At 67.3% G+C, this 57,671-nt stretch carries 48 protein-coding genes, 1 tRNA gene and 3 pseudogenes (1 of these 52 only partly in view); 29 read left to right on the forward strand and 23 right to left on the reverse strand.

The window, feature by feature from the left end; translation table 11 throughout:
• The 5 genes and pseudogenes from ACZYZ9_RS05585 to ACZYZ9_RS05605 all read left to right on the forward strand — a co-directional run.
• Positions 1–545, forward strand: a pseudogene (locus tag ACZYZ9_RS05585) (hypothetical protein); the annotation flags it as partial.
• Positions 546–634: 89 nt separating this feature from the next.
• A complete protein-coding gene (locus tag ACZYZ9_RS05590) occupies positions 635–1,018 on the forward strand; it encodes a TM2 domain-containing protein (RefSeq protein WP_463825215.1) in 384 nt (127 codons plus the stop codon).
• The gene (locus ACZYZ9_RS05595) at positions 1,008–1,442 is read left to right on the forward strand and encodes a DUF2752 domain-containing protein (protein ID WP_463825216.1); all 435 of its coding nucleotides are present in this window, start codon (positions 1,008–1,010) and stop codon (positions 1,440–1,442) included. The genes ACZYZ9_RS05590 and ACZYZ9_RS05595 overlap by 11 nt, the downstream gene beginning before the upstream one ends.
• A gap of 61 nt (positions 1,443–1,503) precedes the next feature.
• On the forward strand, positions 1,504–2,922 hold the full coding sequence (pyk, locus tag ACZYZ9_RS05600) for a pyruvate kinase (RefSeq protein WP_463825217.1): 1,419 nt from the start codon (positions 1,504–1,506) through the stop codon (positions 2,920–2,922).
• Positions 2,923–2,942: 20 nt separating this feature from the next.
• Positions 2,943–3,800 (forward strand): acyl-CoA thioesterase domain-containing protein, encoded by an 858-nt coding sequence (locus tag ACZYZ9_RS05605; protein ID WP_463825218.1) that lies wholly within the window; start codon positions 2,943–2,945, stop codon positions 3,798–3,800.
• A gap of 29 nt (positions 3,801–3,829) precedes the next feature.
• On the opposite strand, the gene cydC is transcribed toward ACZYZ9_RS05605, so the two are convergent.
• The 8 genes from cydC to ACZYZ9_RS05645 all read right to left on the reverse strand — a co-directional run bounded on the left by cydC (position 3,830) and on the right by ACZYZ9_RS05645 (position 12,571).
• Positions 3,830–5,509 carry a thiol reductant ABC exporter subunit CydC gene (cydC, locus tag ACZYZ9_RS05610; RefSeq protein ID WP_463825219.1) on the reverse strand — a complete coding sequence of 560 codons (1,680 nt, stop codon included), beginning with the start codon at positions 5,507–5,509 and terminating at the stop codon, positions 3,830–3,832.
• Positions 5,496–7,097, reverse strand: a complete 1,602-nt coding sequence (gene cydD, locus ACZYZ9_RS05615; RefSeq protein ID WP_463825457.1) for a thiol reductant ABC exporter subunit CydD — start codon at positions 7,095–7,097, stop codon at positions 5,496–5,498. Before cydD ends, cydC begins: the two co-directional genes overlap by 14 nt.
• 56 nt (positions 7,098–7,153) lie before the next feature.
• Positions 7,154–8,194, reverse strand: a complete 1,041-nt coding sequence (gene cydB, locus ACZYZ9_RS05620; RefSeq protein ID WP_463825220.1) for a cytochrome d ubiquinol oxidase subunit II — start codon at positions 8,192–8,194, stop codon at positions 7,154–7,156.
• 9 nt (positions 8,195–8,203) lie between these two features.
• On the reverse strand, positions 8,204–9,658 hold the full coding sequence (locus ACZYZ9_RS05625) for a cytochrome ubiquinol oxidase subunit I (protein ID WP_463825221.1): 1,455 nt from the start codon (positions 9,656–9,658) through the stop codon (positions 8,204–8,206).
• 77 nt (positions 9,659–9,735) lie between these two features.
• A complete protein-coding gene (locus tag ACZYZ9_RS05630; protein WP_463825458.1) occupies positions 9,736–10,341 on the reverse strand; it encodes an HdeD family acid-resistance protein in 606 nt (201 codons plus the stop codon).
• A gap of 30 nt (positions 10,342–10,371) precedes the next feature.
• The gene (locus ACZYZ9_RS05635; RefSeq protein ID WP_463825222.1) at positions 10,372–11,697 is read right to left on the reverse strand and encodes an adenylate/guanylate cyclase domain-containing protein; all 1,326 of its coding nucleotides are present in this window, start codon (positions 11,695–11,697) and stop codon (positions 10,372–10,374) included.
• 123 nt (positions 11,698–11,820) lie between these two features.
• The gene (locus ACZYZ9_RS05640; protein ID WP_463825223.1) at positions 11,821–12,396 is read right to left on the reverse strand and encodes a hypothetical protein; all 576 of its coding nucleotides are present in this window, start codon (positions 12,394–12,396) and stop codon (positions 11,821–11,823) included.
• Between the two features lie 101 nt (positions 12,397–12,497).
• Positions 12,498–12,571, reverse strand: a tRNA-Leu gene (locus tag ACZYZ9_RS05645).
• Between the two features lie 75 nt (positions 12,572–12,646).
• Between ACZYZ9_RS05645 and ACZYZ9_RS05650 the strand changes: the two genes are divergently transcribed.
• A complete protein-coding gene (locus ACZYZ9_RS05650; RefSeq protein WP_463825224.1) occupies positions 12,647–13,264 on the forward strand; it encodes an ANTAR domain-containing response regulator in 618 nt (205 codons plus the stop codon).
• A 102-nt stretch (positions 13,265–13,366) separates the two neighbouring features.
• Here ACZYZ9_RS05650 and ACZYZ9_RS05655 read toward each other — a convergent pair whose 3' ends face one another.
• The gene (locus ACZYZ9_RS05655; RefSeq protein ID WP_463825225.1) at positions 13,367–14,569 is read right to left on the reverse strand and encodes a lipid-transfer protein; all 1,203 of its coding nucleotides are present in this window, start codon (positions 14,567–14,569) and stop codon (positions 13,367–13,369) included.
• Positions 14,566–15,009, reverse strand: coding sequence for a Zn-ribbon domain-containing OB-fold protein (locus ACZYZ9_RS05660; RefSeq protein WP_463825226.1), 444 nt, complete (start codon positions 15,007–15,009; stop codon positions 14,566–14,568). Before ACZYZ9_RS05660 ends, ACZYZ9_RS05655 begins: the two co-directional genes overlap by 4 nt.
• Before the next feature lie 51 nt (positions 15,010–15,060).
• Here ACZYZ9_RS05660 and polA point away from each other — a divergent pair, with 51 nt between their 5' ends.
• The 5 genes from polA to ACZYZ9_RS05685 all read left to right on the forward strand — a co-directional run bounded on the left by polA (position 15,061) and on the right by ACZYZ9_RS05685 (position 22,548).
• Positions 15,061–17,799 (forward strand): DNA polymerase I, encoded by a 2,739-nt coding sequence (gene polA / locus ACZYZ9_RS05665; protein ID WP_463825227.1) that lies wholly within the window; start codon positions 15,061–15,063, stop codon positions 17,797–17,799.
• Position 17,800: 1 nt separating this feature from the next.
• Positions 17,801–18,757, forward strand: a complete 957-nt coding sequence (locus ACZYZ9_RS05670) for a lysophospholipid acyltransferase family protein (protein ID WP_463825228.1) — start codon at positions 17,801–17,803, stop codon at positions 18,755–18,757.
• Between the two features lie 142 nt (positions 18,758–18,899).
• Entirely contained in the window at positions 18,900–20,345 is a 1,446-nt protein-coding gene (rpsA, locus tag ACZYZ9_RS05675) for a 30S ribosomal protein S1 (RefSeq protein ID WP_463825229.1), read from the forward strand.
• A gap of 12 nt (positions 20,346–20,357) precedes the next feature.
• Complete coding sequence (gene coaE, locus ACZYZ9_RS05680; protein ID WP_463825230.1) at positions 20,358–21,572, forward strand: dephospho-CoA kinase; 1,215 nt, start codon at positions 20,358–20,360, stop codon at positions 21,570–21,572.
• A 7-nt stretch (positions 21,573–21,579) separates the two neighbouring features.
• Positions 21,580–22,548, forward strand: a complete 969-nt coding sequence (locus tag ACZYZ9_RS05685) for a DUF2889 domain-containing protein (protein ID WP_463825231.1) — start codon at positions 21,580–21,582, stop codon at positions 22,546–22,548.
• A 2-nt stretch (positions 22,549–22,550) separates the two neighbouring features.
• Here ACZYZ9_RS05685 and ACZYZ9_RS05690 read toward each other — a convergent pair whose 3' ends face one another.
• Positions 22,551–23,219, reverse strand: a complete 669-nt coding sequence (locus ACZYZ9_RS05690) for a LuxR C-terminal-related transcriptional regulator (protein ID WP_463825232.1) — start codon at positions 23,217–23,219, stop codon at positions 22,551–22,553.
• A 113-nt stretch (positions 23,220–23,332) separates the two neighbouring features.
• Here ACZYZ9_RS05690 and ACZYZ9_RS05695 point away from each other — a divergent pair, with 113 nt between their 5' ends.
• The 3 genes from ACZYZ9_RS05695 to ACZYZ9_RS05705 all read left to right on the forward strand — a co-directional run bounded on the left by ACZYZ9_RS05695 (position 23,333) and on the right by ACZYZ9_RS05705 (position 24,724).
• Positions 23,333–23,488 (forward strand): DUF6131 family protein, encoded by a 156-nt coding sequence (locus ACZYZ9_RS05695; protein WP_463825233.1) that lies wholly within the window; start codon positions 23,333–23,335, stop codon positions 23,486–23,488.
• 88 nt (positions 23,489–23,576) lie between these two features.
• Entirely contained in the window at positions 23,577–24,137 is a 561-nt protein-coding gene (locus tag ACZYZ9_RS05700) for a hypothetical protein (RefSeq protein ID WP_463825234.1), read from the forward strand.
• Positions 24,134–24,724: a hypothetical protein gene (locus ACZYZ9_RS05705; RefSeq protein ID WP_463825235.1), complete on the forward strand. Its 591-nt coding sequence runs from the start codon at positions 24,134–24,136 to the stop codon at positions 24,722–24,724. Before ACZYZ9_RS05700 ends, ACZYZ9_RS05705 begins: the two co-directional genes overlap by 4 nt.
• 26 nt (positions 24,725–24,750) lie before the next feature.
• On the opposite strand, the gene ACZYZ9_RS05710 is transcribed toward ACZYZ9_RS05705, so the two are convergent.
• Entirely contained in the window at positions 24,751–25,257 is a 507-nt protein-coding gene (locus tag ACZYZ9_RS05710) for a ribonuclease FAU-1 family protein (protein ID WP_463825236.1), read from the reverse strand.
• An 8-nt stretch (positions 25,258–25,265) separates the two neighbouring features.
• Positions 25,266–25,901: a TetR/AcrR family transcriptional regulator gene (locus ACZYZ9_RS05715; RefSeq protein ID WP_463825459.1), complete on the reverse strand. Its 636-nt coding sequence runs from the start codon at positions 25,899–25,901 to the stop codon at positions 25,266–25,268.
• A gap of 149 nt (positions 25,902–26,050) precedes the next feature.
• Between ACZYZ9_RS05715 and ACZYZ9_RS05720 the strand changes: the two genes are divergently transcribed.
• Positions 26,051–26,521 (forward strand): hypothetical protein, encoded by a 471-nt coding sequence (locus tag ACZYZ9_RS05720; RefSeq protein ID WP_463825237.1) that lies wholly within the window; start codon positions 26,051–26,053, stop codon positions 26,519–26,521.
• Here ACZYZ9_RS05720 and ACZYZ9_RS05725 read toward each other — a convergent pair.
• From ACZYZ9_RS05725 to ACZYZ9_RS05735, 3 genes and pseudogenes are all read right to left on the reverse strand, one after another.
• The gene (locus ACZYZ9_RS05725) at positions 26,511–27,593 is read right to left on the reverse strand and encodes an ABC transporter permease (RefSeq protein WP_463825460.1); all 1,083 of its coding nucleotides are present in this window, start codon (positions 27,591–27,593) and stop codon (positions 26,511–26,513) included. The genes ACZYZ9_RS05720 and ACZYZ9_RS05725 overlap by 11 nt on opposite strands.
• 12 nt (positions 27,594–27,605) lie before the next feature.
• Positions 27,606–28,103 (reverse strand): annotated as a pseudogene (locus tag ACZYZ9_RS05730) (ATP-binding cassette domain-containing protein); the annotation flags it as partial.
• 126 nt (positions 28,104–28,229) lie between these two features.
• Positions 28,230–29,102: pseudogene (locus tag ACZYZ9_RS05735) on the reverse strand (FHA domain-containing protein); the annotation flags it as partial.
• Positions 29,103–29,285: 183 nt separating this feature from the next.
• Here ACZYZ9_RS05735 and ACZYZ9_RS05740 point away from each other — a divergent pair.
• The 3 genes from ACZYZ9_RS05740 to ACZYZ9_RS05750 are packed head-to-tail and all read left to right on the forward strand — an operon-like array spanning position 29,286 to position 34,930.
• Positions 29,286–31,307 carry a serine/threonine-protein kinase gene (locus tag ACZYZ9_RS05740; protein WP_463825238.1) on the forward strand — a complete coding sequence of 674 codons (2,022 nt, stop codon included), beginning with the start codon at positions 29,286–29,288 and terminating at the stop codon, positions 31,305–31,307.
• A 48-nt stretch (positions 31,308–31,355) separates the two neighbouring features.
• Entirely contained in the window at positions 31,356–33,512 is a 2,157-nt protein-coding gene (gene uvrB, locus ACZYZ9_RS05745; RefSeq protein ID WP_463825239.1) for an excinuclease ABC subunit UvrB, read from the forward strand.
• The gene (locus tag ACZYZ9_RS05750) at positions 33,509–34,930 is read left to right on the forward strand and encodes an MFS transporter (protein ID WP_463825240.1); all 1,422 of its coding nucleotides are present in this window, start codon (positions 33,509–33,511) and stop codon (positions 34,928–34,930) included. Before uvrB ends, ACZYZ9_RS05750 begins: the two co-directional genes overlap by 4 nt.
• On the opposite strand, the gene ACZYZ9_RS05755 is transcribed toward ACZYZ9_RS05750, so the two are convergent.
• A complete protein-coding gene (locus ACZYZ9_RS05755; RefSeq protein WP_463825241.1) occupies positions 34,900–36,471 on the reverse strand; it encodes a mannosyltransferase in 1,572 nt (523 codons plus the stop codon). The genes ACZYZ9_RS05750 and ACZYZ9_RS05755 overlap by 31 nt on opposite strands.
• Positions 36,472–36,661: 190 nt before the next feature.
• Between ACZYZ9_RS05755 and ACZYZ9_RS05760 the strand changes: the two genes are divergently transcribed.
• The gene (locus tag ACZYZ9_RS05760) at positions 36,662–37,102 is read left to right on the forward strand and encodes a universal stress protein (RefSeq protein ID WP_463825243.1); all 441 of its coding nucleotides are present in this window, start codon (positions 36,662–36,664) and stop codon (positions 37,100–37,102) included.
• Positions 37,103–37,108: 6 nt separating this feature from the next.
• Here the strand turns inward: ACZYZ9_RS05760 and ACZYZ9_RS05765 are convergent, their stop codons facing one another.
• On the reverse strand, positions 37,109–37,786 hold the full coding sequence (locus tag ACZYZ9_RS05765) for an MBL fold metallo-hydrolase (RefSeq protein WP_463825244.1): 678 nt from the start codon (positions 37,784–37,786) through the stop codon (positions 37,109–37,111).
• A gap of 136 nt (positions 37,787–37,922) precedes the next feature.
• Here ACZYZ9_RS05765 and uvrA point away from each other — a divergent pair, with 136 nt between their 5' ends.
• Positions 37,923–40,832, forward strand: coding sequence for an excinuclease ABC subunit UvrA (gene uvrA, locus ACZYZ9_RS05770; protein ID WP_463825245.1), 2,910 nt, complete (start codon positions 37,923–37,925; stop codon positions 40,830–40,832).
• Between the two features lie 56 nt (positions 40,833–40,888).
• Here the strand turns inward: uvrA and ACZYZ9_RS05775 are convergent, their stop codons facing one another.
• From ACZYZ9_RS05775 to lysX, 4 genes are all read right to left on the reverse strand, one after another.
• On the reverse strand, positions 40,889–41,761 hold the full coding sequence (locus ACZYZ9_RS05775) for a DMT family transporter (protein ID WP_463825246.1): 873 nt from the start codon (positions 41,759–41,761) through the stop codon (positions 40,889–40,891).
• 71 nt (positions 41,762–41,832) lie between these two features.
• A complete protein-coding gene (locus ACZYZ9_RS05780; RefSeq protein ID WP_463825247.1) occupies positions 41,833–43,542 on the reverse strand; it encodes a serine/threonine-protein kinase PknH/PknJ in 1,710 nt (569 codons plus the stop codon).
• Positions 43,535–43,783 carry a hypothetical protein gene (locus ACZYZ9_RS05785; RefSeq protein ID WP_463825248.1) on the reverse strand — a complete coding sequence of 83 codons (249 nt, stop codon included), beginning with the start codon at positions 43,781–43,783 and terminating at the stop codon, positions 43,535–43,537. Before ACZYZ9_RS05785 ends, ACZYZ9_RS05780 begins: the two co-directional genes overlap by 8 nt.
• Before the next feature lie 46 nt (positions 43,784–43,829).
• A complete protein-coding gene (gene lysX, locus ACZYZ9_RS05790; protein ID WP_463825249.1) occupies positions 43,830–47,210 on the reverse strand; it encodes a bifunctional lysylphosphatidylglycerol synthetase/lysine--tRNA ligase LysX in 3,381 nt (1,126 codons plus the stop codon).
• 349 nt (positions 47,211–47,559) lie between these two features.
• Here lysX and infC point away from each other — a divergent pair, with 349 nt between their 5' ends.
• From infC to ACZYZ9_RS05810, 4 genes are all read left to right on the forward strand, one after another.
• Complete coding sequence (gene infC, locus ACZYZ9_RS05795; RefSeq protein WP_463825461.1) at positions 47,560–48,150, forward strand: translation initiation factor IF-3; 591 nt, start codon at positions 47,560–47,562, stop codon at positions 48,148–48,150.
• 42 nt (positions 48,151–48,192) lie between these two features.
• The gene (gene rpmI / locus ACZYZ9_RS05800; protein ID WP_463825250.1) at positions 48,193–48,387 is read left to right on the forward strand and encodes a 50S ribosomal protein L35; all 195 of its coding nucleotides are present in this window, start codon (positions 48,193–48,195) and stop codon (positions 48,385–48,387) included.
• A 79-nt stretch (positions 48,388–48,466) separates the two neighbouring features.
• On the forward strand, positions 48,467–48,856 hold the full coding sequence (gene rplT / locus ACZYZ9_RS05805; protein WP_463825251.1) for a 50S ribosomal protein L20: 390 nt from the start codon (positions 48,467–48,469) through the stop codon (positions 48,854–48,856).
• Between the two features lie 10 nt (positions 48,857–48,866).
• Positions 48,867–49,682, forward strand: coding sequence for a TrmH family RNA methyltransferase (locus tag ACZYZ9_RS05810; RefSeq protein WP_463825252.1), 816 nt, complete (start codon positions 48,867–48,869; stop codon positions 49,680–49,682).
• On the opposite strand, the gene ACZYZ9_RS05815 is transcribed toward ACZYZ9_RS05810, so the two are convergent.
• A complete protein-coding gene (locus ACZYZ9_RS05815; protein WP_463825253.1) occupies positions 49,635–50,690 on the reverse strand; it encodes an oxygenase MpaB family protein in 1,056 nt (351 codons plus the stop codon). The two genes, ACZYZ9_RS05810 and ACZYZ9_RS05815, sit on opposite strands and share 48 nt — an antisense overlap.
• A 204-nt stretch (positions 50,691–50,894) precedes the next feature.
• Between ACZYZ9_RS05815 and ACZYZ9_RS05820 the strand changes: the two genes are divergently transcribed.
• The 5 genes from ACZYZ9_RS05820 to ACZYZ9_RS05840 all read left to right on the forward strand — a co-directional run.
• Complete coding sequence (locus ACZYZ9_RS05820) at positions 50,895–51,803, forward strand: adenylate/guanylate cyclase domain-containing protein (RefSeq protein WP_463825254.1); 909 nt, start codon at positions 50,895–50,897, stop codon at positions 51,801–51,803.
• A 9-nt stretch (positions 51,804–51,812) separates the two neighbouring features.
• Entirely contained in the window at positions 51,813–52,625 is an 813-nt protein-coding gene (locus ACZYZ9_RS05825) for a rhomboid-like protein (protein ID WP_463825255.1), read from the forward strand.
• A 168-nt stretch (positions 52,626–52,793) separates the two neighbouring features.
• Entirely contained in the window at positions 52,794–53,837 is a 1,044-nt protein-coding gene (gene pheS, locus ACZYZ9_RS05830) for a phenylalanine--tRNA ligase subunit alpha (RefSeq protein ID WP_463825256.1), read from the forward strand.
• The gene (gene pheT, locus ACZYZ9_RS05835; protein ID WP_463825257.1) at positions 53,837–56,326 is read left to right on the forward strand and encodes a phenylalanine--tRNA ligase subunit beta; all 2,490 of its coding nucleotides are present in this window, start codon (positions 53,837–53,839) and stop codon (positions 56,324–56,326) included. Before pheS ends, pheT begins: the two co-directional genes overlap by 1 nt.
• A 299-nt stretch (positions 56,327–56,625) precedes the next feature.
• On the forward strand, positions 56,626–57,671 hold the 5' portion of the coding sequence (locus ACZYZ9_RS05840) for a PE family protein (protein ID WP_463825258.1). It continues 1,531 nt past the right edge of the window; only the first 1,046 of its 2,577 coding nucleotides appear in the window; the start codon lies at positions 56,626–56,628; its stop codon lies off the right edge, out of view.

The raw sequence follows: 57,671 nt of genomic DNA on the forward strand, positions 1-57,671 counted from the left end.
TCGCTGAGGCCACTGAGTCTGATGCTGAGTCGGTTGACGCCGCCGCGGAGGAGGCGGTTGCTGAGGAGCCTGCGGCGGAGGAACTGGCGCCCGAGGCCGAGGTCGCTGAGGCCACGGAGCCTGATGCTGGGTCGGTCGACGCCGCCGCGGATGAGGCGGTTGCTGAGGAGCCTGCGGCGGAGGAACTGCCGTCTGAGCCTGAGGTCGCTGAGTCCACCGAGCCTGATGCTGAATCAGTTGAGGCGGGTGCTGAGGAACTGGCGTCCGAGCCTGAGGTCGCTGAATCCCCTGAGCCGGACGCCGAGTCGGCGGATGACACCCACGACGAGTCGCCCTCGGAGGATGCCAAGCCCGCCCAGGCTGAACCCGAGACCGACGCAACCGACATCGAGTCCGTCAGCACGCAAAGCCCAGAGCCGTCCGACAGCGACACGGCTGAACCCACCGAAGATGACAAGCCGGCCTCAAGCGCAGCGAGCACACCGCCGGTGGCCGGCCCAGCGCGGCAGCGATGGCGAGATCGGTTCAGGAGGCGCCGGTCCTAGCGGTCACCTGACGCTCGTCGCAGGCTGCGTCTTCTCAGAGCGTCTCCGCGACCTCACCGGCAGCGCGCCGGATCTGGCATGCTGAGACCGTGACTGACCAGCCGTGGGCCGCTGACGAGCAACCGTATCCGCCGCACCAGCAACCGGGATACCCGCCGCCCTATCCACCTGCACCGCATTACGGCGGCCCCTACGACCCCTCGGCACCGTTCGGTCGCCACCCCGTCACCGGTCAACCGTATTCGGACAAGTCGAAGACGGTCGCAGGACTGCTGCAACTGCTGGGGCTGTTCGGCATCGCCGGGATCGGCCGCATCTATGCCGGACACACCGGACTCGGCGTCGCTCAACTGCTCGTCGGCTGGGTCACCTGCGGAGTCGGTGCCGTCATCTGGGGGATCATCGACGCGGTGCTGATCCTGACCGACAAGGTCACCGATCCGATGGGTCGACCACTACGCGATGGAACCTAACGGGCCGACACCAGCCACCGACGAACAGGACCGTCGGCGTCCCGGGCGTTACGCGGCCGTCGGATCGGCGGTCCTGCTCGGCGGCGCCCTGACCTACATCGGTCTGGCCGACCCCCACCAGCCGGGTTCGGTTTACCCGCAGTGCCCGTTCAAGTTGATCACCGGGTGGAACTGCCCGGCCTGCGGCGGCCTGCGGATGACCCATGACCTGCTGCACGGCGATCTGGTGGCCGGCATCAACGACAACGTCTTCTTCCTGGTCGCGCTCCCGCTGCTGGCGGTGTGGATTGTGCTGCGGCGCACGCGTCGGCAGTCCTACCTTCCGATCAGGACGACGGCCCTGTTCGTCGTCGCCATGACTGCGTGGACGGTGGTCCGCAATCTCCCGGGTTTTCCTCTGGTACCCACGGTGCTCACCGGATAGTTACGCGCCTCGCGGCTCTGGGACCCCCAGATGCCAGCAAGCGCGACTATGCTTTGGCGTCGTGACTAGACGCGGAAAGATCGTCTGCACTCTCGGACCGGCAACTCAAAAAGACGAGTTGGTCAAGGCGCTCGTCGAAGCAGGTATGGACGTCGCCAGAATGAATTTCAGCCACGGCGACTACAGCGATCACGAAGCCGCCTACAAGCGGGTTCGGGCGGCCTCAGATGCCACCGGCCGCGCCGTCGGCGTGCTCTGCGACCTGCAAGGCCCGAAGATCCGGCTGGGCCGGTTCGCCGACGGACCCACCCATTGGGAAGACGGCGAGACGGTCCGGATCACCGTCGACGACTGCGAGGGCACCCACGACAGGGTGTCGACCACCTACAAAAGGCTGGCCGAGGACGCGACCGTGGGCGACCGCGTTCTGGTCGACGACGGCAAAGTCGGACTGCAGGTCGAAAGCGTCGACGGCAACGACGTGGTCTGCAAAGTGGTCGAGGGCGGCCCAGTCAGCAACAACAAGGGCATCTCGCTGCCCGGAATGAACGTCTCCGCCCCCGCTCTGTCGGAGAAGGACATCGAGGACCTGACGTTCGCGATGGAACTCGGCGTCGACATGGTGGCGCTGTCGTTTGTCCGATCGCCGTCGGACGTCGAACTGGTCCACGAGGTCATGGATCGGGTCGGGCGACGGGTGCCGGTCATCGCCAAGCTGGAGAAGCCGGAAGCGATCGACAATCTGGAGGCCATCGTCCTGGCCTTCGATGCCGTCATGGTGGCCCGCGGTGACCTCGGGGTGGAGTTGCCGCTCGAAGAGGTGCCGTTGGTGCAGAAGCGGGCCATTCAGATGGCGCGGGAGAACGCCAAGCCGGTGATCGTGGCTACCCAGATGCTCGACTCGATGATCGAGAATTCCCGGCCTACCCGGGCCGAGGCCTCCGACGTCGCCAACGCCGTCCTCGACGGGGCCGACGCGCTGATGCTCTCCGGCGAGACCTCGGTGGGCAAGCACCCGTTGCAGGCGGTCAAGACGATGTCGCGGATCGTGTGCGCGGTCGAGGAGAACTCAACGGCCGCGCCACCGCTGACGCACGTGCCGCGCACCAAGCGCGGGGTGATCTCTTACGCGGCCCGCGACATCGGGGAGCGGCTGGACGCCAAAGCGCTGGTCGCCTTCACCCAGTCCGGCGATACCGTGCGGCGCCTGGCCCGCCTGCACACACCGCTGCCGCTGCTGGCTTTCACCGATCTGCCTGAGGTGCGCAGTCAGCTGGCCATGACGTGGGGCACCGAGACGTTCATCGTCCCGCACATGAAGTCGACGGACGGGATGATCCGCCAGGTCGACAAGTCGCTGCTCGAGCTGGGCCGCTACAAGCGCGGTGACCTGGTGGTCATCGTGGCGGGCGCGCCGCCCGGCACGGTGGGTTCCACCAACCTGATCCATGTGCACCGGATCGGTGAGGACGACGTCTAGCGGCGCCATAGGCTGACGCGGTGTCAGATTTCGACGAACTACTGGCGGTCCTGGACCTCGACCACGTCGCCGACGACAGTTTCACCGGGCGCCACCCCAGTAAGAATCCGATGCGGACCTTCGGCGGGTTGCTCATGGCGCAGTCATTCATCGCCGGCACCCGGACACTGACCCGCGACCTGCCGCCCAGCGCCCTGTCGGTGCACTTCGTCAACGGCGGCGACACCGCCAGGGACATCGAATTCCACGTGGTGCGGCTGCGCGACGAGCGCCGCTTCGCCAACCGGCGGGTGGACGCGGTGCAGGACGGAGTGTTGCTGTCCTCGGCAATGCTCTCGTACATGTCCGGTGGCGCCGGACTCGAGCATGCCGTAGATCCGCCGCAGGTCGCCGATCCGGAGTCGGTGCCACCTCTGGGTGAGCTGTTGCGCGGCTACGAAGAGACCGTTCCACTTTTCGTCAACGCGTTGCAGCCGGTGGAATGGCGTTACACCAACGACCCGTCCTGGGTGATGCGGGACAAGGGCGGGCGGCTGGACTACAACCGCGTCTGGCTCAAGGCGAAAGGCGTGCTGCCCGATGATCCGGTGCTGCACACCGCGACCATGCTGTACTCCTCGGACACCACCGTGCTGGATTCGGTGATCACCAGGCACGGATTGTCCTGGGGTTTCGACCGGATCTTCGCGGCCTCGGCCAACCACTCGGTGTGGTTTCACCGCCAGGTCGACTACAACGACTGGGTGCTGTATTCGACGTCGTCGCCGGTGGCCGCCGATTCGCGTGGGCTGGGTACCGGGCATTTCTTCGATCGCACCGGGCAGGTCGTCGCCACGGTGGTGCAGGAAGGCGTACTGAAATACTTCCCCCGCCACTAACTTTGGTGGCCGAGCAGACGCAGAATCGCCTAGCTGCTCAGCGTGTCGTGCGATTCTACGTCTGCTCGCGGGGGACCGGGGAGCGGCAGGCGGGCGCAGCGGAGATCGGCGGGCAGGTGGTGGGTGGCGACCACCACCGTCTTGCCGTCGCCGAGCACCGCGGAATCGGGATCCAACAGCTCACGCAGCACGCGGTCGGCGTCGGACCTGTCGAGGTGCTCGGTCGGCTCGTCGAGCAACAGGATCCGCGCGGGGCACAGCAACGCCCGCGCCAGCAGCAGCCGTCGACGTTGACCGGCCGAAACCGCTTGCGCACCACCGATCAGCACGGTCGACAACCCGTCGGGCAGACCGGCCACCCAGGCGCCCAGGCCGGCGGCCTGCAGCGCCGCGGTGATCTCCTCGTCGGTGCAGTCGCCGCGGACGACCAGCAGATTGTCCCGGACAGTGGTGGCGAAAAGGTGCGCATCTTCGGCGAAAAAGCAAACCGCGGAACGCAATTCGTCCTCGGCCAGGTCACCCAGGTCGATGCCGTCCAGCCGCACCTCGCCGCGCAACGGTGGCAGCAGGCCGGCCAGCGTCATCAGCAGCGTCGTTTTTCCGCAACCGCTGGGGCCGGTGACCGCCAGCCTGCTGCCCGGCGCGAGGTCGAGCACGCTGTGCTGGGATCGGCCGCCGGCATGACCGGAATACACATCCGCGGACAACCGGCCCGACGGTCGGGGCAGCGATGCCGTGCCCGCCGCAGCGGCAGTGTCGCATGGCGCCAGGTCCAGCAGGCGACGCGCCGCGATCCGTGACCGGGTCAACTGCACCGCAGCCCCGGGGAGGGCGGTGGTGGCTTCAAATGCCGACAGCGGCAACAACATCAGTACAGCCAGGGTGGTCGGCGCGACCGCCGAGGCCATGCCGATCCCGGCCACTACCGCACCGAGCACGCTGACGCCGATGGCCGCGGTGGGCAGGGCCTCGGCGACGGCGGCCGGCCGCGCGGCGGCATCCAGCGCCGTACCCCAACTGCGCTGCTGTTGCTCTGCCGCCGCGACGAACCGCGGAAGCACCCCCGCGACCCGAAGTTCGGGCGCATGTTCCAGGGTGAGCATCGCCGTCGCGTCGCGTTCCGAATGATGCTGACGGGCAATGGTTTCCTGCTCGGTAGCGGCCCGCCCGGCAAACGCCGGCGCGATGACCCCGGCCGCCACCAGACAGATCGCCAACACCGCGGCCGCCGGCAGCGAAATGAGTCCCACCACCACGACGGCGGACACCGCCAGCACCGCCGCGACTGCCATCGGGACCACGGCGCGCACCAGCACGTCGGCCAGCGCGTCGACGTCGGCACCCACCCGCGACACCAGTTCGCCGCTGGACAACCGAACTGCTTGCGCAGCAGGCCCGGACGACAGTCGGCGGTAGATCCGGGTGCGGGCCGTGTTCGCCGCCCGGAGTGCCGCATCGTGGGTAGCCAACCGCTCGCAGTAGCGCAGCACGCCACGCGAGATGGCGAACGTCCGGACCGCCACGACCGCGACGGACAGGTCCAGCACCGGGGGCATCTGCCAGGCGCGGGTGATCAGCCACGCCGACACTCCCGCCAACGCCAGCGCGCTGCCCAGCGACAGCACGCCGAGCGCGATGGCGACCAGGATGCGGGACAGTCTCGGGCGCAACAATGTTGCCGCTTGGGCGAGTGGATCAGACTCGCACACGGTGCGCCTCGCGGGATAGTTCGACGACCCGGTCGCCGATGCTCAACACACTTTCGCGATGTCCGACCAGTACCACGGTGGTGCCGACGCGTGCGCGAGCAACGATGGCCCGCAGCACCCGCGCTTCGGTGGCCACGTCCAGGTGGGCGGTGGGCTCGTCGAGCAACAGCACCGGGGCGGCAGATCCCAACGTGCGCGCCAGTCCCAACCGTTGGCGCTGCCCGAGGGACAAGCCTTCGCCGCCGCGGCCCAGCGTAGTGTCCATACCATCGGGCAGCTCACGCAGAACTTCGTCGAAACCTGCTTCCCTGCAGGCGCTTTCCAGATCGTCAAGCTCGCCGAACAACGACAGATTGTCCCGCACTGTTCCGGGGATGAGCACCGGACGTTGCGGCAGCCAGGACAGTTGGCGCCACCACGACTCGGGTGCCAGTTCGGCGAGGTCGGCGCCGGCCACCGTCACTCGACCAGACGTGGGCATCGTGAGCCCGGCGATCACCTGCAGGACGGTGCTTTTCCCGGCGCCGTTCGGACCGGTCAGCACGGTGACGGTGGCTGGTTCGATGACGGCGGTCAGGTTGTCGGGCGCATGACCGTCGCGGGACGCGACGCAGAGCTGTTCCAGCCGGATCTGCGCCCCGCGCGCGGTGACGGTCTGCTGACCCGGCGGCGACGGGTGCGGTTCGCCGATGAGCGCGAACGCCGCGTCGGCCGCGGCACGGCCATCCTGTGCGGCATGGAATTCCACCCCGATGCGGCGCAGCGGCCAGTACACGTCAGGTGCCAGTAACAGCACGGTCAACCCGGCACCCAGGCTCATCTCGCCGAAGACCAGTCGCAGGCCGATGCTCACCGCGACCAGTGCGACACCCAGCGTCGCCAGCAATTCGAGGACCAGGGCGGACAGGAACGCGATCCGCAACGTGGACATGGTGGAACGGCGGTGAGCTGCACCGAGTTCAGCGATGCGCTGCTCCGGACCCCATGCCCGGCCCAGTGCACGCAGCGTCGGGATGCCGGCGATCAGATCCAACAATCGAGCCTGCAGGGTGGTCATGGACACCAGGGCGGCCGCCGATCGTTCGGCGGTGGCCAGTCCGATCAACACCATGAAGACGGGAATGAGCGGCAGTGTGATCAGCACGATCACCATGGATTTCACGTCGTAGAGGGCGATCACCGCGACGGTGGCCGGTGTCAGGATCGCAGCCAACAACAGCGTCGGCAGGTAGTTGGCGAAGTACGGCCGCAGGCCATCCAGCCCACGGGTCACCACTGCTGCAGCCGAATTATGCTGCGCTGCAATCTCACTAGGTTGCCGGTAACTCACCGCGGTCAACACCTGACCACTCAGGTCGGCGATCACCGCGCTGGCACCCCGCTGGCTGAGGCGGGCCTGCAGCCACTGAGTCACCGCGCGAACAGTCCAGAGACCCGCCATGATCGACAGCGGAATCACCCAGTGGGAGTGTGGCGAATGGTCGGTCACTGCCCGCGCGACGACGTCCGCGAGCACAATCGCCGAACCGATTGCACACCCGGAAATCACCACACCGCAGGCGACGCTGGCGATCAGATTCCGGCGCAGCGCGGTCGATACCCGCCACAGTCGTGGGTCCAGTGGTCCCCGCGAACTCCTCGTGGTCAGGACGTTCGCCTCGTCAGGCCGATCGACGGAGGTATCCGGTCCGCCGATATCCGTTGCCGGAAAACCCAATACGTCCAGGCCTGGTAGACGATGGTCAGCGGGGTCATGATCACGGTGACCCAGGTCATGATCTTGAGGGTGTAGTCGGTGGAGGACGCGTTGTAGATAGTGAGGTCCCACTGGCTGTTCAGCGTCGAGGGCACCAGATTCGGGTACAGCGAGCCGAACAGCAGCACCACCACCGCGGCTACCACCAGCAGCGTGCTGACGAATGCCCAGCCGTCGGAGATGCGCCGCCACACCAGCAGCACCGCTGCCAACTGAGCGACGACCGCCACTGCCAGCACCGCCCACGTCCATTGCTTGCCGTGCGCCAACTGCGTCCAAACGCCAAATGCCGCAACCAGTATCGTCACCGGCAACGCCAACCACCGCCCGAATCGTAGGGCATCGTCGCGGATGTCACCGGAGGTCTTCAGCGAGACGAATACCGAACCGTAGAACATGAAGAGTCCGGCTGTGGCGAGCCCGCCCAGCAGGGTGTATGGGTTGAGCACGTCACCCACCGAGACATTGACCCGGCCGTCGGCGTCCACCGGCAGGCCGCGCACCAGGATCGCGAAGGCGGTACCCCACAAGACCGCAGGCAGCCAGGAGCCGACCGCGATGGCAAAGTCGGCCCAACCCCGCCATCTCGGGTCGTCGACCTTGCCGCGCCACTCGATGGCCACTACCCGCACGATCATGCCGAACAGAATCGCCAACAACGGCAGATAGAGGGTGGAGAAGACCGTGGCATACCAGCCCGGAAAGGCAGCGAACATCGCCGCGCCGGCGGTGATCAGCCACACCTCGTTGGCGTCCCACACCGGGCCGATGGTGTTCAGCGCCGCACGTCGGTGCGCCTCCCGATCGCCCTTGCCGACCCGTGCGAACGGGGCCATCAGCATGCCGACGCCGAAGTCGAAACCCTCGAGGATGAAGAAGCCCAGGAACAGCACCGCGATCAGGCCGAACCACACTTCTTGCAGATTCATCGTCAGCTCCTAGTAGGCGAACGACAGCGGCTTGACGTCGTCTTCCTCAACAGCGGGCGCCGCGGGTTCGGCGTCGTGTTCCAGCGGCCCTTCGACGATGTAGCGCTTCAGCAACCAGAACCAGACGACCGCGAGCACGGCGTAGATCAACGTGAATGTCGTCAACGAGGCGATGACCATGCCGGGCCCGTGGTGAGACACCCCGCTGGCCACGGTGAGGTGGACGTTCGGGTCGCCGGTGGGGTTGGGCACAACCAGCCAGGGCTGGCGACCCATCTCGGTGAAGACCCAGCCTGCGCTGTTGGCCAGGAACGGGGTAGGGATCGTCAGTAGGGCGAACCAGGCGAACCAGCGCTGACTCGGGATCCGTCCGCCGCGGGTCAACCACAACGCGAGCAGGGCGAACAGCACCGGGACCACCAACAGCCCGATCATCATGCGAAACGACCAGTAGGTGACGAACAGGTTCGGCCGGTAGTCATTGGGGCCGAACCGTTGCTGGTAGTCCTGCTGGATGTCGCGCACGCCCTGCAGCTTGACGCCCTCGAACTTGCCCTCGGCCAGGAACGGCAGCACGTAGGGCACCTCGATGACCCGGGTCAGGGCGTCGCAGTTGTTCTGTCGACCGACGGTCAGGATGGAGAAGTCCGGGTCGACCTCGGTGTCGCACAACGATTCGGCGGACGCCATCTTCATCGGCTGCTGCTGGAACATGAGCTTGCCCTGGTGGTCTCCGCTGAAGAACAGGGCGGCGGTGGCCAGCAGCACGACCCAGCACCCCAGCACGGTCGCGGGCCGGTACATGGCCCGGGTGCCCGGGTCCACCGTGCTGGTCTGCGACCGGACCAACCACCACGCGCTGACGGCGGCGACGAAGGTGCCCGCGGTGAGCAGCGCGCCGGCGACCGTGTGGCCGAACGCGACCAGCCCGGTGTTATTGGTGAGCAACGCCCCGATGTCGTTGAGCTCGGCGCGGTGCGTCGTCGGGTTGTAGTGCACACCCACCGGGTGCTGCATGAACGAGTTCGCGGTGATGATGAAGAACGCTGAGACGTTGACGCCGATCGCGACAATCCAGATGCACGCCAGATGCACCAGTCTGGGCAGCCGGGACCAGCCGAAGATCCACAACCCGATGAAGGTGGACTCGAAGAAGAAAGCGAGCAGTCCTTCCATCGCCAGCGGCGCGCCGAACACATCGCCGACAAACTTGGAATATTCGCTCCAGTTCATGCCGAACTGGAATTCCTGCACGATGCCGGTGGCCACGCCGATGGCGAAGTTGATCAGGAACAACTTGCCGAAGAACTTGGTCAGCCGGTACCAGGCGACGTTGTCGGTGACCACCCACGCCGTCTGCATGACGGCCAGCAGTGGAGCCAGTCCGATCGTCAGCGGCACGAAGATGAAGTGGTAGACGGTGGTGATACCGAACTGCCAGCGCGATATGTCGACGACATTCATCTGTCATCTCCCGGGGCTGCGGGGACAATCGAATAACTACGACAAACTGTAGTAGTTAGCGTGGGCCAACGCCAGCGTCACATCGGCTGGTGGAACCCGGTGTTGGTCTGTGAGGCCTTGCGGATGCCGAACGCCGACACCACTTCGAAAATGCCGATGACGATCAGGCAGATGCCCACGACGTACGCCAGGGTGATGATCGAGTCGAACGGCGACGCCATCACGATGAGGCCGGCGAGCAGGCTGACGATGCCGACGAAGATCGACCAGGCGCGCCCAGGGAGGCCCGGGTCGCTGATCGCCGAGACGGTGGTGGCGACCCCGCGGAAGATGAAACCGACGCCGACCCAGATGGCCAGCAGCAGCACCGCGTTGCCGAAATGGCGAAACGCCAGCACCGCAAGAATCACCGAGGCCGCGCCGCTGATGAAGAGCAGGATCCGACTGCCCGCCGTCACATGCAGGCTGAAGGCGAACACCACCTGAGCGATACCGGTGATGAGCAGGTACGCGCCGAAGAAGATCGCGGCCACCAGGACGGTTTGCCCCGGCCAGGCGGCCACGGCAGCGCCCAGCGCGAGCGACAAGATGCCCGACAGGAGCGTCGACTTCCACAGGTGCGGCAACAAACTCGGGGCAGGCAGCGGGGCGGGGTGTGTTTCCATGCAACCAGTGTGGCGTATGGGGCTGTGCGGGTACAGAGTCTTCCGGCCTCAGACGTGAGCGGCGCGCGGATCCTCGGCCGGCACGTCGGCGGCTTCATCAACCGGCTTGCGGCCGACGAGGTACCAGGTGCGCATCACGCCTTTGCCCTTGACGTCGATATAGCCGCGCTCGCGCAGGATGAAATCGTCCTTCAGTCGTTCGTAGACCTCGTCGGGAACCTGGATCTGGCCCACCGAATCGGTGGACTCCATCCGCGACGCGACATTGACCGCGTCGCCCCACACGTCGTAGAAGAACCGGCGGGAACCCACCACGCCGGCCACCACCGGACCGGTGGCCAGGCCGACCCGCAGCGGCACCGAGCGGCCGTGCGGATCCTTCAGGGCGGCGGCGACGTCGGCCATGTCCAGTGCGAAGTCGGCCAGCGCGTGCACATGGTCGGGCCGGGGTCGCGGAACGCCGCTGACCACCATGTACGAGTCCCCGCTGACTTTGATCTTCTCCAGCTCGTACTTGTCCACCAACAGGTCGAAGGCACTGTAGAGACGGTCCAGGAACCGCACCAGGTCGGCCGGCGCCGTGCTGCTGGCCCGCTCGGTGAACCCGACGATGTCGGCGAACAGCACCGACGCCTCGTCGTACTTGTCCGCGATGACCCGGCGCTCGGGCTCCTTGAGCCGTTCGGCGATGCTGGCCGGCAGCATGTTGGCCAGCAGCGCTTCGGAACGTTCGTACTGTTCCTCCATGACGGCCTCGGCCCGGGCGGTGTCGCGTAGCGCGAAGAAGACCGTCGCGACGACCATCACGCATGCCGACACCGTGGTGACGACGAATCCGGTGGACTGCGCCCACGGCGGCTGCAGGCCGGTGTTCCGCGGGATGACGAACTCGGTCAAGATGACCAGCCCCGCACCGACCGCAGCCAGGAAACTTGCCAGCACGATGTGCTCGATGCCCAGCAGCAGCACCACCAGGCAGGACCCGACGATGAAAAACAGTTGGGCGCCCGAACCGGTGCCGACATCCCAGCAACTCGCCAGAACTGTCGCGTAGGCGGTGGTGATGAACGTCAGGGGCGCCACCAATTCGCCGAAGCGATGCAACATCGGGATGGCCGCAAAGATCAGCGCGGCGACGATGTTGATCGCGATGACCTGCCACAGCCAGGAGCCGATGAACAGCTGCACGGCGATGAAACTGACGCTGACCAGGACCGCCATCCAGGAGGTGATGCTGAGCACCCTGGCTCGGCGCGCGGCGGTGTCGGCGTAATGCTGACGTATGTCGCGGGTTTGCGAGCGGGCAGCCGCGACGCAGTCCGGCCGGCGGGCGTCTTTGCCGGCTGAGAGGACACCGCACTTCTTCGCGGCCACGTAGTTAGCCTAACGGTTGAGCTCGGATGACGGGCGATCCTGCCGTCGTGAGTGTTCCTCACCACAACATGCAAGTTCGCCACAAAAATTCCGCAGGCATTGCGGTACTCGTGCCTGGTCGTTTCAGCTGTCGCCGAGGCGGGTGAGGTGCTGCGCTTCGGAGATGCAGATGTCGCGGTAGGCCTGCATGCCGTTGTCGGCGGCAATTCGTGGGACGCGAACAAGGTCCTCCCTGAGGCACTTGGCCGCATAACCCAGCACGGGTTGCGCTGACGGATCGGACGGGTAGCTGTCCATTCCGCGCTGCGCGATCAGATCTGCGATGTTGAAGAACGTCTGGGCTGCGTGAAACACGTTGGCGCCACCGGCATTCGGGTGCCCGGCTCGCACGGCATAAATAGTTGCCGTCAGCGCGTCATTCACTGCCGAGTGGTAGAAGGAGTAAGCCGGATCGTCTTCGTCGACCAGGCGACCCATCAGCTTCGACAGCGTCGCTCCGTCGTCATCGGGCGTCGCGGCCCACGCGGTGTGCAACGCGTCGAGTAGTACGTCGTGGTCTTCGGCGGTCAATGTTCCCAGTGCATTCACCGCGACGATGACGGCGCGTTGCGCGCTGCCGATCGCGAAAAGCGCCTTCTCCCGGTCGGTGGCGCGTGCGGCGAAAGCTGTGATTTCAGCACCGGGGAAAGCAGTGGTCACGGCCCACCGCGCCGCTCCGGCACCGGGCCACCGCCGGGACAGCGCCGTGTCGTAGCAACACGGACGTCGTGGCAGGGATGGCTTGACCTGGTGATTTGCGGTGCCCTCGGTGAGATTCGAACTCACACTGTACGGGTTTTGAATCCGTTTCCTCTGCCAGTTGGGATACGAGGGCTTGGCGTCCGGCCTCCTACCTTAAATGAGGCACCCCGAGTTCCTGTTCGCAGCCGCCCACGACACAATGTTCGTCATGACGGGCCCCACCACCGACGCCGCCGCCGCTCCGCCGCGTCGGGTCCTGATCGCGGAAGACGAAGCGCTCATCCGCATGGACCTGGCTGAGATGCTGCGAGAGGAGGGGTACGACATTGTCGGCGAGGCCGGTGACGGTCAGGAGGCCGTCGAGCTGGCCGAGCAGCACAAGCCTGACCTGGTGATCATGGACGTCAAGATGCCTCGCCGCGACGGGATCGACGCGGCCACGGAGATCGCCAGCAAACGCATCGCGCCGATCGTGGTGCTGACCGCTTTCAGCCAGCGTGATCTGGTCGAACGCGCACGCGACGCCGGCGCGATGGCCTACCTGGTGAAGCCATTCACCGCCAGCGACCTGATTCCGGCGATCGAGCTGGCGATGAGCCGGTACAGCGAACTCACCGCACTGGAACGTGAAGTGGCCACGCTGTCCGATCGTCTCGAGACCCGCAAGCTGATCGAGCGCGCCAAGGGTCTGCTGCAGGTCAAGCAGGGGATGACCGAGCCGGAAGCCTTCAAGTGGATTCAGCGTGCCGCCATGGACCGCCGGACGTCGATGAAACGGGTCGCCGAAGTGGTGCTGGAAACCCTGGACACCCCGAAAGACGCCTGATCCTCAGCGCGCGAGGGTCGAGCGTCCTCAGATGTGCGCTAAAAGGGCTCTGCGAGTGCGCTTTTGGGGCCGCTCGCGGCCAAAAGGCTGTGCCCGCGCGAGTTAGAGCGCGACGATCACCGACGAGCCGTGGCCGAACAGCCCCTGGTTCGCGGTGACGCCCACCCGCGCGTTCTCCACCTGGCGGCCGGTCGCCTGACCCCGCAGCTGCCAGGTGAGCTCGCAGACCTGGGCGATCGCCTGCGCGGGGATGGCCTCGCCGAAGCACGCCAGCCCGCCTGAGGGGTTCACCGGTACCCGGCCGCCTAGCGCTGTCGCCCCGGACCGCAGCAGCGCCTCGGCCTCGCCTCGACCGCACAACCCCAAGTGCTCGTACCAGTCGAGTTCCAGCGCGGTGGACAGGTCGTAGACCTCGGCCATGCTCACGTCCTCGGGCCCGATGCCGGCTTCGGCGTAGGCGGCGTCCAGGATCTGGTCCTTGAACACCCGCTCGGGTGCGGCCACCACCGCGGTGGAATCTGTTGCGATGTCGGGTAATTCGGGTAGATGCTGCGGGTACTGCGGGGTCACCGTGCTGACCGCGCGCACCGACGGGACGCCGTCCAGCGAGCCCAGATGCTTGCGGGCGAAGTCTGCACTCGCCACGATCAGCGCTGCCGCGCCGTCGGAGGTGGCACAGATGTCCAACTGCCGCAACGGATCTGACACCACCGGGCTGGCCAGCACGTCCTCCACCGACGACTCCTTGCGGTAGCGGGCGTTCGGGTTCTGCAGGCCGTGTCGGGAGTTTTTGACTTTCACCTGGGCGAAGTCCTCGGACGTCGCGCCGTAGAGGTCCATTCGGCGTCGCGCGAGCAGTGCGAAGTACACCGGGTTCATTGCGCCGATCAGGTGGAAGCGCTGCCAGTCGGGGTCGTTCTTGCGCTCACCGCCGACGGGTGCGAACGCGCCTTTGGGGGTGGTGTCGGCGCCGATCACCAGCGCGACGTCGCAGAACCCGGCCAGGATGTGGGCGCGGGCGCTCTGCAGCGCTTGGGAACCGGACGCGCAGGCCGCGTACGACGACGACACCGGCACACCGTTCCAGCCCAATTTCTGCGCGAACGTCGATCCGGCGATGAAGCCTGGGTACCCGTTGCGGATGGTGTCCGCGCCGGCGACCAGCTGGATCTGCCGCCAGTCCAGCCCCGCTTCAGCCAGCGCCGCCCTAGCGGCGACCACGCCATACTCGGTGAAGTCGCGGCCCCATTTGCCCCACGGGTGCATGCCCGCGCCGAGGATGTACAGCGGTTCCGGGGAGCTCATGGCGCAATCCTCCAGGCGTGCACGATCCGTTCGACGCCGTCGGCGTCGGTGAACAGCGTCATGGTGGCCAGCTCCATGTCCATGCCGACCTTCAGGTCGGCGGCGAGCGTGCCCTCGACGACCTTGCCCAGCACGATCAACCCCTCGTCGGCCAGTTCGACCGCGGCGATCGCGAACGGTTCGAACTCGCTCGGGGCCGGGTAGGGCGCCGGCGGCGGGTACCGGTTCTCGGTGTAGCTCCACAGTTTTCCGCGCCGAGACAGGGCGGCGGATTCCAGGGTGTCGCTATCACACGCCGGATTCGGGCAGTTGTTCTCCCGCGGCGGGAAAACATAGGTACCGCAGGCGGGACACTTGCTGCCGGTCAGGTACGGGCGGTCGGCGTCGTCGGTGGCGAACCATCCATCGATCGCCGGTTCTTGGCTGGTGACCTCGGGCACCCGCCAAGACTACCAAGCGCTTGTTTGGGAGCGCCAGGTGCGTCAGACCCGATGCCTAGAGTGAGACCCGTGCCCGTCGCGACCAAGCAAGCAGCCAAGCCGATAGAACAAGTCAAGCCGACCCTGATGCTGCTCGACGGCAACTCGCTGGCGTTCCGCGCGTTCTACGCGCTGCCGGCGGAGAACTTCAAGACCCGCGGTGGGCTGACCACCAATGCGGTCTATGGCTTCACCGCCATGCTGATCAACCTGCTGCGCGATGAAGCGCCCACGCACATTGCCGCCGCGTTTGACGTGTCGAGGCAGACCTTCCGTTCCGAGCGCTACCCGGAATACAAGGCCAACCGGTCCTCGACCCCCGACGAGTTCCACGGTCAGATCGACATCACCAAGGAGGTGTTGGGCGCACTCGGGATCACGGTGCTGGCCGAACCCGGGTTCGAAGCCGATGACATCATCGCCACGCTGGCCACCCAGGCCGAGGGTGAGGGTTACCGGGTGCTGGTGGTTACCGGCGACCGGGACTCGCTGCAACTGGTCAGTCCCGACGTGACCGTGCTCTACCCGCGCAAAGGCGTGAGCGAACTGACCCGCTTCACCCCGGACGCCGTCGTCGAGAAATACGGCCTCACTCCCACGCAGTACCCGGACTTCGCCGCCCTGCGCGGCGATCCCAGCGACAACCTGCCCGGCATACCCGGAGTGGGGGAGAAGACCGCGTCGAAATGGATCATCGAGTACGGCTCGCTGCAATCGCTGGTTGACAAGGTCGATACCGTGCGCGGCAAGGTCGGCGACGCGCTGCGGGCGCACGTCGCAAACGTCGTCCTGAACCGGGAACTCACCGAACTGGTCCGCGACGTGCCGCTCGCACAAACCCCGGACACGCTGCGACTGCAACCCTGGGACCGCGACCAGATCCACCGACTCTTCGACGACCTCGAGTTCCGCGTTCTGCGGGATCGGTTGTTCGACACGCTGGCCGCCGTCGAACCAGAGGTCGATGAGGGATTCGACGTGCGCGGCGGTGCCCTGGAACCCGGGACGGTCGGCCGCTGGCTCAGCGACCACGTCAGCGACGGTCGGCGGTCCGGTCTGACGGTCGTGGGCACCCACCTGCCGCACGGCGGTGACGCGACCGCGCTGGCGATCGCCGCCGCTGACGGCGACGGCGCCTACATCGACACCGCCACAGTCACCCCGGACGACGACACGGCGCTCTCGGCGTGGTTGGCCGATGCCGGTAAGCCCAAAGCCCTGCACGAGGCCAAGCTGGCCATTCACGACCTGGCCGGTCGCGGTTGGACGCTGGGCGGAGTCACCTCCGACACCGCGCTGGCCGCCTACCTGGTGCGGCCCGGGCAGCGCAGCTTCACCCTCGACGATCTCTCGCTGCGCTACCTGCGCCGCGAGCTGCGCGCGGAAACCACTGAGCAACAACAACTCTCGTTGCTCGACGATGTCGAGGGCACCGACGAGCAGGCCGTTCAGACCACTATTCTGCGGGCCCGAGCGGTCATCGACCTGGCCGAAGCCCTGGACACCGAGCTGGACCGCATCGACTCCGCCGCATTGTTGGGTGAGATGGAACTGCCGGTGCAGCAGGTGCTGGCCGGTATGGAGAGCGTCGGTATCGCCGTCGACCTGGGCAAGCTGACCGAATTGCAGAGCGACTTCGGCGATCAGATCCGCGACGCCGCCGAGGCCGCCTACGCGGTGATCGGCAAGCAGATCAACCTGGGCTCGCCCAAGCAGCTGCAGGTGGTGTTGTTCGACGAGCTGGGCATGCCCAAAACCAAACGCACCAAGACCGGCTACACCACGGATGCCGACGCGCTGCAGTCGTTGTTCGACAAGACCGGCCACCCGTTCCTGCAACATCTGCTGACCCATCGCGACGTCACCCGACTGAAGGTCACCGTCGACGGACTACTCAACTCGGTGGCTGCCGACGGCCGCATCCACACCACGTTCAACCAGACCATCGCCGCGACCGGCCGGCTCTCGTCCACCGAACCGAACCTGCAGAACATCCCGATCCGCACCGACGCCGGGCGGCAGATCCGCGACGCCTTCATCGTCGGGTCCGGCTACACCGAGCTGATGACCGCCGACTACAGCCAGATCGAGATGCGGATCATGGCCCACCTGTCCCGCGATGACGGCCTGATCGAAGCGTTCAACACCGGTGAGGACCTGCACTCCTTCGTCGCCTCCCGCGCCTTCGGGGTCCCGATCGACGAGGTCACCGCCGAACTGCGCCGCCGGGTCAAGGCGATGTCCTACGGCCTGGCCTACGGGCTGAGCGCCTACGGGCTGGCCGCGCAGCTCAAGATCTCCACCGAAGAAGCCAAGGAGCAGATGGACCAGTATTTCGCCCGGTTCGGCGGAATCCGGGACTACCTGTTCGCGGTCGTCGAGCAGGCCCGCAAGGACGGTTACACCTCGACTGTGCTGGGTCGGCGGCGTTACCTGCCCGAGCTGGACAGCAGCAACCGCCAGGTCCGGGAAGCCGCCGAGCGGGCGGCGCTCAACGCACCGATCCAGGGCAGCGCGGCCGACATCATCAAGGTCGCGATGATCGAAGTCGACAAAGCGATCAAAGAGGCCGAGCTGACGTCGCGCATGCTGCTGCAAGTTCACGACGAGCTGCTCATCGAGATCGCCCCCGGAGAGCGGGAGCAGGTGGAAAAATTGGTCCGGGACAAGATGGGCGGCGCCTACCCGCTGGATGTCCCGCTCGAGGTGTCGGTGGGCTACGGCCGCAGCTGGGACGCGGCGGCGCACTGACATGTCGGACAGGGATCAGCGCAAGCCGCTCGTGCGTTACCCGGTGATGGTCTTCTCCAAGCTGTTCGGGATGTTGCCCGCCCCGGTGGCGGATGCGTTCCTGGCGGTGCTGGCCCGGCTGGTGTACTGGCGCGGGCGCGCCCAACACATGAACGTGCTGCAGGACTTCCGCGACAACGTGGACCCGACCGCACAGTTCTCGTCGCGCAAGTGGCGGCCGGTGCAGGCGATGTACCGGGCAATCGTCCGCAACGCGAACGACGCCATCTGGTTCCTGGCCGCACCGCACAAGGTGGCGCTGCGGCGGTTTCACATCGCCGACCCGTCGCCGATCCACGCCGCCCTCGAGGCCGGCCGCCCGGCCGGAGTCGGCGTCATCGTGGCCTTCCCGCACCTCGGCTCCTACGCGGCGCTGCCGATCGTGCTCGCCCTGAATAACCTGCCGACCACCGTGGTCGCCAACCGGCAGCGTGCCCTCATGCAGTGGGTCATTTCGCGTGGTGCGCAGAAGGCCGGGCTGGAACTCATCGTCGTCGACCGCACCGGCGGGACCAGTATCACCGCGGCCATGGCCGACGCCCTGCGCCGTGGGCGCATCGTCGCGATCGCAGGCGACTATTTCCGGGCCCGCGAAGGCGGCGGCACCAACGGCATCGAGGTCGACCTCGCCGGTATCAAACGGTCGGTTGGTCCGGGACCGGCGCTGCTGGCGCTGCGCACGGGTGCGCTGATCGTCCCCGGCGCCGTCTTTCAGCGCCGTCACCAGCGCGAACCGGTCTTCGGACAACCGATCGCCGCCGAAGTCCCGTTGGACGGCAGCGACCAGAACATGAGGGACGCGGTGCAGGCGACCTCGCAGCAAGTGGCCGATGCGCTGGCCGAATTCATCAGACGCGAGCCGGACCAGTGGTTGATGCCCGGCGGATTGGTGTCGGACTCGATCGGCCGTCAGCGCTAGCGGTACCTACCCTGGCCCGGTTTGGCCAGCGTGCAGCCAGTCGAGTAGCCTCGACGGGTATCCGTGTGCTCGATCGCGGGTCACACCAATAACTCAAGTCCCAAGTCCCTACGATGAACCCTGTCCGGAGCAACCCAACAATATGCCGAGTCCCACCGTCACCTCGCCGCAAGTAGCCGTCAACGACATTGGCACCAGCGAGGACTTTCTCGCCGCAATAGACAAAACGATCAAGTACTTCAACGATGGCGACATCGTCGAAGGCACCATCGTCAAAGTGGACCGGGACGAGGTGCTCCTCGACATCGGCTACAAGACCGAAGGGGTCATCCCCGCCCGCGAACTCTCGATCAAGCACGACGTCGATCCCAACGAGGTCGTTTCCGTCGGCGATGAGGTCGAAGCCCTGGTTCTCACCAAAGAGGACAAAGAAGGCCGCCTCATCCTGTCCAAGAAGCGCGCCCAGTACGAGCGCGCCTGGGGCACCATCGAAGAGCTCAAGGAGAAGGACGAGGCCGTCAAGGGCACCGTCATCGAGGTCGTCAAGGGTGGCCTGATCCTGGACATCGGGCTACGCGGCTTCCTGCCCGCCTCGCTGGTCGAGATGCGCCGGGTGCGCGACCTGCAGCCGTACATCGGCAAGGAGATCGAAGCCAAGATCATCGAGCTGGACAAGAACCGCAACAACGTGGTGCTGTCCCGCCGCGCCTGGCTGGAGCAGACCCAGTCCGAGGTGCGCAGCGAATTCCTCAACCAGCTGCAGAAGGGCACCATCCGCAAGGGTGTGGTCTCCTCCATCGTCAACTTCGGCGCCTTCGTCGACCTGGGTGGGGTGGACGGTCTGGTGCACGTCTCCGAGCTGTCCTGGAAGCACATCGACCACCCGTCCGAGGTGGTCACGGTGGGCGACGAGGTCACCGTCGAGGTGCTCGACGTCGACATGGACCGCGAGCGGGTTTCGTTGTCGCTGAAGGCAACTCAGGAAGACCCGTGGCGGCACTTCGCCCGCACCCACGCCATCGGCCAGATCGTGCCGGGCAAGGTCACCAAGTTGGTGCCGTTCGGTGCGTTCGTCCGTGTCGAAGAGGGCATCGAAGGTCTGGTGCACATCTCGGAGCTGGCCGAGCGTCACGTCGAGGTGCCCGACCAGGTGGTCGCCGTCGGCGACGACGCGATGGTCAAGGTCATCGACATCGACCTGGAGCGTCGCCGGATCTCCTTGTCGCTCAAGCAGGCCAACGAGGACTACACCGACGAGTTCGACCCGGCCAAGTACGGCATGGCCGACAGCTACGACGACCAGGGCAACTACATCTTCCCCGAGGGCTTCGACGCCGAGACCAACGAGTGGATCGAAGGTTTCGACGCCCAGCGCAACGAATGGGAGGCCCGGTACGCCGAGGCCGAGCGTCGGCACAAGATGCACACCACCCAGATGGAGAAGTTCGCCGCGGCGGAGGCTGCCGACCACGGCAGCGGTGGTCAGTCGTCGTCGAGCAGCAGCTCCTCGGAGAAAGCCGCCGGCGGATCGCTGGCCAGCGACGCGCAGTTGGCGGCGCTGCGCGAAAAGCTAGCCGGCAGCGCTTAATCCGGCGCGAGGATGCTGCGCATCGGGCTGACGGGCGGCATCGGCGCCGGGAAATCAGCTCTGTCCAAGACGTTCTCGCAGTGCGGTGGCATCATCGTCGACGGTGATGTCATCGCCCGCGAGGTCGTCGAACCGGGCACCGAAGGTCTGGCGTCGCTGGTCGAAGCATTCGGCGAGGACATCCTGTTGCCCGACGGCGCACTGGACCGGCCGGCGTTGGCGGCCAAGGCTTTTGCCAACGACGAGGAGCGCAAGAAGCTCAACGGCATCGTGCACCCGTTGGTGGGCAAGCGCCGCGCCGAGATCATCGAGTCGGTGTCCAAGGATGCCGTTGTGGTGGAAGACATTCCGCTGCTGGTCGAATCGGGGATGGCCCCACTGTTCCCGCTGGTCGTCATCGTGCACGCCGACGAAGAACTGCGGCTGCGACGGCTGGTCGAACAGCGCGGCATGAGCGAGGAGGACGCCCGCGCCCGGATCAACGCGCAGGCCACCGACGAGCAGCGCCGCGAGGTCGCCGATGTCTGGCTCGACAACTCGGGCAGTCCCGACGACCTGGTGGCGCAGGCCCGAGACGTGTGGCAGCACCGGATCCTGCCGTTCGCGCACAATCTGACCGAGCGTCAGCCGGCGCGGGCCGCGGCACGGCTGGTCCCGGCGGACCCGACCTGGCCGGAACAGGGCCGGCGCATCGTCAACCGGCTGAAGACCAACTGCGGGCACCGGGCCCTGCGCGTCGACCACATCGGCTCGACGGCCGTTCCAGACCTGGACGCCAAAAACGTTATCGACATTCAGATCACCGTCGAATCACTGGACGTCGCAGACGAACTCGCCGAACCGTTACTGGCCGCCGGGTACCCGCGCCTGGAGCACATCACCCAGGATGCGGCTAAGAGCGATGCGCGCAGCACCGTGCCGGGCTTCGATCACAGCGATGATCCGGCCTTGTGGCACAAGCGAATCCACGCATCGGCCGATCCCGGCCGGCCCACCAACGTGCACATCCGGGTCGCCGGACGGCCCAATCAGCAGTTCGCGCTGCTGTTCGTCGACTGGCTGAAGGCCAATCCCGCTGTGCGCGAGGATTATCTGGCGGTCAAGCGCGAAGCGGACGCCACCGGTGGCGGCGACACGATCCGTTACGTCACCGCCAAGGAACCCTGGTTCCGGGACGCCTACCGGCGGGCCTGGGAGTGGGCCGACAGCACTGGCTGGAAGCCCTAGCCCGGCCATGCCGTTCGTCACCGACATCCTCGGACCGCGGCGGCCGGTAGCCGGCCGGTCAGTGCTACGGGCGGGCGGTCGGCGCCGAACCAGCACCATCGACACCCATCCGGCCGACGGCGGCGGCGCGGAGGTCGACCTTCGGGCGCGCGACGTGGCAGAGGCCGGGGAGGGCGGCGTTGATGTGCTGGACGAGGTCCACGTCGACGCGCTGCTGGTCGACGGCGTCATCGACCGGATCAGTGGGACGCTGCCTGTCGGGCGACTCCCTGAGCTGCACGGATGCCGGGTCGGACGGGGTTTCCGGTCGGTCATCGCCAGGCTGTTCGCCGACGAGGTGCAACGGGCCAGTCTGCTTCATCTGCTGCTCGACGACTGGGTGGGCGCGGCGCTGGTGTCGGGATACGCGACCCAGCATGCGGCGATCGTCCTGGGGGTCGAGCAGCACATGCCGCCGGGGGTGGCCGACCGGATGGCCGGCATCTGTGCCGGATTCGCGCCGGACGCGTCGTTGATCGGCTATACCCGGCAGCACGATGTCATTCCGACCGGCCGCGGGCCGGTGGCCCCGGCGCTGGACGGACTGCACGAGGTCGAGTCGCTGCGGGCGGGCGGCATGCGCAGGTTCCGTCGGCTCGACCTCTGGCCGTCGGGTGCCGATTCGTGGCAGTTCGATGCCCACTTCCGGGACTCCCACATGGACGACGAACTGGTCGAGACGATTGTGCACGAGTACACGGTGGCCGGCACGATCGACGAACCGACGCGGACCGTCACGACGGTCAGTGCCGAGGTACGGGTGCTGCCCTGGCAGGAATGTCCGGGCGCCATCGCCAGTGCAGCCCGTATCCGCGGAATGACGATTGACGAACTGCGCGACCGGGTCCGCGGTGAATTCGTGGGCACCAGCACGTGCACCCATCTCAACGACACCTTGCGGGCGATCGCCGACCTGAACGCTCTGCTGAGCTGGTAACCCTACGGTCCGCCGCGCCAGTGCTCGATACGGTGGTGGTCGGGCGTGAAGCCGTGGTCGACACCCCACAGCACGGCTTGGGTGCGGCTGGCGACGCCGATCTTGCGATAGATCGTGCGGATGTAGGACTTGACCGTGTTGGGACTGAGGTAGGTCAGTCGCGCGACGTCGGCGTTGCTCTTGCCCTGCGTGATCAGGGCCAGGATTTCGGCCTCCCGGTCGCTGAGCCCCTCGCCGCGGCCCGGCCAGTCCAGTCCTGGTGCGCTGCGCGCGCGGGCCGCCACATCGCTGATGACGAGTTCCCCGGAGTGCACGGCCTCCAGTGCCGCCACCAGCTCGCGCGCCGGCAGGGTCTTGGACAGGTAGCCGTGGGCCCCGTGCTGGCGGGCGCTCTCCACCAGGTCCGGGTGAAAGTTCCAGGTGTACACCACAACTCGACGTGCCTGTGGATTGGCGACCAGGACCGCGATTTCGTCGTGGTCGGATTCTGGCTGGGCGAATGAGTCATAGAGGACGATGTCCACCGCGTCCGAGACGGGCATGGTGGAGTCGAGTTCCGCGATCACAATCCGGTCGCGATACGGGTCCAGCATGTTGGCGACACCCTTGACGACGACGTCGTAGTCGTCGACCAGCGCGACCGTGATCGGCGCGCGAGAAGCGGGCGGCATACCGGCACATTACCTCCCTAGGGGTGTATTGCTACCCCCCTAAAGGGTGTTCGACTGAGCAACATCGGGAACATCGACCGTTCGCTGGACCATCGCCCGAAGGAGGGCTCATCGTGATCATTCTCGGTCTCGTCCTATTGATTGTCGGATTCGTCTTCAAGATTTCCATCCTGTGGACCATCGGCATTGTGCTGCTCGTCATCGGCGCCATTCTGGCCGTCCTGGGTGGGATGGGCCGCGCAGTCGGAGGCCGCCGGCACTACTACTGAGCCCTGCCCCGTTGTGCGGCAGCTCACAAACTGACGTTTGCGTCGGTGCCGCGGCGGTTATTCGACATGAGTACGAGAGGAGCAGAAAATGGCTCTCTGGCAACAGATTTTGATTGCGGCCCTCGTCATTCTGGTGATCGCCGCGATCGTTGTTACAGCAAGTCTGGCGAGCGGTCGCAGAAAATCTCAGCGGCTCAAGCAGCACTACGGCAGTGAGTACGAGCGTCTGGTCACCGAGACCGGGGACGCGAAGGCGGCCGAGCACGAACTCACCACCCGGGAAAACAATCGTAAGAAACTCGACATCGTCGCGTTATCCCCTTCTGCACTATCGGATTTCAGCAACCGCTGGCATCAGGTGCAGACCGGCTTCGTCGACAACCCGGCCGCCGCGGTCGGCGTTGCTGATCGGCTGGTCACCGACGTGATGCGGGAACGGGGTTATCCCGTCGACGATTTCGATCAGCGAGCGGCCGACATCTCCGTCGACCATCCGCAGATCGTCGAGAATTACCGCGCTGCGCACAGCATTCACCTGGCTCAGCAACGCGGCGACGTCGATACCGAGCAACAACGGGAAGCGTTCGTGCACTACCGCGCACTGTTCGAGAAGTTGCTCGAAACCACGCCAAAGGAGGCAAGCGCATGACCACCCACGAGCAGCAAGCACGGGTCCCCGGTAGCTATGACGAGGGCCAAACCCCCACTGCGGCAACCGGTCCCGTCACTGAGCACACGGCGCCGACGCAAGCCGGTGAACCGTCTGTGCTGTCCAGCGCGCCGGCGCCGGATGCAGGCCAGGAGCAATTCCGGGACACGCCGGCGCCGGTTGCCGGGCAAGAGCAAGAGCGGTACGGCCAAGAGCAATACCGGGATGCGCCGGCGGCGCCCAGCCAGGAACAGTGGCAACCTCCGGTCGACGCGCCGGCGGCCGGTGAGTCGCACGTGTCTCACGAATCCGCCACGGCGGAAACGCTGTTCGCCGATGACGATCTCACCGAACTGCGCGGACGCTGGGCGGCCGTACAGGCGGCGTTCGTCGACGATCCGAAAGACTGCGTGCAGAAGGCCGACGTGCTGGTCTCGGACCTGGTCGATCAGCTGACGTCAGGATTCGCCCAGGCCCGCTCGCGGCTGGAAGAACAGTGGGCCCGCGGCCAGGAGGCCTCGACCGAAGACCTTCGGTTGGCCCTGATGCACTACCGCGAGTTCTTCGAGCGACTGCTGGCAGTCTGAGTTATGCGGTAACGCAACGGCTTTGACTATCTCCGCCGCCAGGTGAGTTCCACACCGGCGGCGGAGAGCCAGCGCGTCAGGTCGTAGCCATTGGCGGCCAGGCCTTCGATCGCGGCCACCGCGCGGCGCACGGCGGACTCCGCCACCGCCCGGCTCAACACGTCTTCGCCGACCGCCTCGAACAACTCGTCGACGTCGGCGAGTTCGGCTCGCTGCCCGGTGCGCACCTCGATGTCCAAATAGTGGTCTTCCGAACGCCACACCGTCGGTCCGGGCGTGTACTCACCCACGTCGAGGTAATAGTCGTGATCACGTTCATGACCGGGATTGAAGTGAAACACGGTGGCGCGCAACCCGAACGACGGCAGCAGCCACGACTCCAGGTAGTGGAACTGCGCTCGGCCGGGCGTGGGCCGGGCCAGGTACAACCCCCAGGGTCGCACCCGGTATTCGTCGACGGCGCGAACAATCCCTTTGGGGTCGGTGTTGGTGCGGGCGGTCAGATCGAACGTCTCCCGTTTGGGTGGGTGCATATGACCACCTACCGATCGACGCCGGCGTGGACATCAGGACAGAGATATCCGGCGAGCAGTGCGACGATCTCGTCCTCGACAGCCTGGAAGTCGACGGGATCCGGCGAAGTGACGAGCCGGTGCACCAGCGAATCGATGGTCGCCACCACAACCTGCGCGCGCAGTCTGCCGGTGTTGCGTACCTCGGGATGCTGTTCGAGCACCCAGGTGACCGCCTCGACGCTGAGCCGCTCCATGTCGTGCAGCCGGTCCAGGAACGCCGGCGCCCGCGGCGCCTGTTCGAACAACACCCGGTGCAGACGGGGATCGTCACGGTGGTTGTCGATGGCCGCGCGGACGAAGAGCCGCAGCGTGTCATCGAGCCGGGCCGGCAGCCCGTCGGACAACCGTTCGCTGAACAGCCGCGCACCGGCGTCGACGTGAGCGTCCATCAGGGCACGCAGGATGGCGTCCTTGTTCGGGAAGTACTGGTAGAGCGAGCCGATCGACACTCCGGCGCGTTCGGCGATGCGGTTGGTGGTCCCCGCCGCGTAGCCGTGCTCGGCGAAAATGTGAGCCGCCGCGTCCAGGACCCGCTGCCGGGTCTGGGCGGCGCGTTCCTGTTTGGGCTGCTTGCGCTGCCGGAACCGGTCGGTGGGGGCGATCGTGCATCTCCTGGTTAAAGCGAGTAGTCATCCGGTGCCGTGACCAGCAGAATTAGGTTACCCTAACAAGCTGCCGAGCAGACGCAAAAGCCCCCATTTCGGCACGAAAACAGGGGCTTTTGCGTCTGCTCGGCGAAAAGGAGTTGATGGTGCGCACCGTCCATATCGAAACACTTTTAGCCGCCGATGCCGACCGGGTGTGGCCGGCGATGTTGTCGCCGGCGACTTTCCTCTACGTCTGCAAAGGTCTGTTCGGCTTTCCCGCACTGGCCGGGCGGACCGAGGCGTTGCATCTCGGCGAGCGTGGCACCGGCTGGCTGATGGCGTTTCACCTGATACCGGCCTATCGGCACACCATCGAGGTCGTCGAGGTGGACGAGGCCACTCACACCATCCGGACCCGCGAGCACGGCGGGCCGCTCAAGGCCTGGAACCACACGCTGCACGCCGAACCCGTCGACAGGCACTCCTGCCGGTACAGCGACACCGTCGACATCGATGCCGGCGCGGCGACCGCCCTGGTGGCAACGGTGGCGGTGGGGATCTACCGCTACCGGCAGCGCCGGTGGCGCAGACTCGTCCGCCGGCAGATAGCTGCGCAGCGTCCGGCTACCGCTTGAGCCGGATCTTCCACCGCACGAAACCGCCGTAGCACACCGACAGCGCGGCCAGCATGCCCATGTCCAGCAGCCAGATCTTCGACGTGTGCTGCCAGAACCGGTCGCCCGGCACCAGCGCACCGGGCACCAGGTTGCGCACGTCCACCGTGGACGCGGCGGCGGCGTACCCCCAGCGGGCCGGCACCACGGTGGAAACCTGTTCCAGTACAAGCCGATTGGTCACCGGGACCATCCCGCCGCACAACACCAGCTGCGCCATGATCGACACCACGAACAACGGCATGATCTGCTCGTTGGAACGCACCAGCGCAGAGAGGGTCAGACCCAGCATCGCCGACGCCACGCAGGTGCCGGCCACCGTCTGGAACAACTCCACGGTGGCCGCGACGTTTCCGTGGCCGAACACCAACCCGCCCCGGGTAGGCGCGCTTTTCCCGACCATCACGATGGTGGTGGCGATCGCGGCCTGCAGCACCGCGAAGACGCAGAACACCGCAGTCTTGGCGGCCAGATAGGCCGATGTCGACAAACCCACCGCCTGCTCGCGCTGAAAGATCGGTCGTTCACCGACCAGATCGCGGATGGTCAGCGCGGTGCCCATGAAAGCCGCGGACAACAGCAGCAGGTTCAGGATCTGCGCGGCCTCGTCCGGCGTGCCGGCGTGCTCGAAGACCGCCCGGAATCCATTGGAGCCGGGAACGGTCAGCGACAATGCGCCCAGGATGAACGGCAACACCGCCAGGAACACGAAGTAGGCGCGATCGGCGACCACCAACCGGACCTGCCGCCGTGCCACCGTGGAAATCTGGCGTCGCACGCTGGTGTGCACCGGCGCGCCGAGGTCGGCGGGCTCGGCGTCCCCGACCGGCGGTGTGCGCAGGTCTTTGGCCTCGTGCTGCGCCAGAAAACGCCGGTTCGCCTCGTCCGGATCCGCACCCACCTGGCTGAAGATCTTCGCCCAGTTGGTGGTCCCCATCGCATCGCCGATCTGGTCCGGCGGGCCGCAGTAGGCCGTCTTGCCGCCCGGCGCCACCAGCAGCAACTGGTCGCAGAGATCGAGGTAGGACAACATGTGCGTCACCACGATCACCACGCGGCCGGCATCGGCCAGTTGGCGCAGCATCGTCATGACCTGATGGTCGAGGGCTGGGTCCAGGCCGGAGGTCGGCTCGTCGAGGATCAGCAGCGAGGGCCCGGTGAGCAGTTCGAGTGCCACCGAGGCCCGTTTGCGCTGCCCGCCGGACAGCTTGTCCACCCGGGTGTCGGCGTGCTTGGTCAGGTCCAGCTCCTTGAGCACCTGCGTGACCACGCGGGCGCGGTCGGCTTTGCTGGTATCGGGTGGCAGGCGCAGTTCCGCGGCGTAACCGAGTGCCTGGTTGATGGTCAGCTGGCGGTGCACCACGTCGTCCTGCGGAACGATGCCGATCCTGCTGCGCAACGACGCGTACTCGGCGTGGATGTCGTGGCCTTCGAAACTGACCGATCCGGTCGTCGGCCGCGCGTAGCCCGCGATCAGCCGGGCCAGGGTGCTCTTGCCGGCACCCGACCCGCCGATCACCGCGGTCAGGGTGCCGGGCCGGGCGGTCAGGGAGATGCCGTCCAGCAGTTGCTTGCCGCTGTCGACGGTGTAGTTGACCTTGCGTACTTCCAAACCGCGGGTGCGACGGGCAGTTTCGGTCTGCGGCGCGAGGGTGTCGTCGCCGAATACCAGGTCGACGTTGCCGATCGTGACCACGTCACCCTCGGACAGGATCGCCGAACCCACCCGGGTGCCGTTGACGAACGTCCCGTTGATGCTGCGATCCTGGATTTCGGTGCCCAGCGGAGTCTGTCGCAGGGTCGCGTGCTGACGGGAGGCCAGCACGTCGGAGACGACGATGTCGTTGTCGTTGGCGCGACCGATCGACAACGCGCCCGTCGTCTTCGGCGCTGCCGAGGGGCCGCCGGCCCGCGGCGCGAGAACTTTCACCATCCGGGTCGCCAGGCTGGCGACGTCGGCCGATTTCACGTCGACGACGGTGTTCTCCGCCGGCGCCGGCTTGATGGTGACCGAGGTGACCGGCTCCGGCGGCAGCGGCCGGCGCTCGGGACGCCTCGGACCACGCGGGGCGGGCACCTGATGCACCCGTCCCCGGGGGGCCGGCGGGCGTGGGGGACCGGTGGGCGGCCGGGTCGGCGGCGTCGCCGTCCATGCCAGGGTGGGCGGCCCGCCGTCGGGTATCGACCGCGGTTTCGCGATGGGCCCTCGGGTGGCCGGCCCATGCCGCTGCCCGATCGCGAAGGTCAGCCGCGGTCCGGCCGGGTTGCCGACATGGATGCTCTGCCCGTCGTGAATGTCGACAACAGGCATCCGGTAGCCGTTGACGTAGGTCCCGTTCAGCGAGCCGTTGTCGATGGCCACCCAGCGGCCCTGGTCGAACCGCAGGATCAGGTGTGCGCGGGAGATGCGGGGGTCCGGAATGCGCAGGTCGGCGTGCAGGTCTCTGCCGATGATCACCTCATACCCGGGGGCGAACGAGAGCTGAGCACTGTCATGCCGGATGGTCAGCGCGGGCGCAGGCGGGGCGGATCGAGTCACCACAACAGTATTGGCACGGTTCCTGAGTGTGCTCTGTGTGACGCAGCTGTGCAGCAGCTATGTGTTGATTTTAGTGCACTCATAGCTGTTACACAGCCCGCAGCGGCCCGGTGGCTGGCTAATTCGGGCATCATCTGACGGGAGGGGAACGGTGATGGTTCGTGCCGGAAAGGAGGAAATGTACAGATGGCCGAGCGAGATGGCCCCACCCGGCGGCTTCCCGGCCGGCATCTGTTGCGAAATCCGCACCTGGCGGGATTCCGTGCCGGGTTGCAGTCTCTGCCGTCGACGACCGTCGCCCATTTCCGTCGTGAGGTGCCGCCGCCGGTCGGGGCGGATCTCGTTGCGGACGAAAGCAATTCACCACACGAGTTGTCCCGCGGCGCCTCGTTCGCCGGGTACACGATTCTGCGTCGGCTGGGCGCCGGCGGAATGGCTGAGGTGTACCTGGCTCTGCATCCGCGCTTGCCGCGCCGTGACGTGATTAAAGTTCTCGCTGAAGCGATTACGGCGGACAGCGAGTTTCGCGAGCGGTTCAACCGCGAGGCGGATCTGGCCGCGACCCTGTGGCATCCGCACATCGTCGGTGTGCACGATCGCGGCGAATTCCGTGGCCGGCTGTGGATTTCGATGGACTACGTCGACGGCACCGATGCGTCCCGGCTGGTGAGAGAGACCCATCCTGACGGGATGCCGGCCGATGAAGTGTGTGAAATCCTCAGCGCCGTCGCGGGCGCGTTGGACTATGCGCACGATCGCGGACTGTTGCACCGTGACGTCAAACCGGCCAACATCCTGCTCACCCATCCCGAGCATGGCGAACGGCGAATCCTGTTGGCGGACTTCGGTGTTGCCCGTCACCTCGGTGACATCAGTGGCATCACCCAGACCAACGTCGCGGTCGGCACCGTCGCCTATGCGGCGCCCGAACAGCTGACGGGTGCCAAAATCGACGGACGGGCGGACCAATATGCCCTGGCCGCCACCGCTTTTCACCTGCTGACCGGTGTGCCTCCGTACCGGCACCCCAATGCGGTTGCGGTGATCAGTCAGCACCTGCACGACGAGCCGCCACGCCTCAGCGACTACCGTCCGGACCTGCCGCACCTGGACGAGGTGTTCGTCCGGGCACTGGCCAAAGACCCCGACGCGCGGTTCGAGCGGTGCCGGACATTCGCCGCGGCGTTTGGCTCCCAGCTCGCCGGGCCAGCCCTCGACGTCGAGACCGATCCGCCTGCCGTCCCCGAGAAGTCCGGTGCGATCAGAGCAGCCGCGCGCAGATTGTCGGCCAGAACCCGGGTCGCGGCCGCGCTGGTGGGTGCGGTGCTGATCGCGGTGGCCGCAACCTGGTCCCTGCTGTACTCGTTCCAGCCCGACAGCTCCCCGCCGCCCATCCCGGCGCTGGCGGCCCGGCCCGGCGTGCCCGACGCGGCACCCGCCCCGGTGACCGCCGCGGGCGCTCGCGTCCTGGACGGCACCTACCGGCTGGACTACAACCGCTCCAAGAAAACGTCCAACGGCCTCGGTATCCGCCACGACGGCGCGACCACCGACTGGTGGGCTTTTCATTCGACGTGTACGGCCAACGGTTGCGCGGCCACCGGCATCCAACTGGACAAGACCAATCACGAGGTGGCCGGCACCGCCGACGCCGCGCAGACCGATGTGCTGCGTTTCGTCGCCGGCTACTGGCAGGGCGCACCCCAGCAGGAGCAGGTCGCGTGCCGGCAGCAGAACGGCGTGGCCGGCACCCAGCAGGAGACCGTCGCGTGGTCGTTGGCGCCGCAATCGGACGGGACGCTGCGCGGCGTGGAGACGGAGACGGTCCTGACCAACGAGTGCGGCGCCCAGGGCGCGGTGCTGCGGGTACCCGTGGTGGCGATCCGGGACGGTGCCGTGCCTGCGGGTTTGACGTGGGCCGATCCCGCGCAGGTGCTCAGCGCTCCGACCCGGGCAGGCCGGCCGTCGCCGCCGGTACTGGGCGGGGCGTGCGCCGACGTCGACCGGCTGGGCTACGACCAGACCAGCAACGAACAGGTGGTATGCGAGGGCGGGAGTTGGAGCAAGGCGCCCATCACCACCGGTGTCCATGCCGCCGGCAGCTCATGCGACCGGCCGGACATTCCGGTGTTCGCGATGTCGGCCTCCAATGACGGCTATCTGATCGAATGCAACCCGGTGACCCGGATCTGGGCCCGGCACAGCTGACCTCGCGAGCCGGACGACTTGTCGGAGTCTCCGACTACCCTGGCGGCCATGGCTTTCGCCACCGAACACCCAGTAGTCGCCCACTCGGAATACCGCGCCGTCGACGAGGTCGTCCGTACCGGTGCCCGCTTCGAAGTGGTCAGCCCGCACCAGCCGGCGGGTGACCAGCCGGCGGCCATCGAGGAGCTGGAACGCCGGATCAGAGCGGGGGAGCACGACGTGGTGCTGCTCGGCGCCACCGGCACCGGCAAATCGGCCACCACCGCGTGGCTGATCGAGCGGCTGCAGCGACCCACCCTGGTGATGGCGCCGAACAAGACGCTGGCCGCCCAGCTGGCCAACGAACTGCGAGAGATGTTGCCGCACAACGCCGTCGAGTACTTCGTCTCGTACTACGACTACTACCAGCCGGAGGCGTACATCGCGCAGACCGACACCTACATCGAGAAGGACAGCTCCATCAACGACGACGTGGAGCGGTTGCGGCACTCCGCCACGTCGTCGCTGCTGTCCCGGCGGGACGTGGTGGTGGTCGCCTCGGTGTCCTGCATCTACGGCCTGGGCACACCGCAGTCTTACCTGGACCGCTCGGTGGAACTGCAGGTCGGCAACGAGGTGCCGCGGGACGGGTTGCTGCGCCTGCTGGTCGACGTGCAGTACACCCGCAACGACCTGTCGTTCACCCGCGGCTCCTTCCGGGTCCGGGGTGACACCGTCGAAATCATCCCGTCCTACGAGGAGCTGGCGGTCCGCATCGAGTTCTTCGGCGACGAGATCGAGGCGCTGTACTACCTGCATCCGCTGACCGGGGATGTGGTGCGCCAGGTCGACTCGCTGCGCATCTTCCCGGCCACCCACTATGTGGCCGGTCCGGAGCGGATGGCGGTCGCGATCTCCACCATCGAACAGGAGTTGGCCGCGCGACTGTCCGAGCTGGAAGGCCAGGGCAAGCTGCTGGAGGCGCAGCGATTGCGGATGCGCACCAACTACGACATCGAGATGATGCGTCAGGTCGGATTCTGCTCGGGCATCGAGAACTATTCGCGTCACATCGACGGCCGGCCCGCGGGTTCCGCCCCGGCGACCCTGCTGGATTACTTCCCGGAGGATTTCCTGCTGGTCATCGACGAGTCGCACGTCACCGTGCCGCAGATCGGCGGCATGTACGAAGGGGACATGTCCCGCAAGCGCAATCTGGTCGAATATGGCTTCCGGCTGCCGTCCGCGGTCGACAACCGCCCCTTGACCTGGGAGGAGTTCGCCGACCGGATCGGGCAGACGGTCTACCTGTCGGCCACCCCGGGCCCCTACGAACTCAGCCAGACCGGTGGCGAGTTCGTCGAACAGGTGATCCGCCCGACCGGGCTGGTCGACCCGAAGGTTGTGGTCAAACCCACCAAGGGGCAGATCGACGACCTGATCGGAGAGATCCGCAAACGCACCGACGCCGACGAACGGGTGCTGGTGACGACCCTGACGAAGAAGATGGCCGAGGACCTCACCGACTACCTGCTGGAGATGGGCATCCGGGTGCGCTATCTGCATTCCGAGGTCGACACCCTGCGCCGCGTCGAGTTGCTGCGGCAACTGCGGCTGGGTGAGTACGACGTGCTGGTCGGTATCAACCTGTTGCGGGAGGGCCTGGACCTGCCGGAAGTGTCGCTGGTGGCGATCCTGGACGCCGACAAGGAGGGCTTCCTGCGCTCGACCCGCAGCCTGATCCAGACCATCGGGCGTGCCGCCCGCAACGTGTCCGGCGAAGTGCACATGTACGCCGACAAGATCACCGACTCGATGAAAGAGGCCATCGACGAGACCGAACGGCGCCGGGCCAAGCAGGTCGCCTACAACGAGGCCCACGGCATCGACCCGCAACCGTTGCGCAAGAAGATCGCCGACATCCTCGACCAGGTGTACCGCGAAGCCGACGACACCGACGTCGGGATCGGCGGCTCCGGTCGCAACGCGTCCCGGGGCCGACGCGCGCCGGGTGAGCCGGGCCGTGCGGTCAGCGCAGGGGTGTTCGAGGGGCGGGACACCTCGTCGATGCCGCGAGCCGAGCTCGCCGACCTGATCAAGGACCTCACCGCGCAGATGATGGCAGCCGCGCGCGATCTGCAGTTCGAGCTGGCGGCCCGGTTCCGCGACGAGATCGCCGACCTCAAGAAAGAACTGCGCGGGATGGACGCCGCCGGCCTGAAGTGACCGAGCCGACGAGCGGGACGGGGACCTGGCGCGAGCTGCTCACCCGGCACCTGGGCACCTCCACGGTGTTGGCGGGCGGCGTCGCGATGTACGCCACCAACGAGTTCCTGACCGTGAGCCTGCTGCCGAGCGCTATCGCCGAGATCGGCGGCGCCCGGTTGTACGCCTGGGTGGTCACGTTGTACCTGGTCGGATCCGTGGTGGCTGCGACCACCGTCAATGCGTTACTGCGGCGCTTCGGTGCGCGGCTGTCGTTTCTGGCGGGTCTGGCGGTGTTCGGGGTGGCCAGTGTGGTGTGCGCCGCCGCCCCGAGCATGCAGGTGCTGATCGCGGGTCGCACCCTGCAGGGTGTCGCCGGTGGCACGCTGGCGGGACTGGGCTACGCCCTGATCAACGCCACGCTGCCGCGCACGCTGTGGACGCGTGGTTCTGCGCTGGTGTCGGCGATGTGGGGGGTGGCGACGATCATCGGGCCGGCGATGGGCGGATTGTTCGCGCAATTCGGGTTGTGGCGGTGGGCCTTCGGAGCGATGGCGATACTGACGGCGTTGATGGCCGCGCTGGTACCGGTAGCGCTGTCGGGCCGCAGCGGCACCGACGGCGAGAACGCCAAGCTCGAGGTGCCGGTGTGGTCGCTGCTGGTGATCGGGACCGCCGCGCTGGCGGTGAGCCTCGCCCAGCTCCCGCGCGACGGCGTTGCAATCGCCGGCCTGCTGGCGCTCGGGATATTGCTGGTCGTGGTGTTCGTGGCCGTCGATCGGCGTAGCCGTGCAGCGGTGCTGCCGCCCAGCGTGTTCGGCGGTGGGCCGTTGCGGTGGGTCTACCTGACCATGGGCGTGCTGATGATGGCGGTGCTGATCGACACCTACGTGCCGTTGTTCGGTCAGCGATTGGGGCACCTGAGTCCGGTGCTGGCCGGCTTCCTGGGTGCTTCGTTGGCGGTCGGCTGGACGGTGAGTGAGATCGTCAGCGCGTCGCTGCGCAGTCCCCGACTCATCGGGCGGGTCGTGCTGGTCGCGCCACTGCTGATGGGCGCCGGACTGGCGATCGGCGCCGTCACTCAGCGGGCCGATGCGTCGCGCGGGCTGGTGGGGTGGTGGGCGCTCGGGCTGCTGATCGCCGGCACCGGCATCGGGATGGCCTGGCCGCATCTGTCGGTGCGCGCCATGGATTCCGTCGACGACCCAGCCGAAAGCGGCGCGGCCGCGGCCGCGATCAACACCGTGCAGTTGATCGCCGGGGCTTTCGGTGCCGGACTGGCCGGCGTCGTCGTCAATACCGCCCCGGGCGGTGACGCGTTGCAGGCCCGCTGGCTGTACGCGGTTTTCACCGTGCTGGCCGCAGCGGGCTTCATCGCCTCCTACCAGGCGACCCGCCCCGACCGACGTCAGCGGGTCGACTTGACCACCTGCGAGTAGTGGAACTGCCAACGTTCGACGATGCGGAAACCCAGATAGCCCGGAAACTGGTAGACCGGAGCCCGGCCGAACGCCTTACCCGGTGAAAGCGACTGTCCCACTTCATGATCGGGGAACGAACTGTCGTGATTGGTGATCGTCCACAGGGTGGTGCACTTATTGATCTTGGCGGTGGTCAGCCAGACGGCGACGTGACCGTCCCACAGCGAGCCGACCTTGGGCCCGTACACGCCGCGCTCGACGTCGATCAGCGACCGGTAGGCGGCCGGCCGGGTGGCCAGTAGCGCCCGGATCGGTCCGGGGCGCCACGGCACGGTGTTGTCGACCAGCAGACAGTCGCCCGGTGCCGCGTGCGTGCTGATGACATCGGCGACCTGGCTGTAGTCCCAGCCCTCTTTGGCGTACGGCCCGCGCTGGGTGAACAGATAATTCGGGACGGCCGCGGCGGCCATCACCAGCACCAGGGCGACCACCTGCCACGGCTTACGGGCGATCGCCACGATGCATACCGCGAGAACGACGGCGGCGGCGGGCGCGGTGAAGATCAGGTAGCGCGGGAAGTAGACCGGCTCACCCACGGCCGAATAGATCAGCACCGCGGCGGTCGGAATCACCACCCACAGCACGCTGATCAGCAGTAACCGGCCGGTGCCGGTGTCGGCCCGCGCCTTCCCGAGGAGTCGCAGGACACCTGCGATCAGCACCAGGGTGCCGGCCAGGATGGCGAACGGGACGCTGTAGTCGAAGTACTGCCGGTGCACCACGTCCAGGAACAGGTTCCGGTGCAGGCCACCGATCCAGCCGATCTGAAACATCTGCTTGTGGGCGAACAAGATGAACGGCGTCATCGCCCCGAGCGCGGCGACCGACGCCACCGCCAGCCAGAGGGCGGGCCACTTGCGTTGCGTGCGCGGCGCGATCAGCGGCAGCATCGCGGCGTAGACCAGCACCATCAGCCCGGTGTTGATGCTGAACAGGATCGCCACCATCAGCAGCAGTGCGTAACCGACCCACAGGCGCGCCCGGTTGCGTCGCACCGCGGCGACCAGCAGCACGGTCAGCCAGGCGGCCACCGCCACCACCAGCGCTGAGGACCGGGCCTCGATGCCGGCCCAGGTCACCCGCGGCAGGATGGCGAATACGGTGCCCGCACACAGCGCCGTCGTCCGTCCGGAGAACATCTTGGCGAACACCACCACGCCGGCGGCGGCGGCGCCCACCGCCAGCGCGCTGGGCAGTCGCGACCAGAACTCCGTCGGCGGGAAGAGGGTGAACCAGCCGTGCATCAACAGGTAGTACAGACCGTGGACGGCGTCGATGTGGCCCAGCAACTTCCACAACTCGGGCAGGGTGCGACTCGCCGCAGCCGAGATGGTCGCCCCCTCGTCGAACCACAGTGACGGCCGGGCGGCCCCGGCGGCGCTGATGGCGGCCGCGACCGCAGCCATCGCCCACGGGTCGAGGCGCCCGCCCCGCACGCGGACGGACGGCGCCGGTTCGGCGTCGTCAGCCAGCGGATTCTCGACGATGGTCGCAGACATGGTGATGTTCAACTTTATGTGCCCAGCCGCGCACCGGCTCGCATGCCCGACTGTTGCGGATCTGCCGATAGTGACCGGCGCGGCTTCCGGGGCCCCACCGTGAGGGCTGCCACGCCGCGAATCTCTCCCAACTATGTCCAGCAACGCGATACTGTCTTGGGTTGGCGGAAACCGACACCTGGGAGGGTAAATGAGCGCCTATCAAACCGTGGTCGTAGGGACCGACGGCTCGGATTCGTCGCTGCGCGCGGTAGAAAGGGCGGCCCGGATCGCCGGAGAGGACGCCAAGCTGATCATCGCCTCGGCCTATCTGCCCCAGAACGACGACGCGCGCGCGGTCGACGCGCTCAAGGGCGAGAGCTACAAAGTGACCGGTACCGCCCCGATCTACGAGATCCTGCACACCGCCAAGGAGCGGGCGCACATCGCGGGCGCGAAGAACGTCGACGAGCGCGCGATCGAGGGCGCCCCGGTCGACGCCCTCGTGCAACTCGCCGAGTCGGAGAAGGCAGATCTGCTGGTGGTCGGCAACGTCGGCCTGAGCACTATTGCGGGGCGGTTGCTGGGGTCGGTGCCGGCCAACGTCTCCCGCAAGGCCAAGGTCGACGTCCTGATCGTGCACACCACGTAGCGTTGGCTACCAGCCGCGTTCGCGCCATTCGGCCAGGTGCGGGCGCTCGGCACCCAGCACCGTGTCGTCGCCGTGGCCGGGGTAGATGACGGTGTCATCGGCGTAGACGTCGAACACCCGGGTGGAGACGTCGTCGAGCAACCGCTCGAAGTCGCCTTCCTGCCAGGTCTTGCCGACGCCGCCCGGGAACAGGCAGTCTCCGGTGAACAGCTGGGTGACCCCGCCCGTCGCGGGCCCGCCGAGCGCCAGCGCCACCGATCCCGGTGTGTGCCCGCGCAAGTGGATGACATCGAACGTCAATTCGCCGATCTGCACGGTGTCGCCGTTGGCCAGCAAACGATCGGGCTTGATCGGTAGCGGCTCGGCGTCGATCTCGTGTGCGGCGGTCGGGGCGCCGGTGGCTTCGGCGACCGCTTCCAGCGCCTGCCAGTGGTCGAAGTGCTGGTGGCTGGTGACGATCAGCGACACCGTGGGCGCGTAGCGTCGGATCAGGTCGATGAGTACGTCGGCGTCGTTGGCGGCGTCGATCAACAATGTTTCTCCGGTTGCGGAACAGGTCACCAGGTAGGCGTTGTTGTCCATAGGGCCAACCGAGGCCTTCAGGATCGTCGCGCCGGGCAGCGAGCGCCGGGCCGCGGTGCCCGGTTCCACGTGTCCGGTGTAGTCGTCGTTCGGGGCTGTCATACCCGGTCACGCTACTTGGCGAAAGCAGGGGCGTTACCTGGCAGGGGCTTGTCGGGGGCGACACCTAGCATGGAATACGGCCTGCGCCATGGCCAGCCCGTCATGGCCGGGCAGCACAGAATTTGAAAGGGGCAGCGTGGCCGACCGCCTCATTGTCAAGGGCGCGCGTGAGCACAACCTGCGCAGCGTCGACCTCGACCTACCCCGGGACGCGCTGATCGTCTTCACCGGGTTGTCCGGGTCGGGGAAGTCCTCTCTGGCGTTCGACACGATCTTCGCCGAAGGGCAGCGCCGCTACGTCGAGTCGCTGTCGGCCTATGCCCGCCAGTTCCTGGGTCAGATGGACAAACCGGACGTCGACTTCATCGAGGGCTTGTCGCCGGCGGTGTCCATCGACCAGAAATCGACGAACCGCAACCCGCGGTCCACCGTCGGCACCATCACCGAGGTGTACGACTACCTGCGACTGCTGTACGCCCGCGCGGGCACGCCGCATTGCCCGATCTGCGGCGAGCGCATCGCACGCCAGACGCCGCAGCAGATCGTCGACCAGGTGCTGGCCATGGAGGAGGGCATCCGCTTCCTGGTGCTGGCCCCCGTGGTCCGCACCCGCAAAGGCGAGTTCGCGGACCTGTTCGACAAGCTCAACGCGCAGGGCTACAGCCGCGTGCGGGTGGACGGGGTGGTGCACCCGCTGACCGAGCCGCCCAAGCTGAAGAAGCAGGAAAAACACGACATCGAGGTCGTGGTGGACCGGCTGACCGTCAAGGCCGCCGCCAAGCAGCGACTGACCGACTCGGTGGAGACCGCGCTGGGCCTGGCCGACGGAATCGTCGTACTGGAATTCCCCGACGACCGCGACGAGCACGACCGGCCGCGCGAGCAGCGGTTTTCGGAGAAGCTCGCCTGCCCCAACGCGCACGCCCTGGCTGTGGACGACCTCGAACCCCGCTCGTTCTCGTTCAACTCGCCCTACGGCGCCTGTCCGGAATGCGTCGGTCTGGGCATCCGCAAAGAGGTCGACCCCGACCTCGTGGTGCCGGACCCGGAACTCACCCTGGCGCAGGGCGCGGTGGCGCCGTGGTCGACCGGGCACACCGCGGAGTACTTCGTCCGGATGATGGCGGGCCTGGGTGACGCGCTGGGCTTCGACGTCAACACCCCGTGGCGCAAGCTGCCGGCCAAGGCGCGCAAGGCGATCCTGGACGGTGCCGATGAGCAGGTGCACGTGCGCTACCGCAACCGCTACGGCCGCACCCGGTCCTACTACGCGGAGTTCGAGGGCGTGCTGGCGTTCCTGCAGCGCAAGATGGCCCAGACCGAGTCCGAACAGATGAAGGAACGCTACGAGGGCTTCATGCGGGACATCCCGTGCCCGGTCTGTGAGGGCACCCGGCTCAAGCCGGAGATCCTGGCAGTGTCCCTGACGGCGGGAAATCTCGGCCCGAAGTCCATCGCCGAGGTGTGCGAGCTGTCCATCGCCGACTGCTCGGACTTCCTCAACGCCCTCACCCTGGGCACCCGGGAACAGGCGATCGCCGGTCAGGTGCTCAAGGAGATCCAGTCGCGGCTGGGCTTCCTCCTCGACGTCGGGCTGGAATACCTGTCACTGTCGCGGGCGGCGGCCACCCTGTCCGGCGGTGAGGCGCAACGCATCCGGCTGGCCACCCAGATCGGCTCCGGGCTGGTGGGTGTGCTGTATGTGCTGGACGAGCCGTCCATCGGGTTGCACCAGCGAGACAACCGGCGGCTCATCGAAACCCTCACCCGGCTGCGGGATCTGGGCAACACCCTGATCGTCGTCGAGCACGACGAGGACACCATCGAACACGCCGACTGGATCGTCGACATCGGCCCCGGCGCCGGCGAGCACGGCGGGCACATCGTGCACAGCGGGCCGTATGACGAGTTGCTGCGCAACACACGATCGATCACCGGCGCCTACCTGTCCGGCCGGGAGAGCATCCAGATGCCCGCGCTGCGGCGGCCTGTCGACCCCAAGCGCCGCCTCACCGTCGTCGGCGCCCGCGAGCACAATCTGCGCGGCATCGACGTCTCGTTCCCGCTGGGCGTCCTGACGTCGGTGACGGGAGTGTCGGGCTCGGGCAAGTCCACGCTGGTCAACGACATCCTGGCCGCGGTGCTCGCCAACCGGCTCAACGGCGCCCGCCAGGTGCCGGGCCGGCACACCCGGGTCACCGGTCTGGATCACCTGGACAAACTGGTGCGGGTCGACCAGTCGCCGATCGGGCGCACCCCGCGCTCCAACCCGGCCACCTACACCGGAGTGTTCGACAAGATCCGCACCCTGTTCGCCGCCACCACCGAGGCCAAGGTGCGCGGCTATCAGCCGGGCCGGTTCTCGTTCAACGTCAAGGGCGGCCGGTGTGAGGCGTGCACGGGGGACGGCACCATCAAGATCGAGATGAACTTCCTGCCCGACGTGTACGTGCCGTGCGAGGTCTGCCAGGGCGCCCGCTACAACCGGGAGACCCTCGAGGTGCACTACAAGGGCAAGACCATCTCCGAGGTGCTGGACATGTCGATCGAGGAGGCGGCGGAGTTCTTCGAGCCGATCTCCGGCATCCACCGCTACCTGCGCACCCTGGTCGACGTCGGGCTGGGCTACGTGCGGCTCGGTCAGCCCGCGCCCACCCTGTCCGGTGGCGAGGCGCAGCGCGTGAAGCTGGCCTCCGAACTGCAGAAGCGTTCCACCGGGCGCACCATCTACGTGCTCGACGAGCCGACCACCGGCCTGCACTTCGACGACATCCGCAAGCTGCTCACCGTGATCAGCGGCCTGGTCGACAAGGGCAACACGGTGATCGTCATCGAACACAACCTGGACGTGATCAAGACCTCGGACTGGATCGTCGACATGGGCCCGGAAGGTGGCGCCGGCGGCGGAACCGTTGTCGCGCAAGGCACTCCGGAGGACATCGCAGCCGTGCCGGAAAGCTATACCGGCAAGTTCCTCGCCGAGTTACTCGGCGCGGCGCCCGTGGCCAGCCGGCGCAGCACCAAGCGCCGCAAGGTCAGCGCGTAGGCGGCACCAGCGCCGCCAGGTGCCTGCTGCCGCACGCACCGACAGTGGGCCGGATCTCACCGAACCAGCGGTTGCCGAGCCGCTTCCTCGGTCTGAGCGCCCTCGCCGCGGCCCAGCGCGACGGTGGCCGCCAACATCGCCGCCACCGCGGCCGGCAGCGCGACGACGCCGACGCCGTGCACGGTCAGCACTTCGCCCAGCACGATCACGCCGAGCAGCACCGCGACCACGGGTTCACCGACCAGCATGATCGGTACCGAGGCCTGCAGCGCGCCGGCCTTGAAGGCCCACTGCTGCAACACGGTCACCAGGATCGCCAGCGCCACAAGCAGATACGGCGCCGGGACGGTGAGCAGGGCATGCCAGCCGCCCGCCCCGAACCGATGGGTGCAGGTCTTGGTCAACACCGCGATCATGCCGAGGCCGACCGCCACCGCGACGCCCAGCGCCGCTGCACGGGTCCGGCCGGTGGTGCGGCGGGCCACAAGCACGCAGACCACGACGGCCGGTACCGCGACAGCGAGCGCCATCGTCCACGCCGGCACCGGCGGCCGGTAGTGCCCTTCCCGCGGTTGACCCACCAGCACGAAGACCGCCAGGGCGGCCGTCAGCAGTGTCGCCCACGCCCACTCGGCCCCGGTCACCCGGTCGCCGGACCGACGGGCGCTCAGCGGCAGCACGAACAGCAGCGACGACACCAGCAGCGGCTGCACCAGCAGCAGGGAGCCGTGCGCCAGTGCCATGGCCTGAAATGCGTAACCGGCACCGGCGGCGGCTGTCCCGGCCCACCACAACCGGTCGCGGAGCACGGCCGCCGCGCTCGCGTGATCCTCCCCGGGTCGTTGCAGGGCAGCTTGTCGCACCACGATGCCCACCGCCGCGACCAACGACGCCAGTAGCGCCGAGCCGATCGCAGCAGCGTGCGACATCAGCCAATCCATGTCCGGGACATACCCCTTACGTCAATAGGTGACTCAGCCCGGTCAGCGAGAGCTCAGGATCACTGGGGTAGTTTGGCGGCCATTTGATTGGCGATCAGCCTGGCCTGGTTGACGGTTGCGGGTGCGCAGACGTTGACATCGAAGACCACATTGGACGCCGCGCTCAGCACGTGCTGGCAGATCACCGAACTGCCGGCCAGCGTGCGCTGCATCGCGATAGACGGTGGAGTGCCGCTGACGTCCCGGAACGTCCACTGCGAGGTCTTACCCTGGTTGACCTGAGTCACGGTCTTGCCGGCGCAGTAGCGCCACGACTCCGCCTGACCAGCGACGAATGCGAGCGCCTGGTCGGCCGAGGCGAAGATGACCCCGCCCTGCACCACCACGTAGCCCGGATCGGAATTCGGCTTCTTCAAGAGTTGCGCAAGCATCCCGGTGTAACCACTGCTCTTGTAGGTCCGCGTCTGATAACCGATGAGCGGCCCGAGGCATCGTTCATCGGACAACGAGTTCTCCGGTCCCGGGTCCTTCATCTCCGTCACGTTGTGGTCGACGACGATGCCCGTCGTGAATACCAGCGCGTCGATCTCCGTTGGGCTGAGCAGCAACGAATCTAGTTGTGCAGCAGTAACTGTCGGTGCCGCCGAGGTTGTGGTGGCAATTGTGGCGGTGCTGGTGGCGGTGGTGGTCTCACGGCTTACCGGTGGCCCGCCGCTATTGTCGTTGCGGTTCACGGCGACCCAGCTGCCGGCACCGATCAGGGTCAGCACGACCACCAGCGCGGCGGCGGGTATGAGCCAGCGTCGGCGCTGCGGGGCCGGTTGCCATGGTGGAGGCGGTGGCGCCGGCCAGTGCCGGGGCACCGGACCGCTGGGCGGCGGAGCGTAGTGCTGGCTGTGGGCGATCATGGTGGCTGCGCGGTCCTGGTCCGGCGCGCTGAGCGCGTGGTTGGCGGCGCGGGCGAGGTCTCCGGCGGTCGGGTAGCGGGCCTCGGGTTCCTTGGCCATGCCGCGCGCGATCACGTCGTCGAAAGCCCTCGGCACGCCGCGGCCCACCCGGCTCGGCTGCGGGATCGGTTGCATCAAATGCGCGGCCATCAGGGCGCTGAGGTTCTGCGTCTGGTACGGCGGCACACCGGTGAGGCACTCGTAGAGCACGCAGGCCAGGCCGTAGATGTCGGAGCGGTAGGTGGTCTCGTCGTCGGAGAACCGTTCGGGTGCCATATAACGCCAGCTGCCGACCGCGGTCCCTGTCCTGGTGAGCTGCTGATCCGTTGCGGCGGCGGCGATTCCGAAGTCGACCAGGTAGGCGAAGTCGTCGCCGGTGATCAGGATGTTCTCCGGTTTGATGTCGCGGTGGATGACCGCGGCGCGGTGCGCAGCGTCCAGCGCGGCCGCCACCTGGGTGATGATCGCCACTGCGCGCGGCGGCGGCAGTGCGCCGGTGCGCTTCAGCAGCGATCCGAGGTCCTCGCCCTCGATGACGCGCATGTCGATGAACAGCTGGCCGTCGATTTCGCCGTAGTCGTGGATCGGCACGATATGTGGTTCCTGCAGACGCCCCGCGGTATGGGCTTCGCGTTGCATGCGCCTGCGGAATACTGCATCGGAGTTCAACTCCCGGGACATCAATTTGAGCGCGACAGTGCGGTCTTTGACCGTGTCATGGGCCTCGTAGACCTCGCCCATGCCACCGCGTCCCAATAGTCGTCCGAGTCGGTAGGGTCCGAACTGCAGACCCGCGCGCGAGGTCGGGACGGTGTCACTCATCGGTGCGCATCGACTCCCGGATCTGCGCCAGGCGCTGGGCGGCGGCCCGCTGGCGCTGCTCGTACTCGTCTGCGACGGAGCGGCCCTCGGCCGTCTCGGCTGCGAGTTCCTCGGCGCCCAGGGCGGCGCCGTAGCGGTTTTCGATCTTCTCGCGCACCGAGTCGAAGGTCGGCACGCCGGACTTGTCGTAGCCGACGTCGGGCGGTGGCTCGGCGTCGGGAGCAGACGGTTGCTCGGGCATGCCCGATAGGTTACTTGCCCCGGTTATCGGCGATCCGGATCACGAGCTAATGCGGCTTGGCCAGCGGGAAGGGCAGCGTCTCGCGGATGCTGCGCCCGGTGATCAGCATCACCACCCGGTCCACGCCCATGCCCAGCCCGCCGGTGGGCGGCATCGCGTATTCCATCGCCTGCAGGAAGTCCTCGTCGAGCTCCATCGCCTCGGGGTCGCCGCCGGCGGCGAGCAGGGACTGCTCCTCGAGGCGTCGCCGTTGTTCCACCGGATCGGTGAGTTCGCTGTAGGCCGTGCCGAGCTCGACCCCCCACGCCACCAGGTCCCAGCGTTCGGCGACACCGCGTTTGCTCCGATGCGGTCTGGTCAGCGGGGACACCGAGGTGGGGAAGTCGGTGTAGAACGTGGGTTTCTCGGTGCGGTCCTCAACCAGGTGCTCGTAGAGCTCCAGCACCACCGCGCCGGCGTCCCAGTACCCCCGATACGGGATGCGGGCGGCGTCGGACAGCTTGCGCAGCTTGGCCAGACTGGTGTCGGCGTCGATGTGCTCGCCGAGGGCTTCGGAAACCGCGTCGTGCACCGTCTTGACCGGCCAGACTCCGGAGATGTCGACCGGCTCGAGCCCGCCCGAGCTGACCGAGTCATCCTGGCTTCGGGGCCGCATCGCGGTCTGGGCGCCGTTGGCGGCCTCGGCGGCGTTCTGGATCAGTTCACGGCACCCGTCGACCCAGACCATGTAGTCGGCGTGCGCCTGATACGCCTCCAGCAGGGTGAATTCCGGGTTGTGGCTGAAGTCGACGCCTTCGTTGCGGAACGCCCGGCCGAGTTCGAAGACCCGTTCCACGCCGCCCACGCAGAGCCGTTTGAGGTAGAGCTCCGGGGCGATGCGCAGAAACAGGTCCATCGTGTAGGCGTTGATGTGGGTGACGAACGGGCGGGCGGTGGCTCCACCGTGCACCTGCTGCAGGATCGGTGTCTCGACCTCGATGAATCCCTTGGCGAACAGCGTCTCGCGGATCGAACGCAGCACGGCGCTGCGCGAGGTGATCAGGTCGCGCGATTCGATATTGACGGCCAGGTCCACATAGCGGGTCCGCACGCGGGCCTCGGGGTCGGTCAGTCCCTTCCACTTATCCGGCAGCGGTCGCAGGCATTTCCCGATCAGACGCCAACTGGTCACGATTAGGGACCGGGTGCCCTTGTCGCTGAAACCCATGTGGCCGGACATCTCCAGCAGGTCACCGAGATCGATCGCGGCGTTGAAATCAGCCGCACGACCCTGTTGCAGACGGGAATTGTCCAGCAGCACTTGAATTTCACCGGTCCAGTCGCGCAGCTGCGCAAACAGCACGCCACCGTAATTGCGCACTCGCAAGATCCGGCCCGACACCGAAATACTGGTCTCGTCGTCGGCATCGAGCGCCGCGACGACGGTGTGGGTCGGCGGCTCACCCACGGGGTAGGCGTCAATGCCGTTGTCGCGCAGTTTCTTCAGCTTCGCCAGGCGTACCCGCACCTGCTCGGGCTGGCGCCGCCGGCCGTCCTCGGTCTCGGGTAGGTCGTCGACTTGCAGGCCGCTGATGTCCGGCGCGGTGCCATCGGGGTGCAACAGCCCGGACTCCGCCAGTCGCTGCGGCACGGCGGGATGGTGGCCGGTGTGCACCTTGTCGCGTCGGGTGAACGGCAGCGAGAGGAAACCCTCGGCCAGCGCTGAAGCGACACCGACCTTCGGCATCAACCGGGCATCGTCATAGCAGGCGTAACGGGGCACCCAGTCGGGCTGGTACTTCATGTTGGAGCGGTAGAGCGTCTCGAGTTGCCACCACCGCGAGAAGAAGACCAACAGCCCGCGCCACAACCGGGCGACCGGTCCGGCGCCGAGTTGCGCGCCCTGTTCGAACGCCGCCCGGAACATGGCGAAATTCAGCGAAATGCGGTTGATGCCAAGGGTTTCGGCACGCAGAGCCAACTCGCTGACCATCAGCTCGATGGTGCCGTTGGGGGACTGGCGAGAACGCCGCATCAAGTCCAGGGAGACGCCGGTGCTGCCCCACGGCACCATCGACAGCATTGCCACCACCTGGTGGTTGGGGTCGATGGCCTCCACCAGCAGGCAGTCGGCGTCGGCCGGATCACCGAGCCGGCCCAGTGCCATGGAGAAACCGCGCTCGGTTTCGGTGTCGCGCCAGGCATCTGCCCGGGCGATCGTCTGCGCCATCTCTTCTTCGGAGATGTCGCGGTGGCGCCGGATGCGAACGCTGAGCCCGGCCCGGCGCGCCCGCGTCACCGCCTGACGCACCCCCCGCATGTCGGGTCCGGACAACTTGAAATCAGCGGGGCGAAGAATCGCCTCGTCGCCCAGCTCGAGCGCGTTGAGTCCCGCCTCACGGTAGATCTGCGCCCCCGCCGAGCTGGCACCCATGACGCCCGGGGACCAGCCGTAGGTCTGGCACAACTGCAGCCAGGCCTCGACGGCCTGCGGCCACGCCCGCGGGTCGCCCACCGGGTCGCCGCTGGCAAGGCAGACACCGATCTCGACCCGATAAGTGATGGCGGCGCGCCCGCTGGGGGCGAAAACCACTGATTTGTCGCGGCGGGTGGCGAAGTACGCCAGGGAGTCGTTCTTGCCCCACAACTCGACCAGCCCGCGGATCGCCGACTCGTCCTCGCCGGTCAGGGCATTGTCGGCGCGCTGGGACATGAACAGCACGATCGTCGCCGCAATCAACGCGAAGGCGCCGAAGAGCCCGAAGATCGCGTTGAGGAAGACGTGCGGGCGCCCGGTGAACAGTTCGGGATCGGCCACGCCGAAGCCGATCACGCGGTTGACGACATAAGGGAGCCGGTCGCCGGGCGCGAGGCTGCCGGGGAACATCTCGACCAGGCCCCACGACGCGAGGATGCCGATCGCACCACCGGTCACCAGCACCGCGGCCGCCCGCAGCAGCGCGCCGCGGCGCACTTTGGCCCAGAACTCCCGGTAGCCCAAGACCAGCAGGACGATCGTCACCACGTGGAAGGCAAAGCCGAGGTTCTCGCCGAACGCCTCAGCCGGGGTGTTTCCACCGGCGGCGATGTCGGCGGCGTTCAGCACGGCGTGGACCGCCATGTTGCCGAGCAGCACCAGCCAGGCGATGCGCTTGCGTGCGGCCAGCGCCGCGGCCAGCAGGGCCAGCACGAACGACCAGGCGAAGCTGGTGTCGGGGAAGTTGAACAGGTAGCTGTTGATGAACACCCGCGGCGCGTGGATCAGGTAGCGGATCAGCGGCGAGACGCTGGCCAGCAGCGATACGGTCGCGATCACGCCGACCGTCCAGCCGGCTGCGGCGGGCAGCCAGTGGTACCGGGAACGCGCCCGGCGCGCCGAATGAGCCTTAGTGAGTGTCACAGACGGCGAGGATATTCGTTGAGACCGGGAAAATCCTGAGCATGCCATCCCCTCGCTAAGTGGCGCGTTGCCGAGCCCACGCATTACTGCTGTTAGACTGACTGCTGCGACCATCCCGGCCACGGCCAGGGAACGTTAAGTGGAGTCCCACTCCCACCGGTGACCACGAGCAGGCGTCTGAGCCAGTTTGCAGGTTATCCGGTCCGGTCACAGGCATTTTCCGAGATGTCTGTTCTGCGTTTCGGCGCTGGCGGTTTGAGTGATTTCAGGCCGTGACCGGTCGGCATTGGGCCCTGCTGCTGCAGGGCTTTTTTGCTGATGGTTGGTGTCCCCTCCGCTGTTCCCGGCCCGGTACCGGCCTGGGCCGCGTGGAATAGCAGCCAACGAGGGAGGCCCCATCAGCACTGAGACCCGCGTCAACGAGCGCATTCGCGTGCCTGAAGTTCGATTGATCGGCCCTGGCGGAGAGCAGGTAGGCATCGTGCGTATCGAAGACGCACTTCGCGTCGCCGCGGACGCCGATCTCGACCTTGTCGAAGTTGCTCCGAACGCCAGACCACCGGTCTGCAAGATCATGGACTACGGCAAGTACAAGTACGAGGCGGCGCAGAAGGCGCGCGAATCGCGCAGGAACCAGCAGCAGACCGTCGTCAAGGAACAGAAGCTGCGACCCAAGATCGACGACCACGACTACGAGACGAAGAAGGGCCACGTGGTCCGCTTCCTCGAAGCCGGCTCGAAGGTCAAGGTGACCATCATGTTCCGCGGACGCGAGCAGTCCAGGCCCGAGTTGGGTTACCGACTGCTGCAGCGTCTGGGAGCCGACGTCGCCGAATACGGATTCGTCGAAACGTCGGCCAAGCAGGACGGCCGCAACATGACGATGGTGCTGGCACCGCACCGCGGCGCGAAGACCCGCGCCAAGGCGCGCCACGACGGCGAGCCGGGCGCCGTGCCCGCCGACGACGACACGCCGTCGGCCAACTAACTGCCAGTACAACCTCGAAGAACCAGAAGGAACCGAAGAATCATGCCCAAGGCCAAGACCCACAGCGGGGCCTCGAAGCGGTTCCGGCGCACCGGCACCGGGAAGATCGTCCGCCAGAAAGCCAACCGCCGGCACCTGCTCGAGCACAAGGCGAGCAAGCGCACCCGGCGACTGGACGGTCGCACCGTCGTGTCGCCCAACGACGCCAAGCGGATCAACTCGCTGCTCAACGGCTGACCGCGCGTCGTCCCATCCACCGACCTCGGGCTGGCGTCAGCCCCCGACCGATCACGTTTGAACGAGAGTAGGAACCCCCATGGCACGCGTAAAGCGGGCGGTCAACGCCCACAAGAAGCGGCGCAGCGTCCTGAAGGCATCGAAGGGCTATCGCGGTCAGCGATCCCGGCTCTACCGCAAGGCCAAAGAGCAGCAGCTGCATTCGCTGAACTACGCCTACCGTGACCGCCGCGCCCGCAAGGGCGAGTTCCGCAAGTTGTGGATCTCGCGGATCAACGCCGCAGCACGTGCCAACGACATCACCTACAACCGGCTGATTCAGGGTCTGAAGGCAGCGGGTGTCGAGGTGGACCGCAAGAACCTCGCCGATATCGCGATCACCGATCCGGCCGCGTTCACCGCGCTCGTCGAGGTGGCCCGCGCCGCGCTGCCCGGGGACGTCAACGCCCCGTCGGGAGAAGCTGCCTAACCTGCCGGCCGTGCTCACGGAACGCTCGGCGCGGGTGGTCGCCGCGGTGAAGTTGCACCGCCAGGTCGGCCGCCGCCGGGCGGGACTTTTCCTGGCCGAAGGCCCGAACCTGGTCGAGGCGGCGCTCGCGCGCCGTCTGATCCGGGAGATCTTCGTCACCGAAGACGCCGCACGGCGCCACGAAGGCTTGCTCAACGGGCCGCAGGTGCCGGTGCACCTGGTGACCGAGCGGGCCGCCAAGGCGTTGTCCGAGACCGTCACCCCGTCCGGGTTGGTCGCGGTCTGCCGGATCCCGGACACCGGGCTGGACGAGGTGTTGGGCACGTCCGCTCGGCTGGTGGCGGTCGCCGTGGACCTCGGCGAACCCGGCAACGCGGGCACGCTCATCCGGATCGCTGACGCGATGGGCGCGGCTGCGGTGATTTTCACCGGCCACAGCGTCGACCCCTATAACGGCAAGTGCTTGCGCGCCTCCACCGGCAGCATCTTCGCGGTCCCCGTCGTCGTCGACCCGGACGCGGCCGGGGTACTGACCCGATTGCGGGCGGCCGGTCTGCAGGCGTTGGCGACGACGATCGACGGCGAGACCTCGCTCGACGACGCCGGTGCACTGTTGGGCGAGCCGACGGCGTGGTTGTTCGGCCCGGAATCCCACGGCTTGCCGACCGACATTGCCCGACGGGCCGACCACCGGGTGCATATCCCGATGTCCGGGGGAGCGGAGAGCCTCAACGTCGCAGCTTCGGCAGCGATCTGCCTGTATCAGAGCTCGCGTGCGTTACGCGGCGCGGGTGCGTCCCCGGGAGGGCCGCAAGCCCGCGATTGACAGCGTGCTGTGCATCAGCGATCCCGCGCGTTCCATCAGCGCGCGGGCCGGGTCCAGCGGCGAGGGGAGCCGGGTGCTGGGCCGCGGCGGGAAGTAATGCATCGGTAGGCCGCGCCGGTCGCGCGGCGGCGCCACAAACCGGGGTGCCTCGACCAGCGGCGCGTCGCTGCGGATCTGTCCTGCCGAGCGACGGTAGGCGGCCAGCGCGCGCGGGTGCAGCCGGATCTCGTCGGGCACGGCCAGAAACGCCAACTCGACGACCTTGCCGAACACCCGCAGCAGAATTTCGTCGCCGGGCGTCCAATGCATGCCCGCCTTCTCCCGGACGGCTGGCTCGAACAGGCCCGCGGCGATCCAGCGCTGACCCGCCACCAGCGGTCGGAAGATCTGGTCCCATACGGGTGTGGGCATGAGCACGAACTTCGGTTTCGGAATCCGGATGTTGAAGATGTCCAAGGTGGCCTGGTTGATTTCCAGCTCCTCGCGGCCAACCCGCTCCCAGTACTCCTGGAACTCCTCCCATGACTTGGGCACTGGACGCATGCTCATCCCGTACAGCTGATACCACTGCACGTGCTCATCGAACAGCTGACGCTTCTCGGCCTCGGTCAGCCCGCCGCAGAAGTACTCGGCGACCTTGACCACCAGCATGAAGAACGTGGCGTGCGCCCAGTAGAACGTTTCCGGATTGAGCGCGTGATAGCGCCGGCCCGCGTTGTCGACGCCTTTGATGGTCGCGTGGTAGCCCCTGATCTGGCTGCCGGTCTGCGACGCCCGGTCGCCGTCATAGACCACTCCCATGATCGGATAGACCGACCGAGCCACCCGTTGCAGCGGTTCGCGCAACAGGATCGAATGCTCCTCGACCCCCGCACCCAGCCCCGGGTACATGTTCTGGATCGCTCCGATCCAGACGCCCATCATTCCGGTGCGTAGGTCTCCGAAGTATTTCCAGGTCAGCGAGTCGGGCCCGAGAGGGTCAGCCGCTGTCGTCGATGTGGCAGTCATCACGGCCTCCAAAGCGCCAATGTGGCCTCACGATAAGCGTTGACAACACGCGTTGTCCACGATTTGAACATATGTGTCGCATCTGTGTTATGGACTCTCCATAGCCCCGCCGCAACCGCGTGATCAGCGCATTTGCCTCATTCTTCAACACGTGTGGCACGGACCTCGTTGCCGGCGTGAGCCGCGAGCACCTAACCTGGCCGAGTGGAGGACGGGCCAGACGAACCGCAGTCCGGCGGTTCCGGCGACACCGCGACAGCGGTCAAAGACGCCCCCCGGCGACGGTCCCCGGCGAAATGGCTGAGCAGCACCAACCGCAGCCCCGGTGTGGTCGGGTTCGTCAAGCGCGCCCGGCGGTTGCTGCCCGGCGACCCCGAGTTCGGCGATCCGCTGTCCACCGCCGGCGAGGGCGGGCCCAGTGCCGCCGCGCGGGCCGCCGACCGGCTGCTGGGGGACCGCGACGCGGCGTCCCGCGAAGTCAGTCTGGGCGTGCTGCAGGTCTGGCAGGCGATGACCGAGGCCGTCTCGCGACGTCCGGCAAACCCCGAAGTGACGCTGGTGTTCACCGACCTGGTCGGATACTCCACCTGGTCGCTGGAAGCCGGGGACGACGCGGCCCTCACGTTGCTGCGGCAGGTGGCCCGCGCGGTGGAATCCCCGCTGCTCGACGCGGGCGGCCACATCGTCAAGCGGATGGGCGACGGCATCATGGCCGTGTTCCGGCGTCCCGGCACCGCGGTCAGGGCGGTGATGGCCGCTCAGGAGGCCATCAAAGACGTTGAGGTTCAAGGTTATTCGCCACGTATGCGGGTCGGGATCCACACCGGCAGGCCGCAGCGGCTGGGCTCGGACTGGCTGGGCGTCGACGTCAACATCGCCGCGCGGGTGATGGAACGCGCGACCAAGGGCGGCGTCATGATCTCCAGCCCGACTCTGGATCTGATCCCGCAAAGCGAGCTCGACGAACTCGGTGTCACCGCGCGGCGAGCGCGCCGACCGATGTTTTCCAGCAAACTCACCGGTATCCCGCCGGACTTGGCGATCTATCGCCTCAAGACTGGCAGGGACTTGTCAGCCGGTGATAACACGGATGAGACAAACGCCCGGGCATAGTGGGAGCTGATGTTTGCCCAAATCTTCGCCCGACTGTCCCGCGTACGTATCAGCGCGGGCTATGTGGCGATCCTGTTCGCGGTGAGCACCACAATGCTGGTCATCAGCCCGCAGGCGCACGACCGGATCATCCGTCACGCCAGCACCAACCTGCACAACCTCGCGCACGGGCGGTTGGGAACCCTGCTGGGCAGCGCGTTCGTCGTGGAGGCCGGTCCACTGTATTTCTGGCTGCCGTTCCTGACCTGTTTGCTTGTCCTGGCCGAATTGCAGCTGCACTCCCTCCGGCTGGTAACCACCTTCCTGATCGGCCACATCGGTGCGACGCTGCTGGTCGCCGCAGCGCTGGCGGCGGCGGTCAAAGAGGGTTGGATGCCATGGTCGATCACCCGAGCCAGCGACGTCGGCATGAGTTACGGCGCGCTGGCGGTGCTCGGCGGGTTGACCGCGACAATCCCGCGTTACTGGCGGCCGGCGTGGATCGTCTGGTGGCTGGCGGTCGGCCTGTCCGCGGCCGTCGTGGGCGGGGAGTTCACCAACGCGGGCCACGCCATCGCCCTGATCCTGGGCATGTCGATCGGCCTGCGATTCCGGGTGCCCGCCCGCTGGACGCCGGTGCGTTGCCTGATGCTGCTCAATTCTGCGGGCTTCGGCTTCCTGGTCCTGGCGCACAGCATGGTCGGGATGGCCATCAGCGCAGTGCTGGGAGTGATCGGTGCAGTGGCGGCCCACCTCCTGGCTCGTCGGTTCAGCCCCGGGACACCGCCGCAGCCCGTGGCCGCGGGCGCCCTGGACCAGCCACTGCCGGGGGTCAGCGCCTGACGATCGGCGCGCGCTGTGGTGATCTCTGACACAACATCGCATGACTTATGATCGGCAGTTGCGTCATACCCGTGTCGCAAACCTCATCGCCGCTGATGCGGGCCGCGTTTGGGCCCACCGCACGGGGTAGTGGCCAACCAGCCCCGTCAGCAAGGAGAGTGCCGTCGCGTGGGTGACCAACCCGTCGATCTGTCGCCGGATGCGTTGACGCGGGCGCTTGAGGCCGCGCGATCAGCCATCGCCGCCGCCGCCAGCCTGGATGCGCTCGCGCACGCCAAGACCGAACACCTCGGCGATCGGTCACCGCTCGCGCTCGCCCGGCAAGCGCTGGGCGCACTGCCCAAGGATGAACGCGCTGACGCCGGCAAACGCGTCAACATCGCGCGCGGGGAGGCGCAGCGCGCCTACGACGAGCGCCTGGTTGCTTTGCGCGCCGAGCGGGACGCGGCCGTGCTGGTCGCCGAGCGTATCGACGTCACGCTGCCGTCGACGCGGCAGCCGACCGGTGCGCGGCACCCGATCACAATTCTGGCCGAGCACATCGCCGACACCTTCGTCGCGATGGGCTGGGAGCTGGCTGAGGGGCCGGAGGTCGAGACCGAGCAGTTCAACTTCGACGCGCTGAACTTCCCGCCGGACCACCCCGCCCGCAGCGAACAGGACACCTTCTACATCGCGCCGGAGGATTCGCGGCAACTGCTGCGCACCCACACCTCCCCGGTTCAGGTGCGCACGCTGTTGGAGCGGGAATTACCGGTGTACATCATTTCGATCGGGCGCACCTTCCGCACCGACGAACTCGATGCCACCCATACGCCGGTCTTCCACCAGGTGGAAGGTCTGGCGGTGGACCGCGGGCTGACCATGGCGCACCTGCGCGGCACTCTGGACGCGTTCGCGCGCGCCGAATTCGGGTCGCTGGCCCGGACCCGGATGCGCCCGCACTTCTTTCCGTTCACCGAACCCTCCGCCGAGGTCGACGTGTGGTTCGAGGGCAAGAAGGGCGGCGCGGACTGGGTGGAGTGGGGCGGCTGCGGCATGGTGCATCCGAATGTGTTGCGCGCCGCAGGAATCGACCCGCAGGTCTACTCCGGGTTCGCTTTCGGGATGGGTCTGGAGCGAACCCTGCAGTTCCGCAACGGTATTCCCGACATGCGCGACATGGTCGAAGGCGACGTCCGGTTCTCGCTGCCGTTCGGGGTAGGTGCCTGATGCGGGTTCCGTACAGCTGGTTGCGCGAGGTGGTCCGCGCCGGTGCCCCGGATTGGGAGGTCAGCTCCGCTGAATTGGAGCAGGCGCTGGTCCGGGTGGGTCACGAGGTCGAAGAGGTGCACACGCTCGGCCCGGTCGACGGGCCGCTGCGGGTGGGCCGGGTGGCCGAGATCGAGGAGCTGACCGGATTCAAGAAACCCATCCGGGCATGTCTGGTGGATGTCGGCGCCGATGCACATCAGGAAATTATCTGCGGTGCAACGAATTTCGCGGTCGGCGAGCTGGTTGTCGTGGCACTACCCGGGGCCACCCTGCCCGGGGACTTCACCATCGCCGCGCGCAAGACCTACGGGCGTAATTCCCACGGCATGATCTGTTCAGCCGCCGAACTCGGTTTGGGCACAGATCATTCCGGGATCCTGGTGTTGCCTCCGGGAACCGCCGAACCAGGAGCCGACGGTGCGGCGGTGCTCGGTCTCGACGACGTCGTCTTCGATCTGGCCATCACCCCCGACCGTGGGTACGCCATGTCGGTGCGCGGCCTGGCTCGCGAGATCGCCTGCGCCTACGACCTGGACTTCGTGGATCCCGCCGCGCAGGTCGCGCCGTTGCCCGTCGACGGGCAGGCCTGGCCGCTGACGGTGGACCCCGCCACCGGGGTGCGCCGCTTCGCGCTGCGTCCGGTCACCGGCATCGACCCCGTCGCGGTGTCACCGTGGTGGCTGCAACGACGACTGCTGCTGTGCGGCATCCGGGCCACGTCACTGGCCGTCGACGTCACCAACTACGTCATGCTCGAACTCGGCCACCCGATGCACGCGCACGACCGGAGCCGGATTACCGGTGGCTTCGCCGTCCGTTTCGCGCGGGCCGGTGAAACCGTCGTCACCCTCGACGACATCGAGCGCAAGCTCGAACCCGCCGACGTCCTGATCGTCGACGACGTCGCGACCACCGCGATCGGCGGCGTCATGGGGGCGGCCAGCACCGAGGTCCGTGCCGACTCCACCGAGGTGCTGCTCGAGGCCGCCGTCTGGGATCCGGCGGCGATTTCGCGCACCCAGCGTCGACTCCATCTGCCCAGTGAGGCCGCCCGCCGGTACGAGCGCGTCGTCGACCCGGCCATCTCGGTGGCCGTATTGGATCGCTGCGCCCAACTGCTGGTGGAGATCGCCGGCGGAACGGCCGAACCCACACTGACCGATTGGCGAGGCGACCCACCCGTCGCGGATTGGGCCGGTCGGCCGATCACGATCCCCGCCAACCTGCCCGACCGTTTCGCCGGGGTGAGCTACCCGCCAGGGACCACCGCGCGGCGTCTGACCCGGATCGGGGCCCGGGTGGACGCAGCAGGCGACGCCCTGACCGTCACGCCGCCCAGCTGGCGTCCGGACCTGCAGCAGCCCGCCGACCTGGTTGAGGAGGTGCTGCGGCTGGAGGGCTTGGAGGGCATTCCGTCGGTGCTCCCGGCGGCGCCCGCGGGTCGCGGGCTCACGGCCAAACAGCAGCGGCGCCGTGCGGTCGGCAAGTCGCTGGCCCTGTCCGGCTACGTCGAGATCCTGCCGACGCCGTTTCTGCCGGCCGGGGCATTCGACGTGTGGGGGTTGGCGGCCGACGACCCCCGCCGCAACACCACCAACGTGGTCAACCCGCTGGAAGCCGACCGACCGCAGCTGGCCACCACGCTGTTGCCGGCGTTACTGGAAGCATTGAGCCGCAACGTATCCCGCGGTATCGGCGATCTGGCGCTGTTCGCGATCGCGCAGGTGGTGCAACCCACCGAGCACACCCGCGGCGTCGGGTTGATCCCGGTCGATCGCCGGCCCACGACAGCCGAGATCGCGGCACTGGACGCGTCGCTGCCGCGGCAACCCCAGCATGTCGCCGCGGTACTGGCGGGGCTGCGCGAGCCGCGCGGCCCGTGGGGGCCGGGTCGTGCCGTCGAAGCCTCCGACGCGTTCGAGGCGGTGCGGATCATTGCGCGCGCCAGCGGAATCGAGGTCACGCTGCGGGCGACGCAGTACCTGCCGTGGCATCCGGGTCGATGCGCTGAAGTGCTTATCGGCGACACCCTGATCGGTCACGCCGGGCAGTTGCATCCCGCCGTCATCGAGCGCGGGGGCCTCCCGCGTGGCGCCTGCGCGCTGGAGTTGAACCTGGACGCGATCCCCACCGCTGGGGTGCTGCCGGCACCCCGGGTGTCACCGTTCCCGGCTGTGTTCCAGGATCTGAGCCTGGTGGTGCCCGCCGGCGTGCCCGCGCAGGCGGTGCAGGACGCCGTCCGTGCAGGTGCGGGCGAACTGCTCGAACACATTCAACTGTTCGACGTCTACGTCGGTGCGCAACTCGGCGATGACCGCAAATCGCTGACGTTCGCGCTGCGGTTCCGCGCGCCCGACCGCACGCTGACCGAAGACGACGCGAGCGCGGCGCGGGACGCGGCGGTGCGGGTTGCGGCCGAGCGGGTCGGCGCCGTTCTGCGCGGTTGATTACATGGTTGCCGAATTGAGGCCGATGCTGCGAAATCAATTGTTCTTCGTCCGAACTGCAATGATCCAGTCGCGAACTTGACGGATCTCCGCTGGGCTCGCTTTCGAGCCGACGAGCCTGCTGCCTTCCCTAGTTGATCCCCTCAGGTCCGCGCAGTGGCGCAGCACGCAGTTGGTATGCAGCAATTCGCGAGGTGCCAATCCAAGTAAATTCCCGCGCATTGTCGGGAGTCGATTTAGGCTGCGATACACCCTGAGACAGATCAGGCGAACTCTGCAACGAAGCGAGGAAGCCAACAATGTCGTACTTGGTTGCAACGCCAGATCTGTTCACCGCGGTCGCTGACAATCTGGCCGGAATTCGCACGGCGCTCGGCGACGCCGCTGCCGCCGCGGCGGCCCCGACGACGACGTTAGCGGCTGCCGCGGCTGACGAGGTGTCGGCGGCGGTTTCCCAGCTGTTCGGGGTCTACGGCCAACAATTCCAGTCGCTCAACGCGCAGGCCTCGGCGTTTCACGCCCAGTTCGTGCAGACCTTGAACGCGGGTGCGGCCTCGTACGCGGCCGCTGAGGCGGCCAACGCGTCGCAGGCCCTGGCCGCAGCCATCAACTCGCCCGCCGAGACACTGTTGGGCCGCCCGCTGATCGGCAACGGCGCGGACGGGGCTGCGGGAACCGGGTCAGGCGCAGGCGGCGACGGCGCGCCGGGTGGGCTGCTGTTCGGTAATGGCGGCAAGGGCGGGGCGGGCGGTCCCACGGATGGCGCCGGCGGCAACGGCGGTGCGGCGGGGTTGTTCGGCAATGGTGGTGCTGGGGGCACCGGGGTCGGTGCCGGCGCCGGAGGCCGAGGCGGCACCGGTGGATTGTTCTACGGCAACGGAGGCGCTGGCGGGGGCAGTGGCACGGGTGCGGCCGGCGCCGGCGGCAGCGCCCTGTTCTTCGGCAACGGCGGCGGTGGTGGCGCCGGGCCGTCCGGCGGCGCAGCCGGTCAGGCCGGCCTGTTCGTCGGCGACGGCGGCAGCGGCGGGGCCGGGACCGGAGCCGCCGGGGCGGACGGCGGGTTCATCGGTAGCGGTGGTGCCGGCGGATCCAGTACGACGGGTCCGGCTGGCAACGGCGGAAACGCCTTCTTCGGCAACGGCGGCGAGGGTGGAACGAGTACCGCCGGGGCCGGCGGCAGCGGCGGAGACACGTTGGTCGGCATTGGGGGTGCCGGGGGATCGTCCGGGGGTACCGGCGGGGCGGCCGGTGGTGCTGGCGGCAATGTCGGAATTTTGGGATCTGGTGGCAGCGGAGGTGGCGGTGCCGCCAGCGGCGCCACCTTGGGAATCGGTGGACCCGGTGG

Source organism: Mycobacterium sp. IDUB_28 (assembly GCF_055419285.1).

Bases quoted from the DNA above. Each gene is read 5' to 3' on its own strand.
- ACZYZ9_RS05595 (WP_463825216.1), top strand. From the start codon at position 1,008: ATGGAACCTAACGGGCCGACACCAGCCACCGACGAACAGGACCGTCGG.
- cydB (WP_463825220.1), bottom strand. From the start codon at position 8,194: ATGAATCTGCAAGAAGTGTGGTTCGGCCTGATCGCGGTGCTGTTCCTG.
- ACZYZ9_RS05625 (WP_463825221.1), bottom strand. From the start codon at position 9,658: ATGAATGTCGTCGACATATCGCGCTGGCAGTTCGGTATCACCACCGTC.
- ACZYZ9_RS05650 (WP_463825224.1), top strand. From the start codon at position 12,647: ATGACGGGCCCCACCACCGACGCCGCCGCCGCTCCGCCGCGTCGGGTC.
- ACZYZ9_RS05655 (WP_463825225.1), bottom strand. From the start codon at position 14,569: ATGAGCTCCCCGGAACCGCTGTACATCCTCGGCGCGGGCATGCACCCG.
- polA (WP_463825227.1), top strand. From the start codon at position 15,061: ATGCCTAGAGTGAGACCCGTGCCCGTCGCGACCAAGCAAGCAGCCAAG.
- ACZYZ9_RS05670 (WP_463825228.1), top strand. From the start codon at position 17,801: ATGTCGGACAGGGATCAGCGCAAGCCGCTCGTGCGTTACCCGGTGATG.
- rpsA (WP_463825229.1), top strand. From the start codon at position 18,900: ATGCCGAGTCCCACCGTCACCTCGCCGCAAGTAGCCGTCAACGACATT.
- coaE (WP_463825230.1), top strand. From the start codon at position 20,358: ATGCTGCGCATCGGGCTGACGGGCGGCATCGGCGCCGGGAAATCAGCT.
- ACZYZ9_RS05685 (WP_463825231.1), top strand. From the start codon at position 21,580: ATGCCGTTCGTCACCGACATCCTCGGACCGCGGCGGCCGGTAGCCGGC.
- ACZYZ9_RS05690 (WP_463825232.1), bottom strand. From the start codon at position 23,219: ATGCCGCCCGCTTCTCGCGCGCCGATCACGGTCGCGCTGGTCGACGAC.
- ACZYZ9_RS05700 (WP_463825234.1), top strand. From the start codon at position 23,577: ATGGCTCTCTGGCAACAGATTTTGATTGCGGCCCTCGTCATTCTGGTG.
- ACZYZ9_RS05705 (WP_463825235.1), top strand. From the start codon at position 24,134: ATGACCACCCACGAGCAGCAAGCACGGGTCCCCGGTAGCTATGACGAG.
- ACZYZ9_RS05710 (WP_463825236.1), bottom strand. From the start codon at position 25,257: ATGCACCCACCCAAACGGGAGACGTTCGATCTGACCGCCCGCACCAAC.
- ACZYZ9_RS05725 (WP_463825460.1), bottom strand. From the start codon at position 27,593: ATGTTGTCCTACCTCGATCTCTGCGACCAGTTGCTGCTGGTGGCGCCG.
- ACZYZ9_RS05740 (WP_463825238.1), top strand. From the start codon at position 29,286: ATGGCCGAGCGAGATGGCCCCACCCGGCGGCTTCCCGGCCGGCATCTG.
- uvrB (WP_463825239.1), top strand. From the start codon at position 31,356: ATGGCTTTCGCCACCGAACACCCAGTAGTCGCCCACTCGGAATACCGC.
- ACZYZ9_RS05755 (WP_463825241.1), bottom strand. From the start codon at position 36,471: ATGTCTGCGACCATCGTCGAGAATCCGCTGGCTGACGACGCCGAACCG.
- ACZYZ9_RS05760 (WP_463825243.1), top strand. From the start codon at position 36,662: ATGAGCGCCTATCAAACCGTGGTCGTAGGGACCGACGGCTCGGATTCG.
- ACZYZ9_RS05765 (WP_463825244.1), bottom strand. From the start codon at position 37,786: ATGACAGCCCCGAACGACGACTACACCGGACACGTGGAACCGGGCACC.
- ACZYZ9_RS05775 (WP_463825246.1), bottom strand. From the start codon at position 41,761: ATGTCGCACGCTGCTGCGATCGGCTCGGCGCTACTGGCGTCGTTGGTC.
- ACZYZ9_RS05780 (WP_463825247.1), bottom strand. From the start codon at position 43,542: ATGAGTGACACCGTCCCGACCTCGCGCGCGGGTCTGCAGTTCGGACCC.
- ACZYZ9_RS05785 (WP_463825248.1), bottom strand. From the start codon at position 43,783: ATGCCCGAGCAACCGTCTGCTCCCGACGCCGAGCCACCGCCCGACGTC.
- lysX (WP_463825249.1), bottom strand. From the start codon at position 47,210: ATGGCATGCTCAGGATTTTCCCGGTCTCAACGAATATCCTCGCCGTCT.
- rpmI (WP_463825250.1), top strand. From the start codon at position 48,193: ATGCCCAAGGCCAAGACCCACAGCGGGGCCTCGAAGCGGTTCCGGCGC.
- rplT (WP_463825251.1), top strand. From the start codon at position 48,467: ATGGCACGCGTAAAGCGGGCGGTCAACGCCCACAAGAAGCGGCGCAGC.
- ACZYZ9_RS05815 (WP_463825253.1), bottom strand. From the start codon at position 50,690: ATGACTGCCACATCGACGACAGCGGCTGACCCTCTCGGGCCCGACTCG.
- ACZYZ9_RS05825 (WP_463825255.1), top strand. From the start codon at position 51,813: ATGTTTGCCCAAATCTTCGCCCGACTGTCCCGCGTACGTATCAGCGCG.
- pheT (WP_463825257.1), top strand. From the start codon at position 53,837: ATGCGGGTTCCGTACAGCTGGTTGCGCGAGGTGGTCCGCGCCGGTGCC.